Source organism: Chitinophaga oryziterrae (genome assembly GCF_009758125.1).
Lineage (GTDB): Bacteria > Bacteroidota > Bacteroidia > Chitinophagales > Chitinophagaceae > Chitinophaga > Chitinophaga oryziterrae.
On record NZ_WRXO01000008.1, the window covers coordinates 1 to 57,671 of the forward strand.

Below are 57,671 nucleotides of genomic sequence, written 5' to 3' on the forward strand. Positions count from 1 at the left end.
CATTGTAAAGAAGTTTTGATACTGACTTCGTAATTTCTCTCGAAATTAGACGTCATGTTTATCTAATGTTTTCGCTTAACATTACCTGTGTTTTATATGCTGTTGTTTCCAATCTTTCAAAGAACTTACATCAAACCTAATGTCCAATGTTTGCCGATGTTCCGGATCCGATCCGTGTGACTCCTGAAGTCTACATCTTTATTTCTTTTCTCTTTTCCGCTTCGCATCGTTTGCGTTGGGGTTGCAAAGGTGTATCAATTTTTGATTACCACCAAATCTTTTTTAAAGATTTTTATTCTTTCGAATAATTCCCTCAAACTCATTGTCAGTACGCCTTACAGCTTATTGATTATCATCTGAAAAAAGAGAAAAAACGTATACTTGGGAAGAGCTTTTGTCGCCGTGCTTTCTATCAAAGCGGGATGCAAAAGTAGCCGTTTTTTCGTTACTGCCAAATAAATTTTAAAAGAATTTCGTAGATCCCTTCCCATGGCTTTTCTATATCGTCATTTTATCAGATAATAACCCCTCAGGATAAGCTACCTGCATCAAAAATAACCCCTGAGGCGGTACGGCAAAATCTGCATTCACACAATTCCGGCTTTCTATCGCTTCCCTGAACTCCTGCATCGTCATCTTTCCCCGCCCTACTCTCAGCATCGTTCCTACCAATCCCCTCACCATCCCCCTTAAGAAACGGTTCGCTGTAACGTTATAGACTATACGGGTACCATCCACCGTCCAACGCGATTCCTTTATCGCACATATATGTGTCTTCACCTGCGAATTACGCTTGGAAAATGTTGTAAAGTCCTGATACTCTGTCAGAATACCCGCGGCTTCCTGCAATAAATCAACGTCTAAACGATAAGGAAAGAAATAACCCCTGTCCTGCAGAAAAGGATCCTTCTGCATATATATAATGTATTCATAAGACCTGCTCAATGCTGCAAACCTGGAATGCGCGTCATCAGGTACATTATATACATTACGTAAAACAACATCAGGTGGAAGAATAGCATTTACCTTGTAGATAAACTGAGGATGTAAAGGCTTCTCCAGATCAAAATGCAGGAAGTTCTGTAAGGCATGTACCCCCGCATCCGTGCGACTGGAGCCCGTTGTTTCAATCTTTTCCCGCATCAGCGTACTCAATGCATGATCGATCGCGGATTGTACCGTCTCTGCATTCTCCTGTATCTGGAAGCCATTGAACTTTGCTCCCTTATAGGCTACCTCTATAAAATACCTCATAATCCGCGAAGGTAACCCCTAAAAACAAAAAAAGCTCCTCGCGGAGCTTATCTTATTTATGTAACATGGCTTTGAACCGCCCCTTATAGTAATCATCCGTCAACACATTCTCCAGCGACGAATATTGTTCCGAATCCGACACCTTAGGATAGGCCAGGTCCAGTAAGCGGTAACGCGACTCATTCGTTCCCAGTAATTGTACCAATGTCTTTATCTGCGATGTCTCCAGACAATAGCCCTTTGTCTGACGACGAAATGCATCAATCATCCCGTCATCATCCTTACCTGCTACAAACTTGCGCAATACCTTTCTGAAATTAGTTTCATCCAGTACATTCCCGCAATCAGAATTAATCATTTTCACAGACTTCTTCTCTTCTACAGGTTCCGCAACCGGCACCTCTGCGGGTATAACTGCAGGCGCTATCCCTGCTTCTTCTGCCTCTTTCTTCCTGCGCTTCTCTCTCTTACTTTCCTTTGGATGGTCAATAGACAGATCACTTACAGCATAACCCGTAGAATCTGTAACGATGTTATTGGCATTTTCCGGTGTTTCTGTTTTATGTTTCTTCTTTTTAGATGATGCAGGCGTTTCCTCCACAGGAACTGCCACGGGCTCTGTTACTACAGGAGCGGGAGCAGGTATAGTTGCCTGTTTGGTACTATCCTCCGCGAAGTTTATAAACGCAGGATCTTCTGTCGTCTTCACATGCCTCCTGCTTTTCTTTTCCACGGGAGCGATTGTGGAATCAGGGGCCAGCGCATCTGCCGTTGCTGCGGCCAGATGTTCTTCTGCAATTACATCTGCTGCTAACTTTTGCTCTTCAGGTGTTAATACGTCACGGCGCCTTTTCCGGGATTTCTTCGTAGCTACGGGCGCTATATCCGTAGTAACGGCCGCTGAATCAACCACTATGATGTCATCGGCTGGCGGTGGCACTTCCTCTACCCGGTCATCCCCAACTACCTTGTCCAGTGCATTTGAGAACATGTTACCCTGTGGCTTTGCTGCCGGCGGAGTAACAGGAACAGGGGGAGCGATCGTATTTACAGGACGACTACCAGCTCCTACCGTCACGTCTGATGTACTTGTAAATGTAGAATCAAGATCTTTCTTAAGAGACGCCATCATCGTGTCCGCAGCCACCGGTGCAGGTGTAAGGGCTACTGCCACCGCCGTATCTTTTACAACGGCAGGGGCGGTAACAGCTACCGGCTCTTTCGGCACTCCTTTACTTGGCCTGATAGCGGCGAAAGTCTGGAGATTGTACAGTGCATATCCTTCATCCCCGTCTTTCTTAATCAGGTATCCCTGATCATTATTACCAGACACTTTCACCAGGAACTGCTGCTCCGGGCCGCCACCATTCGCAAAACCTATACGCAGTGAAGCAGTACCGGCATGCACCTTTGATATGATCAGGTAACCTTTATCAGAAGAACTAAGTACTTTACCCTCATACCTTACATAAAAAGGCTGAGATCTTTCACTCTGCAGATAAATAAAATACTCAGGGTCCTGCGCTCCAAGGTGTAAAGACACCACCAGAACAGCCAGGATAAATAAAAATCTTTTCAAATATTGCACCATACTCATGTCTTAAACAAAACAAATACTATTCCAATATAACCAACACCTCACCTTTTTCTACGGCTGTCCACTCCGTTACCCTTACGTCCTTCACCACAGCGTCTACCGTTGCCTTGAACACATTTTCCATTTTCATGGCTTCCAGGATCAGTACAGGATCGCCCTTTTTGATGACCTGCCCCGGCGTTACCAGGATTTTCAGGATCAGGCCCGGCATAGGTGCTTTAATATCATTGACCTTACGCTTCATGGCATCTTTGATGCCCATTGCAGCTAACAACTGGTCTATTGGTTCCTCAACAGCAACTTCATATTCCTGCTGATCTATTATGATAGTCACCATTTTCGCCTCCTTATCCACTTTCAGCACCTGGGCCATATAACTACGCCCATCCAGAACAATACTGTAATTACCGGCCGGCAGTTCAATTCCCGACCACTCTACCGGCTCTCCGTTACAGGTTTGCACGCCGGCTTCCGTATTGATAACGAACGGTGTATCACCATTGACAATTGCTTTGATCATTATTACACTTTAACTGAACTGAACAAAAATAGTAATTTTAAGCACTTTAGCGGACGCAGGCATAGCGAACGATCCCTAATTATAGCCAATTATCATGATTTAGCCAATATTAACAGTATGGGGTACTATTATTTGTGATAATTCCTGTTAATTCGTGGCAAAAATTGATCTATAAGATGTCTAAACCTTTTAAGCAAGTGCTGAAAAGCCTGCTGTTGGGAGGTATTACCGGAATGTTCTTTCTTACTCCGGCAGTCGCACAGCAACAGGAAACCCCTCCGCAAAACGATCCCCTGTTAAAAATCTACCGGGGCACTACTACCAGGATAAATGACCTGGTGAACACCAAACTGGATGTACGTTTCGACTATCCTAAAAGATACCTGTACGGGAAAGCCTGGATCACATTAAAGCCTCACTTCTACGCTACCGACTCTCTTTTGCTGGATGCTAAAGGTATGGAAATCAAACAAATAGCAGTAGTAAAAAATGGTAAAAATACACCTTTAAAATACGAGTACGATGGCTCCCAGCTACATATTAAGCTGGATAAATCCTATCAGCGTACCGAATCATATACTATATATGCCGACTATACCGCCCGTCCTGAAGAGATAAAAGCAGAAGGCAGCGCGGCTATTACAGATGCCAAAGGACTTTATTTCATCAACCATGATGGTACCGAACCCAATAAGCCCATACAGATATGGACACAGGGGGAGACGGAATCCAACTCTGTATGGTTCCCTACTATAGACAGGACCGCTCAGAAAATGACGGATGAAATCAGTATGACCGTGGAAAAGAAATATGTGACCCTTTCCAATGGTAAACTGGTAAGCCAGAAAGATAATGCAGATGGTACCCGTACCGATACCTGGAAAATGGACCTTCCCCACTCCCCTTACCTGGTGATGATGGCGGTTGGCGATTTCTCCATCGTAAAAGACCAATGGCGTGGTAAAGAGGTAAACTACTATGTGGAAAAACCTTACGCACCATATGCCAAGGCTATCTTCGGTAATACACCGGAAATGCTCAGCTTCTATTCCGATATCCTGGGTTACGAATATCCATGGGCGAAATACTCCCAGATCGTAGTAAGGGATTATGTTTCAGGCGCTATGGAAAATACCACGGCTACCCTGCATGGCGATTTCCTGCAGAAAACCGACCGGGAACTGCTGGATAACAACCATTATGATGAAGCTGTTATAGCACATGAACTGTTCCACCACTGGTTCGGTGACCTGGCGACTGCTGAATCATGGAGCAATCTTACCCTCAACGAATCTTTTGCGGACTATAGCGAATACCTCTGGCTTTCCCATAAATACGGGAAAGATATGGCGGACGATCATGCCTATAAAGCTGCCAAAAACTATATACAGTTTACAGAATACGCGGGTGACCGTGATCTGGTCCGCTTCCATTATCATGATAAAGAAGATATGTTCGATGCCGTTAGCTACCAGAAAGGTGGCCGTATCCTGAACATGCTGCGTAACGTGGTAGGCGACAGCGCTTTCTTTAAATCATTAAATCTTTACCTGAAAACGAATGCCTTTAAATCTGCAGAAGCACATCAGCTGCGTCTTGCTTTTGAAGAAGTGAGCGGACAGGATTTAAACTGGTTCTTTAACCAGTGGTACTTTGGTCAGGGATACCCTATCCTGGATATCAGTTATAATTATGATGATGCGGGCAAAAAGGCAAGTGTGATCATTCAGCAGAAACAACCCGGCGATAAAGTATTCGAACTGCCAATTGCTATTGATGTATATGCGGGTGGTAAGAAAACACGTCATCTTGTTACCATTAATAATAAATCTGAAACCTTTACTTTCCCTTATACCACCAAACCGGATTTTGTGAATGTGGATGCGGAGAAAGTAATTCTGGATGATAAAGATGATCATCGCGATATTAATACTTACATTTTTGAGTATGCGAATGCCCCTGAATATGGCGATCGCCGTGAGGCTATTGAGGCTTGTCTGAAAGAACAGACTACCAATCCTGCTGCACGTAAGACCGTTATTGCGGCACTGAAAGACAAGTTCTATGGCCTGCGTGCCCTGACAGTAGCAGGTCTTGAGATAGAAGATGAAAGCGTGAAGGCGGCGGCTCTTCCTGTATTACAACAACTGGCCCAGAATGATGAAAATTCTTCCGTAAGGGCTGCTGCACTGAGACAATTAGGTAAACTGAAAGATAAACAACTGGCCCCTTTGTTTGAGAAGGCAACGAAAGACCGTTCCTATGCTGCCGCGGGTGCGGCACTGGCGGGCCTGGCACAGCTGGACCTGGAAAAATCATACGCCCTGGCTAAACAGCTGGAAGCAGAATCCAAAGGTTCACTGAGCAATGCAATCGCTACAGTCTATGCACAGAAAGGGAATGATGCTGATGTAGCATTCTTTGCAAAAGCATTTGACGAAGCAAACGGTCAGGAGAAGTTTGAGGCTGCTATGCAGTACATTGGCATCTTAGCGAATATTGATAATACAGCAACTGTGATCAAGGGACTTGACCAGATCGAAAATATGGCTAAGTTGTTCAACAATAAGATGGTGAACAGCTATCTCATTAAGATGTTGCAACCACTTGCCAAAAAGAAACAGGATAAGGCTTCCCTGGCTACTCCTGAAATAAAAGCGGAGTTGAATAAACAGAGTGATTATATATTGAAGATTGTGAATACACTGAATAAATAGATAAATTCTTCTGCAGAAAGGGGATGTATCATCTGATACATCCCCTTTTTTTATGGATTTACATAAACAGGAATAGAAGAAGCCCTGTAAACACTACAATAAGCTACGTCATACAAAACGCAGAAAGAGCTTAAACGTTCCTGTAAACTCTTCATAAGCCCTCTATAACTGGTATATAAGCCCACTCTAAATAAGGTGGGCTTATATACCAGTTATAGAGGGCTTGTAGTGGGCTTATATAGGGCTTATATCACCATAAGCAATGAATCTCAGCAGGTTATAAGCAGTAATTAATATCTCAATGCTTTTACTACTGATTAACAATACATTAGACTAAAAGGGGATTATTATAACAGGAAGAGGGCACAAAAAAAGGCTCCGTCGGAGCCTTTTTTTTAAAGTTCTACTTCAGAATGTCTTTCAGGGATCTCAATATCCATGAATCCCTTTTTCTTTAACCAATCAGATAGAATAAGCTGCACTTCGTACTCTCCATGCACCAGGAATAACTTCTTCACTTTATGCGCATCCTGGCAGGCCAGCCAATGCCCAAGATCTTCATAATCCCCATGCGCACTCATAGAGCGGACAGATCCTACTTCCGCCTTCACTTCATAATAAGTACCATAAATTGATACTTCCTTCGCGCCTCTCATCAGTCGTCCACCCAGCGATTGAGGTTCACAGTAACCTACCAGCAGGATCGTGTTCTTTGGATCATTGATATTGTTGACGATATGATGTTTTACACGCCCTGCTTCTGCCATGCCCGATGCAGAAATGATTACGCAAGGGTCTTTGCGGAAGTTGAGTTGTTTGGATTCATCTACCGTTTCTATAAAATGCAGGCCCGGGAAATCAAAAGGGTCTTCATCTGTCTTCAGAAACTTTGCCAGTTTTTTATTAAATACTTCAGGATGACTCCTTACTATTTCTGTCGCTTCCATTGACAGCGGACTATCTACGAAGATGTCCACCTTTGGCAGCCTGCCTTCTATCTGGGCACGGTTTAATGTATATAATATTTCCTGGGTACGACCTACGCTAAAAGCAGGGATAATCAGTTTACCCTTTTTCTCTATACAGGTATGCCGGATATGTTGCAGGAGCAAAGGCTCAGCGGGAGCTGCTTCTGCATGCAGGCTACTACCATAGGTAGATTCCATCAGGATATAATCCGATTGAGGAAATACATCCGGAGAACGGAGAATATCATCATTATACCGGCCAATGTCTCCGCTAAAAGTGATTTGAGTAGTCTTCCCATCCTCTTTGATCCGCAGGTGTACCGCGGCACTTCCAATGATATGTCCGGCATCAGTAAATAATACTTCCACATCATCATCTACCGTAAACCAGGTTTTATAATTAACGGGTTTAAAGGCCTTTACACTCTTTTCTGCATCGGAAACGGTATATAGGGGTGATATCGGCGGTTGTCCCTCCCTATGTCTTCTCTTGTTGATATACTTTACATCATCTTCCTGGATCTTTGCAGAATCCAGTAATAAAACTTCTGTAAGGTCCAGTGTCGCGGGAGTACAATAGATCGAGCCTTTAAAACCTCTTTGTATCAACAGAGGGATCAGACCAGTGTGGTCTATATGTGCATGGGACAGGATCATGTGTGTTACCTGTGATGCATCAAACCCAAAGTTTTCATTCAGCTCATCTGTTTCTTTTCCCATTCCCTGGAACATTCCACAATCCAGCAAAATCTTTTTACCATTCTTTAAAGTGATCAGGTGTTTAGAACCGGTGACAGTGCGTGCTGCTCCGTGAAATGCTATCTTCATATTTATTTTTTTGCCTTAAAAGACCAGGTGATCCGGAAGATTGCAATTACTGTACCATCATGGCTTTTACCGGTACTGTCAACTGTGAGCGTTACTCCTTCTCCTGTCTCTATTGTTTTATTTACTGCTGCTGCTATTGTGTTCCCTTCTTCACAGGTGAAATATGTTTTACCCGTGGCCTTTTTCACAAAGGTTGCTTCCATACCGGTTACCAGCATGGATACCTGTTTGGGGGCAACAGCACGGGTATACATTATGGCCAGCATTCCTGTACTCATTTCAGCGGCCATAGCCAGGCAGGCAAAATAGGTAGAACGAAAAGGATTCTGCGATAACCATTTGTATGGCACTACTGTTATACAACTATCTTCTTGTATTTGTTTTACTCTTACACCTGCCAGCCAGGCACTGGGTAGTTTCCATAACAGGTATAATGAGAACTTTAACGGATGCTGTACAAAACGGATGAAGGAAGTGTTGTTCATTAACGCCTTCATATGATTAATGATTTAGAGCTTCTACGTATGCATGTATCGCCATTTGTGCATTTACCGGGGCTTCACCTGGTGCTGGCTTCACGGGAACGTTGTGCATATTGGCATCCAGCATTACAGCGTTGGTATTATCTGCCAGCTGCAAACGGATGATCTCCTTCAGCTGTTCCTGTAACTGTGGCTCATAGATGGGGAAACATACCTCTATACGGCGAAGAAGGTTGCGGTTCATCCAATCGGCAGAACCCATGTACACTTCTTCCTGCCCGTCATTGTGAAATATGAATACCCTGGCATGTTCCAGGTAGCGGTCTACGATACGCCTTACTGTAATGTTACGACTTTCAGGTTGTTCCGGCAAGAGGCAGCAGATACTCCTTACAAGCATCCGTACTTCCACCCCGGCATCGCTGGCAGCGTACAGTTTAGCAATCATGTCTTTCTCCTGTAAGTTGTTGAGCTTAATGGTGATACAGGCAGGTTTGCCGGCTTTCGCATTGGCTATTTCCCGGTCTATCATTTCAGAGAAGCGGTCTACCAGGTTGAATTGAGCCACCAGCAGATGTTTAAAAGGCAGATAGCTATAACGCCCCGGTTGTTCTCTTGTTTGCAGATAGAGGAATAACAGTTCCAGTTCCTGCGTCATGCCACGGTGGGCGGTCAGTAATACGTGATCTGTATAGAAGCGGGCAGTGCTTTCGTTGAAATTACCGGTAGCCATCAGTCCGGCGTAATCCCATACATAACCACGGCGACGTTTTACCAGGGCTATCTTGGCATGGACTTTCAGTCCGGGTATGCTATAAACGATTTTCACGCCGGCAGCTTTCATTTTCTTGGCCCAGCGGATATTATTCGCTTCATCAAAGCGGGCTTTGAGTTCCACGAATACCGTCACCTGCTTACCATTGTGGGCAGCGCTGATCAGTGCGTTGGCGATCTGTGAGCCGGAAGCGATCCGGTACAGGGTGATATAAATTTCCACCACGGCAGGGTCTACGGCCGCTTCATTGAAGAAGCGAAGGATATAGTCGTACCGTTGGTAGGGCGCATGTAAAAGGATATCCCGTTTCAGCACTTCTTCCAGTAAGCGGGGCACATTGTCCAGTGTATGCATCTGTACTGCCGGCTGACGGGGGTAAGAGAATAAGGGGGATTTGACCGGCATGGGCAGGTCCATCAGGTCTTTCAGATTATGATAACGCCCTCCCCTCACCATTTCTTCCGGCAGGATCTTGAAGTATACTGCCAGCAGTTGCCGTAATGCCAAAGGCATGGCAGCATCATACAGGAAGCGGGTAGGAATCCCGAGTTCCCTTTTAGCGATCATTGTTTCTACCTGTTCCAGCACATCATGCGCCAGCTCATTCATATCGGTTTCTGCATCCCGGGTAATCTTGATGCTATAGCAGCCATTGACGGTATAACCGGGGAATATAAAACCAACATTCTCACGGATCACATCATCCAGCATGATGATATAAAACACATCATCTATAGGCGGCAACTCGGTAAAACGGGGTAACTGATTGCTGGGAATATTTACCAGGGCATATTTCAGCATATCCGGTTCTTCCGCTGTTGACAATGATACCACTACATACAGCAGGTTATTTTCCAGGAATACTTCTTCCGGTTTATGCCCCTGCAGCCATAAAGGTTGCAGGAAGGCCAGCACACGGGTTAAAAAATATTCCCTGATATCGGCCTTATGGGTCGTATGTACCGGCTCATTATAGTAAAGATGTATGTGATTGTTATGTAAAGCAGGCAGCAGGTTTTGAGTGAGCGTCTGACCAAACTCACCCAACTGACGACTGATCTCTTCCTGCACGGCAGGCAGCATGCTTTCGGCGGTACCGGCTGCGGCAGGGTCTGTACGGATCAGGTGATCAACTGCCAGCACTGCGGGCATACGTACACGAAAAAACTCATCCAGGTTGGATGAGAAGATAGACAGGAATTTTATACGTTCATATAAAGGCACCGTGCTATCATTAGCCATGCACAATACCCGATAATTAAAAGACAACCAGCTCAGATCGCGGTCGAACAGCGGCAGATTCACAGAGATATTATCCATTGGTTAGTTCTTCACCGGAAAAAAGAGTGCCGCAATCAGGAATGCCAGCACTGATATAATCAAACCGAACATAAAGATGTTATATGCTATCCTCAGTTGTTTGTATTTTTTACCAAGTACAACGCCGAGGTGATAAATATCCTGGATCATACTTGCATATACGTAGTCATTGTCTTTCATCATTTCCGTCATCCCCCAGGTATAATCTTCCAGGGACATCTTATGGAAATTACCGAAGAACAGGAGATTGGTCTTTTTCTTGTCAATGTCATCCCGGGTGAAACGTCCGGCGTTTACATTAGGGCGGGTAGCCAGTACAGAGAAAATGATCGTTACTACTCCTGTAAGTAAGAAGAGAACAGCAGGAATAATCAGGTTGGGATAATCTTCCAGTCTTCTGAACAATACACCCAATATCACTGATACGATAATTGAATTTACCGAGATCATGATATGCGCCTTACTATCTGCCATGGAACTCAAACGGATATGGTTAGTGGAAGTAGTACGGAACATCGTTTCCACCCCACGGCCAGGTTTGGGTTCTTTAAGCTCCTTTTCTTTCTTCTTTTTAGGCTCTTCTTCTGCAAATTTCTCCGCTATTGCAAAAACAGCTTCTTCCCTTGCACCCTTTTTACCGGCAGCAACAACGGCCGCTTCTGCCTCCTGTCTATGTTTCTTCTTTGCTTTATCCAATTGCTTTTCGAGTTTTTCTTTTAACCACTCAATATTTGCTTCTTTCTGCTGTTGCAATAATGCTTTGCAATAAGCAGTATGGTAATGCTGTTCTTCCAGCAGGCGCAGAGAACCTTCTGTCCAAACAGCTCCCGGAATCTCTTTCCCATGTGTCATTTCCATTTCCCGGTGCAGTAACTTGGTACGGGCCCTGAAATCCCTGGTACCCAGGTTGAACAGGTCTGCATCACAAACGATCTGTTCTAACAGGTTATGAGGGTCCTGCGGCATTTTGGTGGCCATAATGCAATTGCTTACCTGCTGTTGTATATCTGGCGGAACCTGTTGTACAATTAAAAAATTCTGTGCCAGCTCTGCTCCCTTCTCTTCATGTGTTTTAGCCTCTCCCAAAAGGTATCCCAGATCATGGAACCAGGCAGCGATATACACTACCAGCAGGTCAGTATCTTCCAACCTGTAATGCGCTGCAATCTGTTCTGCTGCTGCAACCACCTGTCTTGTGTGTTCGAGATTATGATACACCAGTTGGGGATGCGGATGATTTTTATACTGTGCCGTCACATATTGTTGGGCCGCCTCGATGATTAAACCTGTTTGCATATGCATTAGTTAAAAAAGCACTACTAATACAGCAAGTTACTGCATTTTTAAGTTAATTTTATTTCACGAATCGTAAATACAAACAGCTTTCATTAAACATGCACGAAATAGTAGGAAATGTGCAACAACTAATTCCGGATTTATGCGTATATGGCATCTTGCAATACCCCTCATTCTTCTTTCCTGTAACCAGTTTAAAAGCCGGCAGGATAAAAATTTCGGCTCTCCCAAAGGTTATGATCTGAGGGAACCTGTACGTTATTATGTAAGGCAGTCAATGCAGGAAATATCAGGTATTGTTCTGGCTCCAAATGAGCAGCATATACTGGCTATCAATGATGAACAGGGCCGCGTATTCTCTATAGATGTTACGGCCAATAAACCCTACCCTTCCTGGAAATTTGATAAAAGCGGTGACTATGAAGATATTGCTACCGACGGGAAAGATCTCATGGTATTGAAAAGCAACGGGCATCTCTACGAGGTAATCAATCTCTTTACAGATTCTACCGATGCTGTTTCCTACAAGTTTCGCGAAGCGGGTAAAAGGGAATTCGAATCACTCTACTTCGACTCTGCCCGCAACAGTATGATCATGGTCTGCAAAGCCTGCGAAGAAGATAAAGGACAACGCAAAACAACTGCTTACAGCTTCAATATGGCTACAAGGGAGTTTAGTGATACCCCTGCTTACCAGATCAATATAGATGATATTGAAAAAATAACCGGGGATAAGATCGCGCTGTTCAAACCCTCGGCAGCACTGATACATCCTATAGAGAAAAGGTTATATATCATTGCCGCAGTAAACAGGCTATTGGTGATCACAGACCTCAACGGCAAAGTACTGGAAGCATACAACCTCCGGCATACTACATTTAAACAACCAGAAGGGATCGCGTTCGCTCCAAACGGAGATATGTATATATCCAACGAATCAGCAGACGAGGCTCAGGCGAATATTTTAAAATTCAAATATCACCATTGAATTTATAACGATGATGAAAATCAGACACATACTCCCTCTTTTATTCCTTCCTGCACTTGCTCAGGCGCAGACAGACAGTCTTGCCCGCAGGATCATCCTGATAGGCGATGCAGGGGAATTACACCAGGACGGACACAACCCGGTAATAGATGCGGTGAAGAAGCGGTTCGACCTCCAGGATTCCAGAAACACGGTACTGTTCCTGGGAGACAACGTATACCCGCTGGGGATGCCAGACCCCGCATCTTCCCGCTTCCCGCAGGCAAAACAAATACTGGATTACCAGGTAGACCTGGTTCGAAATACAGCGGCACAGGCCATCTTTATTCCGGGTAACCACGACTGGAAAAAGTCTAAACCCGATGGCTGGCAGACCGTTATGAATGAACAGCAGTATATAGACTCACTGCAACTGCCCAACGTTAACTTCCTCCCGAAGGATGGTTGCCCCGGACCAGTGGAAGTGACGCTGGATAACAATGTTACACTGATCATTATGGATACCGAATGGTGGTTGTTCCCTTTTGCCAAACCAGGAGCAGAATCTTCCTGCGACTGTAAAACAAAAGAGGACGTGCTGGCACAGCTGAGCGATATCATTAGCCGCAACCGTAATAAACTGATCATTTTTGCGGCACATCATCCTTTCCGTAGTTATAGTATACATGGTGGCTATTATACCATCAAACAACATATCTTCCCTTTTACTGACCTTAAACCGAATTTATATATTCCGCTACCTGTCATCGGTTCTATCTATCCACTGACCCGCGGGGTATTTGGAACACCCGAAGACATTCCCAATCCAGACTACCAGCAGATGATAAAAGGTGTGGAAGCGGCCATGAAACCACATGGCCCTGCGGTATTCGTTTCTGGTCATGACCACACTTTACAACTGATCAAAGACCAGCAGAATTTTTATGTAGTAAGTGGCAGTGGCGCCAAAGAGAACCGTGTGAAGCAAGGCAGTAAGTCATTATTTGCCAGCAATGAAAACGGTTACACGGCACTGGAGATTTCTACCAGCGGCGCAGTATCAGTAAAATATTATACGGTAGATAAAACAGAAGCCCCTGTTTATGGTGCACAGCTCTTCAGCATACAGGACGTACGTTCACAGGAAATAGCGAATACCAGTCCCCCGGCAAGCGAACTCCCTTCTACCATCAAAATGGCGGCGGATACACAATACATACATAAAAGCAGTTTCCACCGCTGGCTGCTGGGCAACAACTATCGTGAGGTATGGGCTACACCGCTGAATTTTCCGGTACTGGACCTGCACAAAGAAAAAGGCGGCCTGACGATTCTACAGCGTGGTGGAGGTATGCAAACTTTATCATTGCGTTTGAAAGATAGTAATGGTCAGGAGTGGGTATTGCGCTCACTGAAAAAATACCCCGAGAAAGCAATACCCGAACCACTGAAACAAACAGTGGCCAGGGATGTGGTACAGGACCAGATCTCCGCATCCAATCCTTATGGACCTTTAGCTGTGGCCCCGCTTGCAGAAGCGGCAGGCATTCCTCATAATAATCCAACATTTGTATATCTCCCGAAAGATACTTCACTGGGTATCTATATGAATACCTACGGGAATGATGTATATCTGTTTGAAGAACGTGAAGCAGATGTAAAAGGTAAAACACTCAATACACTTAAACTACTGGAGCAGTTACATGGTGATAATGATAATACAGTTAATCAGCCCGCTACCTTAAATGCAAGACTACTGGATATCATGATAGCCGACTGGGACCGTCATGATGATCAGTGGCGCTGGGGAGTAGAAAAGAATAAAAAAGAAAAGACGAAAGTTTTTTATCCTATTCCGCGAGACAGGGACCAGGCATTTTTCTTAAATGAAGGAGCTATACCAAGAGCGGCTACGCGTAAATGGGCCCTTCCAAAATTCCAGGGCTTCCGTAAAACCATTCCTATTGTTGAACGGCTAAATCCAACTGCACAGCCTTTTGACCGCTCTTTCATGAATGAACTGAGTGAGCAGCAATGGAAGGACATAGCGCATGCCTTTGTACTAAAGATGACGGATACCGTACTGGCCGGTGCTGTAAACAGGCTGCCTGATACTATCAGGGCAATGGTAGGCGACCGTACTTACACTACCCTGCAGGCCCGGAGGGATATACTGGAAAATGAATCTCTCAAGCTCTATCGTTTCCTTGCGCACAATGTGAGTATAACAGGTAGTAAGAAACATGAACTGTTCTCGATCGAACGTTTACCGGAAGGTCGTTTGTCCGTTAATGTGAATAAGGTAAGTAAGAAAGGTGAGCTGGAACAAAGCATTTATTCCCGCATTTTTGATCCTAAGGATACCCGTGAGGTGAGATTGTATGGCATGGGTGGTGAAGATAAATTTGAAATTAAGGGAGATAATCATACCCCTATCAAAATACGTATCATTGGTGGTAAAGATGCTGATACTTATGTGGATAGTTCCGGTATGCGTGCCGGCGGACATATTAAGATCTATGATCTATCCAACGGTAAAGATAGTTTCTTACTGAGTGGTCATGAGAGAAAGATCCTATCCTCAGATCCTGAAGTGATCAGCTATCAACGAAGTTTTCCTTATAAGTACGATAACCTGATACCGCTGGTTACAGGCGGGTATAACCCGGATGATGGTATCTCCCTGGGCTTAGGATTTCAGTTTATAGGACAGGGCTTCCGCAAATCCCCTTTTGGCGTAAGACACACCCTTATGGCAGGGCATGCTTTGGCGACAAATGCATGGCAATTCCGTTACCTGGGAGAGTTTACAGATATTATCGGTCACACAGACCTTATGTTATCTGCCTCTGTAAAAGCGCCGGATAATACGATCAACTTCTTCGGATATGGTAATGAAACGGTGTACACAAAGAGCGATACAAGGAAAATCCGTTATTACCGCGCACGGTTCAGCCTCTACGATTTACAGCCATTACTACAAAGCAAATTGTCTACTGCTGTAAAACTGATCTATGGTCCTACATTCAATTTCTACAGGATGGACCAGAATGATAACGTTAACCGTAACATTAACGACTTTGCACATAACGGTCTTGATTCTGCTGATATATACCATGCCAAAACCTATGCAGGTTTAAAACTGGGATTACTGGTAGATACCCGTGATAATAAGATAGCTGCTACCAGGGGAATATTCTGGTCTACTTATTTACATGGCAACCAGGGATTGAACCAGGAACAAAAGCATTATCTGCAGTTGCAAACGGACATGAGTATTTATACCAGCTTTAATGTTCCGGCCAAACTGATACTGGTAACGCGCTTCGGGGCCAATAAGATCTGGGGGGATTACGAGTATTTCCAGGCAGTAACGCTGGGTGGTGCGCAGAATCTGCGTGGTTACCGTAACTATCGTTTTGCAGGAAATGCTGCTGTATACAATAATACAGAGTTGAGACTGAAGCTGTTTGAATTCCAGTCTTACCTTTTCCCTGCCAGTGTGGGACTGATCGCCTTTAATGATGTAGGACGCGTATGGCTGAAGGGTGAAACTTCCAAAGTATGGCATGATGGTTACGGAGGAGGGTTGTACTTCTCTCCTATCAATATGTTTATACTGACGGCAACAGTAGGCAATTCAAAAGAAGGATTGTTACCATATATTTCGTTCGGATTCAAGTTCTGATGAAGGATATAAATAAAAAAGCCCTGTTGCTCTCCGCAACAGGGCTTTTTTATTTATATCTAGCCTGGTTAGTCCACGTTCACCTTTACCCTCACGGCCCTTAACCCACTCACACCCTGTAAATCTTCCAGGTCCAGCATTTCTACTTCAGAAGACAGGACACCTTTGTTTTGCAGGAAGCTGATGTATTTCAGATATTCTTCCACCTCTTTCGCATATGCATATACGATAGCAATAGTACCTGGCTGTGTCAAACGTTCACCGGTCTGACGTACTCTTACTTTATCTATCCGTTTTTTGATGATCTCATAACGGATATTGTAAGCACCTTCCACATCAAAGCGGCGTTCATCCTGACGGAAGCTGATATCGATCGGGTTGCTGTGTGCCAGTATCAGCTGTGTGGTCAATAAAGGCACTTTCAGTTTAGGGACCAGGCTATGCGTAATCTTAGCAATCTCCGCCATGGACGACAACTGCCACAGCCGCAGGTTGCGCAGGTATAGCATGTCGAACTTACGGTTTTGTGCAATAGCCTGACCTATATAGATATTATATTCCAATCCATCGGTACGGTACTTCTCGAAGTAACATGGAAAAGACTGCTGGATTTTATCTTTCTCTACATCCAGGTACTGCCCTATTTCAATGTTGAGTTGTGCGAGGCTGTCTTCATATTCTTCGCGGTGATGCTGAATATGTCCCTCCGTTTTACCTACCAGGGAAAAATAGTTTTCAAGGGCAGGTTGTAAGACCGGATGACTATCATACAAATGGCGGAATAAAGGTTGTATTTCATCATCCAGATAATCGTTCACTTTCAGTTCATCTTCAGACAACATACCACTGGTGATACCGGTGATCAGGTCGTTGTTCTTATATTGCAGCTCTTCCAGGAGAGGCAGATAGATAGCCTCACTGGCGTGCTGCAATGTATCCCTGATCAGTAATAACTGTTCTTTCAGGTCATCGTGAATCGCATTGCTGCGTTCTGTAGAAGAGTTGCGGATATCTACTGCACCATATAAAGGATATACATCTTCAAAAGAGATGTTACCGATGTCTTCTCTTTCTTTTTTAGGAGTATGCAGGTAATGCCACGCAGCATCTATGAATTTCCACTCTACAGCAGGCTGTAAAGCAGTGAACTGTTCTTTTATAACGCCTACGATCTTATTATTCAGGATATCCAGTCCACGGTTAAGTAACATGACTACCAGCGGATAAGCAGGCATTGACTTGCCCATTGTTTCACGACTGATCCTGTTTGGTACAGAAGAGGCCAGCTCTACGATTCCCAGCAACTGATCTTCGTGCCATATAGGGCACATTACAAAACTTTTGATCCCTTTCAGCGGAAGATATTTCAGGAAAGGATAAGTGATCGGTGTTGTTTCGTTAACGTCAGGGATCAATAACGGATCGCGGTGTGCCATTACATACTGTTGCAATTGCTGGAACAGTTGATGCTGTTGCTTTTCGTTCCCCTTCACCCCTAACATCAGACCTGTTTCGCACAGATTACATTCCAGTACGTAACGGCCATTGATCTTAGGAACGGGTATGATATGTACGGTTAAATCCGTTTCCTGCATCAGAGAGCGCACTTCTTCTTCCATGCGGCGGTAGGTTTGCTGTTCGTTACCTTCCGACATGTTCAGGACCAGGTTCCTCATGCTGTTCTGCACTTCTTCTCTGGTCACATCCTGTACGGTCCAGATCACAAATCCTTCCAGGGAAAAGTTTTGCAGTGGTATTAATTCCTGCAATGCTTCCAGTGAAAACTGGCGGATACAGAGGTTATCATAAGCGACCTTTGGCGCATCTCCTTTTACTTTTACATCAACGAAACGGGGATCGATATTTACTTTTATGTATTTCTTCAATCCATTTCCTTCCGGTACTGATATCTGGTGAATGATTTCGTTTTCGTATGTTACCGCGAACCCATATACTTTTTCCAGGATCATTTTATACAGCCATTCCAGTTTATCCCGTTTAATCTTCTCGATCGGCATTCCTTCCGGTACTACCACCAGTCCTTCACCGTTGGCGCCGAATAGTTCTTTGAAGAGATCGGAATAATAGAAAATTGCGAATTTATTAGGGACACCTATACCATAGATATCTCTGTCCATATCAACTGTAACCGGAAATATAGTAGCGATTACCAGGTCAATGTATTCCTGGTAAGCAGACATGTCGTCTGCTCCTGCGATAGGACCCAGCAGAGCCGGATTACCTTCAAAGCGTTTTATGATCTGTTGGTAGTACGCGGCACGTGCGTCTTCTTTGTTTGTTGCCTTTTGTTTCAGAAAATTCACATAAGGCGCGAAAGAGATATGGCTGTCTATCAGCACCTCTTCTTCCTTAAATATTTCCGAATTGGCGGATAATACTTTCATAATTCTAAAGTGTGTAAAAATGACTCATCTTAAATATTGCAGACGATTAAGAGCATAAAATATTGTATCTGTTAACAGCAGCGGCGTCAGTGTGCAGGATTAAGCAACAGGCAGAGATAAGATTTAGCAAAGTTATAACAATTCACCTATATCAGGTGCAAAAAAAATTGCAGATTTGCCTTCGCAAACCTGCAATAATATTTTAACATCTGTAATTGTTATAGTTCTATCTGGTTACGCAACAGGTCTTCAAAAACATCTTTTTTCCTGATAAGATGAGCTTTGCCTTCTTTGATCAAAACTTCAGCCGGTTTAAATCGGGAATTGAAGTTTGATGACATTTCGAAGCCATAGGCCCCTGCATTATAGAATACCAGGTAATCACCCTCTCTTACATCATTCAGCTTACGGTCCCAGCCGAAAGTATCGGTTTCGCAGATATTTCCCACTACGGTATAGATCCGTTCTGTTCCTTTAGGATTGGAGATATTACGGATCAGGTGGAAAGCATCATAGAACATAGGGCGGATCAGGTGGTTAAAGCCTGAATTTACACCTACGAATACGGTAGCGGTGGTTTGCTTGATAACATTTGCCTTTACTACGAAATAACCGCTCTGGCTTACCAGGAACTTACCGGGTTCGAACCATACCTGCAATGGGCGGCTATAAGTTTTATTGAACTTATTGAAGGCCTCAGACAGTTTTCTGCCCAGCAATGCGATATCTGTTTCGGGATCACCCTGTTGGTAAGCTACTTTGAATCCACTACCCAGGTCAATGAATTCCAGGTCGGGGAAATTTACCGCCAGTTCGAACATGATATCTACTCCGCGCAGGAATACGTCCACATCCTTGATTTCTGAGCCAGTGTGCATATGTAAGCCTGTCACTTTCAGTTTGGTGCTCTTCACGATGCGTTCGATATGGCGCAGCTGGTGAATGGAGATACCGAACTTGCTGTCTACGTGACCGGTAGAGATCTTATAGTTCCCACCTGCCATGATATGCGGGTTCAGCCTGATACAGATAGGGTAGCTGTCGCCGAAGCGGTTACCAAACTGTTCCAGGATGGAGATATTATCAATATTGATATTTACACCCAGGTCTTTTGCAGCGATGATCTCATCCAGATCTACGCAATTAGGGGTAAAAATGATGTTTTTAGGCTCAAATCCTGCCTTTAGCCCCAGTTGTACCTCATTGATAGATACTGTATCAAGTCCGCAGCCAAGGGAGTTAATATACTTCAGGATATTGATATTGGTAAGTGCCTTACAGGCATAGAAAAAGCGGGCATCCGTCTTTATGAAAGCATTTTGCAGCTTTTCGTACTGGATTTTTATTTTTTCTGCATGGTATATGTATACCGGTGTTCCAAATTCTTCTGCCACTTTTACCAGGAACTCTGTGGAGAGGACGTCGCTTTGTTTAGACATTTATGCATTCAGATTTACAAATTCATATGCAAGAGCCTTTCGGGCTCTTCCTAAAAGTCTGCGAATTTACTACGCAAATTCCAGAAAAGAGAATATACTATTGGCCGGTAATGTCTCAGTTTGAATATTAAGACAGCGTAGATTGCCAGATGTTGTTGATCATAAATACACTGCATCTGACTGTTTAGTTCTCTGATGTAGCTTTGGAATATGGGTTCAGGAGTTGTTTTTCAATTTAACTTCACCTAATATTCACGTCAGATAAGGTGTATTTATGATCAACAACACCTCCCGCAAAGATTATGTAACCAAACTGAGTCACTACCTATTGGCCGGCTTCCTCTTCGTCCTTATCATCCATAAAGTCGTCAAGGCTCCGTCTTTCCTTTTTGGTAGGGCGACCGATCTTGCTGGGACGTTTACCGGTATCAAAGCTGAAGGCGGTACTCTGCATAGCCAACTTATCTTCTTCAGGAGTGATATCCAGGTAGTGTTTAATGGCTTCTGCGTATTGCACCCTGTTTGGTAACAGGCTGAGGACTTCGATCTTCCATTTACGGGCTTCATTCCTGATGTCGTATTTATCTCCTATCGCTACTGCGCGGGAAGCCTTCACGGATATACCATTCAGCTTTACTTTCCCTGCTTCACAGGCAGCGGATGCCTGGGAACGGGTCTTAAAGATGCGGATAGCCCAGAGATATTTATCCAGCCGGAGTTTTTCTGTGTTCTGCACTATTAAATACTTTTCGCGAAATTAATTAAAAAAACCCGGCTCCTTTTGAGATGCCGGGTTTGTATCTGTCTTATAAAGTCTTATTTACTCAGTTCGGCAAAGTACTTATGAAAATAAGGGATTGTTTCGATACCCTTATAGAAGTTAGCCAAACCGTACTTTTCGTTGGGAGAATGCAGGTTATCACTATCCAGACCAAAGCCCATCAGGATGGTTTTAAGTCCCAGCTCTTTCTCAAACAGTGCTACGATAGGAATACTTCCACCTCCACGCATAGGGATGGGAGATTTACCAAAGGTAGCTTTGATGGCTTCGCTGGCAGCTTTGAACGCTATGTGATCGATAGGGGTAACATAAGGGCTGCCACCGTGATGGGTAGTTACCTTTATTTTTACTGATTTAGGTGCTATCTTCTCAAAATGAGCTTTGAAGAGTTCGGAGATCTCAATCCAGTCCTGATTAGGAACCAGGCGCATAGAGATTTTAGCAGATGCTTTTGAAGGCAATACTGTTTTGGAACCTTCACCGGTATAACCACCCCAGATACCATTTACTTCCAGTGTAGGACGGATACCGGTGCGTTCGATAGGAGTATATCCTTTTTCACCCCAGAGTTCATCCACGCCCAGGTCGGCCTTATATTCCGCTTCGTCGAACGGAGCAGCATTGAGGGCAGCTCTTTCTTCTTTGCTCAGGTCCTGTACTTTATCGTAGAAACCGGGAATGGTTACATGGTTATTTTCATCGTGCATGGAAGCGATCATCTGGCACAGGATAGTAGCAGGGTTTGCTACTGCACCACCGTATACACCACTGTGCAGGTCGCGGTTAGGGCCGGTCACCTCTACTTCCATATATGACAGTCCGCGCAGGCCGGTATCCAGGGAAGGATTTTCCAGGCTTAACATGGACGTGTCGGAGATAAGCACTACATCTGCCTTCAGACGTTCTTTATTTTCTTTGATAAAGATACCGAGGTTGGCAGAGCCTACTTCTTCCTCTCCTTCTATCATAAATTTGATATTGCAGGGGAGAGTATTGGTTTGGGTCATGGTTTCAAATGCCTTTACGTGCATATAAAACTGGCCTTTATCGTCCGCGCTGCCGCGGGCGTAGATCTTATCATCTTTAATAACCGGTTCGAACGGACCGCTATCCCACAGTTCAAGCGGATCGGCGGGTTGTACATCATAGTGGCCATATACCAGAACGGTAGGAAGCGCCTTATCGATGATCTTTTCACCATATACGATCGGGTGTCCGGCGGTAGGACATACTTCTACTTTATCAGCGCCGGCTTCCAGTAACCGCTGCTTTACGGCTTCAGCACAAGCCTTTACATCTTTGCTGTAGCCTGAGTCTGCACTTACAGAAGGGATGCGCAGCAGAGCCAGCAGCTCATCCAGAAAACGATCTTTATTCTTTGCCTGATAATCTTTCCAAACTTGCATGTTTCAGTGTAGTTGACTTTAAGAATGCTGCAATTTAAGGGAAAGTCATAAATTAAAGTGGGGAGTATTTCACTGTTATTTATAATCGTTAACCAGTCATTAACAATTTTGTAGATCTTTTATTCGAACTTGAACGCCTGTTTAAACCTTAAAACCGTACACCATTACAAATACCATTACCGTATGCAAACCAGCGAGGATACCGCTATGTTATCCGCATTAAAGGATAACAACCTTGATGCCTACCAGTACTTTTTTATGAAATACTATAAACCTCTTTGCGTAAAGGCGTGTCAGATGCTGGGGGATATGGAAAAAGCGAAGGAAATGGTGCAGGGACTTTTCATAGAAGTATGGCGAACAGGCGCATATAGGAAGATTGATCATTCCCCCGGAGGATTTTTTTATCAGCTTGTGTGTCAGGAATGCAGTCACCTGCAGGCTTATACAGAACGGCAAAAGGTACAATGTCCCCCCTGTAAGACGGGACCGGCACTTATACCCCAGGCATTGCACCCGCAATTACTTGTGTGAACGAATGACAGATTGAACCTTCAATAACCCTCTATAACCTCTTCTTTGTATGAGATACGACCAAGAGTATATATACACATTACTATTGCGAAAGCAACTTGGCGACTTGAGTGAAGTGGAAAATAAGCTGCTGCAAAAGGTAATGGAAACTGATGAGCAGGTGCGTAACTGCTGGTTTGAGCAGGAAGAAGCCAAGCGTTATACATTTAATGCATTTCTGGACGATTTGCGTGTGGAACATGACTGGTGTAAAGTAAGGGCGGTGTTAACACCGAAGCCATTACATACGCGGATTTACTATTTCCTGAAAAGGTACAGGGCCGTTGCGGCCATATTGCTTGCTGTTATGCTGACGGCGGCTGTATTTATCAGCACCTACCAGCATAAGGCGCCACCGGCGATCGCTCATTTTGCACCACACTATAAGAAAATAACACGTTACCATTCTTTCATGGCGCCGGTAGTTATCTTTCCTGACCAGCCAGCGGAGGAAGCCTCCGCAGTAACAGATACTGTGGTCCCTGTTGTACAGGTAGCTTCCAGGCATATAGAGAACGATACCATTTATCAGAGCAGTACCATAGAATGGAATACGCTCACGGTACCTCCGCAAACAGATTATCATATTGAACTGGCCGATGGGACAGAAGTACACTTAAATGCCAGCTCCACACTGCGCTTTCCCTTCATTTTTCCGGGGAAAACGAGGGAAGTATACCTGGAAGGAGAAGCTTACTTCACAGTAGCGCATAACCCTGCACAGCCATTTATTGTACATACCGGCACGGCATCGGTCATCGCATTGGGCACAGCTTTTAATGTCAACTCCTATGATAGCAAGGTGATGACAACATCGCTGGTACAAGGCTCAGTAATAACAGATGTAGGAGATAGCCTGGATGTAACCCTTAAGCCGGGTTATGAAGCCATTTACAGGCCAGGGGAACCTTTTAAGGTAAAGCGCTTTGATCAAACGGTCACCCTTGGCTGGAGGGACGGCATGTACCGCTTTGTGAATAAACCGCTGGAAGACATTGGCCCGGTAATGATGCGCTGGTTTGGTCTGAAGCTCGATTTTTCAACACCCGCATTATCCCATCGCTTATTCTCTGCCAATCTTGATAAAGACAAACCTCTGACTGCGTTCCTGAATGAAATATGCAGTGAGTCGGACATTGATTATAAAGTGTACGATGAAACAATTCATTTCAGCGTATATAAATCAGGAAATTAACTTCTGACGTAATAAAAACTCCAGTTTTTCATTTACGTCCAGCAGTTTGGCTGTTAACTCCTTGTTTTCTTTACGGAGAGAATATACTTCGTATGCCTTCTCAATATTATGCCTTAACTCTTCTTCGTTCCATGGTTTGGAAAAGTACTTGTACACCTGTCCTTTGTTGATGGCGTCTATTACGGCATTGATATCTGCATAACCGGTCAGTAAAATGCGGATAGGTTCGGGATACTTATCCAGGATAGATTCGAAAAATTCGATGCCCGTCATTTTAGGCATCCGCTGGTCTGAAATGATGATCTGGATTTCTTCTTTTGCCAGCACCTCTTCTGCCTCTTCCGCAGAGGCTGCCGTAAACACGGTGTAAAGTCTACGGAAAGATGCTTTAAAAGCATTTAGATTATGAATCTCATCATCAATATACAGAATATGGATGTGTTGTGCACTCATTGACGCAGACTTAAATTCAATTTAATTAAAAATAAAAAGCGTTACAAACGAATGAAAGACGAGTGGGTATGCGCAGTAAAAGTTTGCTCTGTTAAAACGCCATAACTCCCTTATAGATAAGCTGTTCCATACCTGGTTACCGGGAAATGACTGTAAAATTATAGAGAAAGCCGCATTCGGAGTTTGTTTTTTTCGACAATGACAACAACTTTTCTGTGAAAGTAAAGTAACGACGTTTTATCGTTCTACGAACAGTGGTTCATTAAAAAATGCAGACAGGTTTGTTTTTGCATTTTGCATAATTTCGTGTAGGTTTGATCTACTCAGTACCCTTGGGTACTAAGATGCACATAACCAAAGAAATATACTCGTAGTATTGTTTAATGTGTTTATCAGCATTTAACTCTAAATTAAAACTCAAATGAAAAAAAGTACACTCGTTATCGTGATTATCCTTGCCGTAGTAGTTATTTTCGGCGGCTGTGGCGTTAAGAAATATAATTCTCTGGTACAGCAGGATGAAGTAGTAAAGAGCAAATGGGGCACAGTTCAAAGCCAGTACCAACGCAGGGCAGACCTGATACCGAATCTGGTAAGCACTGTAAAGGGCGCTGCCAACTTTGAGAAAGAAACTTTAACCCAGGTAATAGAAGCCCGCGCCAAGGCTACGCAAATCACGGTGAACGCAGATGATCTTTCCCCTGAGAAAATTCAACAGTACCAGGCAGCACAGGGACAATTAACGGCTGCATTAGGCAAGTTACTGATGGTCTCTGAAGCATATCCTGAATTAAAAGCTAACCAGAACTTCCAGGATTTACAGGCACAACTGGAAGGAACAGAAAACAGGATTGCTGTTGCACGTAATGATTTTAACGATTCAGTAAAAGGATACAACAGTGCGGTACGTACCTTCCCGGGTAATATCGTTGCCAGTTTTGGCGGATTTCATGAAAAAGGATACTTCGAAGCAGATAAAGGATCTGAAAATGCACCTAAAGTGCAATTCTAAAAACCAGTTCTATGGGCATATTTCCTTTCTCAAAGAAAGAGTTGTTAACCGAAGCTGAGAAGCAACGGCTGGTACAGGCCATCCGTGCGGCCGAAAGGCTTACAAGCGGAGAGATACGGCTATACGTAGAAAGTCATTGCAAATTTGTAAATCCTATAGACAGGGCAGAAATAATATTCCTGCAACTGGGGATGGATAAAACAAAACGCAACAATGGCGTGCTACTTTATATTGCGCTTAAAGACCGCCAATACGCTATCGTAGGTGATAAAGGCATCCATGAAAAAGTAGGGGACGAATTCTGGCAACAGCAATCAAAGTTGTTACTCTCCCATTTTTCCGGTCAGAGGGTGATAGATGGCATCGAAGCCTGTATCAAAGAAATAGGAAAATCATTATGCCAGCACTTCCCTTTTGAAGCCGGCGACGAGAATGAATTACGGGATGATATCGTTATCGGGAAATAAATAAATTATTAAACCATGAGGAAATTTGGCTGGTTATGGATGCTAGCGCTATTGGTTACCACCGTTACAGGATGGGCACAGGAGATCCCTCCCCGCCCCAATCCTCCGCGACTGGTCAATGACCTTGCCGGCATCCTGCTGAGCAATGAGGCAGATGCGCTGGAAAGCAAACTAATAGCCTATAACGACAGTACCTCTACCCAGATAGCCGTTGTTACTATAAAAACTACCGGCGTTTACGACATCAGCGAAGTAGCCTTAAAAATACTGCGGGGCTGGGGTGTAGGGACTAAAGAAAAGAATAACGGGATCGTTTTACTGATTGCAGTAGACGATCATAAAATAAGAATTGAAACAGGTTCCGGTATGGAAGGCGTACTGCCTGATGCTATCGCGAACAGGATCATAGACCAGATCATTTCGCCTAATTTCCGTGAAGGACATTACTACCAGGGGATAGATGAGGGCGTTGATAAGATCATACAGGCAGCTGCGGGTGAGTACAAAGGTATTCCCTCCGGCGGCAAAGGCAGTGGTGGCGGTGTCGCCATACTGGTGGGTATTATCATTCTGGTGATTATCATCTCCTTTTTTAATAACCGTCGTGGCGGCGGTGGTGGCACTACCATCAGCAGACGCGGATGGGGAGGCTGGATAGGCCCTATGTTAATAGGTAATGCGCTTGGAGGAGGATTCGGCGGTGGCAGTCGTGGTGGTGGTGGAAGCGGCGGTTTCGGTGGCTTCGGAGGAGGCTCCGGGGGCGGCGGTGGCGCCAGTGGAAGCTGGTAAAAATTTATGAAGGCTGTCCTTAGGGGCAGCCTTTTTTATGCCTCTCCTAATGGGAACCATACATTTATCCTGGTTCCGCAAGCCTGTCCGTCCTCATCAAACAGGTCTTCAATATCAAACGTAGCATCCAGATTAAAACGCTTGTTGTAGAGGGCCAGCCTGTCGCGCGTGATTTGTAAGCCTTTTGAATTATGTCCGGATTGTTGTCTCAGCGCTGCTGCCCCAATCCTTCCGATCCCATCATCTTTAATGATACATACTACCCGGTCCTTTACCTTATGGAACGCAATGCTCACATTTCCTTTTTCCTTTTTATGCAGTAAACCATGCCATATTGCATTCTCTACAAAGGGTTGCAGTACCATTGTAGGGATATCTGTATAGTCAGCATCCAGCTCATCATCAATTGTGATCTCATAACTGAACTGATCAGCAAAACGTAATTTCTCCAGCTCCAGGTAGTTCTCCAGCATCTTTATTTCCTTGGAAACAGGGATAATGTTCAACTGAGAAGTATCCAGTACATTCCTTATCAGCCTTGCAAAACGGCCCAGGTAAGAGAGGGCCTGTTCTGTCTCATTCTTCATCATGAACGTCTGGATTGAGTTCAATGCATTAAAGATAAAATGAGGGTTCATCTGTGCGCGCAGCGCTTTCATTTCAAGCTGGGCCATCTGCTGCTGGATGACTGTTCTGCGCCTGGCGGCCCGTTTAATGTAAAAGATGCGCATCCTGAAGTAGAGATAGATCAGGGACATGATCAACAACAGCCCCAACATCCTGAACCACGCAGTTTGCCAGAAGGCGGGCAGAATATGAATCTTTAATTCCGTAATCCCTTCGGAAAAAGTACCGGCTGTATTTACGCTCCTTACCCTGAAAGTATAGTTACCCGGGGGCAGGCTGGTATATCTTGCTACCAGTATATTCTCTGCCTTCAGCCATTCTTCATCCACACCTTCCAGCTGATACAGGTAGCGGATAACCTCATGATGATATTGCAGGCTTTTAAATTCAATACTGATAAAGTTCTGACGGTAACTCAATGTAACCGGCATCCCTGTTGCCATATGCACGGTACTGTCCATCGTACGGAAGCTGAGGATGGTTACATCCGGCGGCGGTGGCGCTATATTTAACTTAGCCGGATCAAATATTACAAAGTGATCAGAAGCCCCCACCATTAATCGCCCGTCTTTTAGCCGGGCAATACAGCGTCTTACTTTACGGTTATTATCAATGATATCTCCGGACTGTACAAATGTGCTGACGGTAAAAGTTTTTGCATCGAAGCGATAGAAGCCGTATTGCGTAGTGAACCACAGTCCGTATTCGCCATCCTTTTGCATGCTTAATACCCATTCATCAAACAGGGCGCCGTCGATCTTTAAGGGTTTTAAACTACCATTGCGGGTATCGTAGAGCCATAGTCCGTGGTCTGTACCTGCGACTAAAGTGGTATCGTTCAGCAAGTCCAGGCAAGTGATATTACTGACAGACAGTTTATCAATATGAAGAACTGTTGCACTGCTCACGTTTTGGGTAAACCGGTTGAAACGGATCAGTCCTGCGTCGCTGGTAGCCAGCCATAGCAGGGAATCGTGCTGCAGGGCGATATCCATCACGGTGATAGGCCGCTTTAAGTAAGTTGTCAGCGCAGGATAATGATAGAACTGATCATGTTTGGGGTCCCAGCGGGCCAGGCCCTTTTTGTATAGTCCTATCCATACAGCCGTGTCGCTTTCCACCTGCATGTTCATGGATGTCTGATCTCCCAACAAAGGGGATTTGTGATGTGCCGTGAATGCGCCTTTATCCGGATCAAACACGGATATCCACCCGTTTTCCTGTCCTATAAGGACCTTCCCATCCGGCATTTCTGCAAAGCTCCATACCAGGCTGCGTTCTTCAGGTAGTTTTTCTTTGTGGGTGAATTGTTTTTTGAGTACCATGGATGGCGTCATCCAACTGAAACCTTTCCCCCAGTAACCGGCATAGATATAGCCTTTGCTGTCCTGGAACAGACCCGTTACTTCCGCTTTGGGTAATCCGGCAGCGTTATCATCCATGATATGGAAAGATTTATCGGGCAGGCTCAGAATATTTACGCCCTCATCTGTACCTATCCACAGGTAACCGTCACGATCGTTGAGGAAACAGTTCACTTCATATGCGTAGTGTAATCCGTCCTCATCTTTATTATTAGCAACGATATGTGTGGCGAATGTCTTAGAGCTGTCATCAAACCTGTAAATACCATTTAGTTCCGAAGAAATCCATACACGATGATCTTTATCGGAAGTAATATCCGTGATCATATTGTCCTTGATATAACAGGTCAGTTGTCCCTTATCATAACAATAAAGGGTATGACCAATGCGGACAGAGGCCCATAAGCGGTGTTGGTCATCTATATAAAACTTTCTTACACTACCGACGACTGAGAGCAAAGGGTTTTTATCCGGATTATTGGTAGCGCTGTACAGTTTTGTTCTCCCGGCATCCAGCATATAGATACTGTTCCTGCCGCTGATCCAGAGGTTACCATCATCATCTTCTATGATGGCGCTGTACATTTCCCTTCTTAATTCTTCCGGGATGCCCGGTGGTTTTATGAATGTTTCCCTTCGTTCATCGTATTGCAGCAGTCCTTCCTGGGTGGTGATCCAGATGACGCCTTTACGGTCCTGTACTATCTGACTGCAGTTAAGGTTGCCTTGTACGGCGGGGAAAATATCTGTTTTAAGTATTTTTAGTTTAGCTGTATTGGGGTCGTAAAAGCGGATATTATCCGGGGCGCCCATCCATATTCTTCCCTGCCGGTCTTCGCACAGGCAGATATCATCATAATAAATAGATCCGGGAACTTTATCGAAACTGGCGACGGTGACCAGGTTATGGCCGTCATAGCGCTGCAGGGCCGTGCTGGCTATCCATATAAATCCTTTTCTATCCTGCATAATAGCGGAGACGTGGTTGCTGGCCAATCCGCTTTTTATGTCCAGGTGCATAAAAGAGTAAGAGATGCCTGGGTCCTGAGCCTGGGCAGGAAATGTTATCAGCCATAAAAACGCAAGCATCCATCTCATACAGTGGCCTCTAAATTAAGTATTCTGCATCTCCTTAAGGTACATTTCTTCATCAAAAGCATTTTCACTTTTAGCGATTACTATTGTTGCTACCCCATTGCCTATCAGGTTGGTAATCGCTCTGGCCTCCGACATGAAACGGTCTACCCCTATCAGTATTGCCAATCCTTCTACAGGAATTACTTTGATAACAGACAGTGTAGATGCCAGCACAATGAATCCGCTGCCAGTGATCCCTGCAGCCCCTTTCGAAGTGATCATCAGGATACCGAGCACCGTTAATTCCTGCCAGATGGTTAAAGGTACGTTGAATACCTGCGCCAGGAATATAACTGCCATGGATAAGTAAATGCTGGTACCATCGAGGTTAAAGGAGTATCCGGCAGGGACAACCAGTCCAACTACTTCTCTATGGCAGCCTAATCTTTCCAGGCGTTCCATTAGTCCGGGTAAAGCAGATTCCGAGGAGGAAGTTCCGAGAACCAGCAGTATTTCGTTCTTTATGAATTTGAGATAGCGCCAGAGGCTGAAGCGATAGTATTTAGCGATAATGTTCAGGACTATGAAGATGAAGAGGAACATGGTGAGATAAACACATCCCATCAGTTTAACCATGGGCTTCAGGGATTCCACGCCGAAACTACCGATGGTGTATACCATACCGCCGAAGGCGCCTAAGGGAGCCAGCTTCATAATGAATTTGAGAATATTGAAGAATACTTCAGAGAGTCTTTCAAAGGTGGCCAGTAATGATGCCCCGCCGTTTTTCATTCTGGTGATACCATAGCCGAATAAGATAGCGAATACAAGCACCTGTAGGATATCGCCTTTGGCAAAGGCTTCTACAGCGTTGGAAGGAACGATATGCATGAGGAATTCAGTCCAGCTGAAACCGGCGGCATCTTTTTCTATTTTGGCAAGGGCGGTAACATTTGTATTGGAGAAAACAACGCCTTGTCCGGGTTTGAGCACATTAGCCAGGATGATACCGATGGTGATGGCCATGGTAGTCACTATTTCAAAGTAGAGTAAGGCTTTGCCTCCTACCCTGCCCACTTTCTTCATATCTCCCATGCGGGCAATTCCGAGGACGATGGTGAGGAAGATGATGGGAGCGATAAGCATCTTGATCAGGTTGATAAAGACGTCGCTGATTATTTTGCCTGTACCGGCCATGCCGGGGAAGCATGCCCCTACGAGAATACCGAGGATGATAGCGATGATTACCTGGAAGTATAGGTGCCGGATAAGTTTGCTCATCCATCAATATACTAAAAAAAATAAACGCCTGGCACTGTAAGCGTGTCAGGCGTTATAAATGATTATCCTTTAATAGCTGCGATACCTGGTAATACCTTGCCTTCAAAGTATTCCAGCATAGCGCCACCACCGGTAGAAACGTAACTAACTTTGTCTGCCAGGCCAAACTGGTTTACAGCAGCAACGGAGTCACCACCACCTACCAGGGAGAAAGCTCCCTGTGCAGTAGCCTGAACGATTGCATTAGCAATTGCTTTGGTACCGTGCTGGAAGGCAGCCATTTCAAATACCCCCATAGGGCCGTTCCACAGGATGGTTTTTGATTGCAGGATCGTTTCGCTGAAGATAGCGACAGACTTCTCTCCTATATCCAGGCCCATCCAGCCGGCAGGGATGTTATCATTGCTTACCAGCTGTGTGTTAGCATCCGCAGCGAATTTATCTGCAGCGATAGAATCAACGGGCAGGATCAGTGCAACACCTTTCGCTTTGGCTTTAGCGAGGAGTTCCAGTGCCAGGTCGAGTTTTTCGGTTTCACAGAGTGAGTTACCGATTTCTTTACCCTGTGCTTTGAGGAAGGTATATGCCATACCACCACCGATGATGATGTTATTAGCTTTTTCCATCAGGTTTTCTATGATGAGGATTTTGTCGCTCACCTTAGCACCACCGAGGATGGCCGTGAATGGTTTTTCTGATTTGTGCAGTACTTTTTCTGCGTTACCCACTTCAGCTTCCATTAACAGACCGAACATACGTTTGTCTGCAGGATAGTACTGGGCGATAACAGCAGTAGAAGCGTGAGCACGGTGAGCGGTACCGAAGGCATCGTTCACGTATACATCTCCTAATTTAGAGAGTTTTTCTGCGAAGGCAGCGTCGCCTTTTTCTTCTTCTTTATAGAAGCGCAGGTTTTCCAGCAGCAGGACTTCTCCGGCCTGGAGGTTTTTAGAAGCTTCTTCAGCAACGGAGCCGATGCAGTCAGATGCAAACTTTACGGTTACGCCACCGAGGAGTTTTATCAGGTGGTTTACCAGGTGTTTGAGAGAGTATTTATCGGTAGGACCGTCTTTTGGGCGACCTAAGTGCGACATTAATATAACGCTACCGCCATCTTTCAGGATTTTCTGAATGGTAGGAACGGCGGCAGTCATGCGATTATCGTCAGTAATTTCAAATTTATCATTCAGGGGTACGTTAAAGTCAACACGTACGAGGGCTTTATGACCGCTGAAGTTGAAATCGGAGAATTTGCTCATTGGTGAACTATTTATTTATGGTAAAATGGTGAACAGTGAATGGTGATCAACACCATTTACTATTCACCATTTACATAGTTATATGATAACTTATTTGCTGATCAGACCTGCGAAGTACTTAACGGTACGTACCAGCTGGGATACATAACTCATTTCGTTGTCGTACCAGGAAACGGTTTTAACCAGTTGTTTGTCACCTACGGTGATTACTTTGGTTTGTGTAGCATCGTACAGGGAACCGAAGTGGATACCGATGATGTCGCTGCTAACGATTTCGTCTTCGGTATAACCGAAAGATTCGTTGGAAGCAGCCTTCATAGCGGCGTTGATTTCTTCTGCAGTAACTTTTTTGTTCAGGATGGTAGTCAGTTCGGTTAAAGAACCGGTGATAACCGGTACGCGTTGAGCGTTACCATCCAGTTTGCCTTTCAGTTTAGGCAGTACCAGACCGATTGCTTTAGCAGCGCCGGTGCTGTTAGGTACGATGTTAGCTGCAGCAGCGCGTGCACGGCGCAGGTCACCTTTTGGATGAGGAGCATCCAGGGTGTTCTGGTCGTTGGTGTAAGCGTGGATGGTGGTCATGAAGCCAAGTTCAATACCGTATTTGTCATCCAGCACTTTAGCCATTGGAGCCAGGCAGTTCGTTGTACATGAAGCGCAGGAGATAACTGTTTCGCTACCATCGAGGATATCGTGGTTAACGTTGAATACAACAGTTTTCAGGTCGCCGGTAGCAGGAGCGGAGATAACTACTCTTTTAGCGCCAGCAGTAATGTGAGCAGCAGCTTTGTCTCTGTCTGCGAAGAAACCAGTAGATTCTATTACTACGTCAATACCATGCTGTCCCCAAGGAATCTGAGAAGGATCTCTCTGTGCGTATATCTTAATTTCTGCACCGTCTACAGAAATTGAATTTTCAGAATGCTTAACGTCTGCCTCAAAGCGACCCTGAGCAGAGTCATACTTCAGCAAATGAGCTAAAACAGCGGGACTTGTAAGGTCATTAATAGCTACCACGTCTATGCCGGGCATTTTAGAGATCTGACGGTAAACTAAACGGCCAATACGACCGAAACCATTAATACCGATTTTAAGAGTAGTTCCCATTTTACACTGAGTTTGTTGAGATTGAAAAAAATTGAGTAGCGAATTTACAAGCAATACAGGGATTAAGCAATATAAATTTAAGTTAAGCAACTTTTTTTTGAAAATATCAAAATACGGGCTACCTTTGCAGTCCTAAATTAGACGCCGCGTTGGTAAATCGGTTAATACACCTCCCTTTCACGGAGGAATGACGGGTTCGACTCCCGTACGCGGTACAAAATAAGAAGGTTGCTCAAATTTGAGCAACCTTCTTATTTTATAGAACAGATAATTCCTGGTTGCAGTATATCTTTATATTCCTCTGTTAATATTACTCCTCTAAAATCGCGGGCTTCATAAAATTGAAACATGCCTTTTCCTATATATCCAGGAATAATTTGTCCATATTAAAATAGGCAAATTAATTCCAGGGAGTATAACTGGCAGATTTTGCTATCGTCTGAATACTTTTTTATGCTGATGCAACTTTAGATTGGGCAAATCCTAAATTATTTAGCAACGCTCCTGCTGTTGCTAAATAATAACGATAAGAATTATTGGAAGAAGTCCTGAAGTTGCTTCAGACCTTCTCGCTCCTGGAAAAATCATTTCTATAAACAATGTCTTTTTTAGAAGATACAGACAGGGATATGATTAACAACATGATAAAGGGTAAAACATTCATTTTCATAAAAACGGGAAGAAGAATGCTGAAGTTACACAGATATGTTGTTAAATCTTTGCCCAAGGGTTCAATATCTGTCCAGTAATAAATTCAGGCGACATGAAAATACTTAACAAAACAATAAACTACATAAACAATATTTCCCGGAAAGTATCTCATTTTTCGAAAAACAATGTGAATTATCAATAGCGATATTATCAATGAATTAAGCCAATATTAATGATTGAATTATAACACGAACATGTAATAAGGCTCCTCATTTATTCATGATACTTTTGGTCCGTATTTGTTTAGGCTATCATTGTTACTTACCCAAGTATTGTAATTACAACAAATGCATAGTTAGCCATTAACACATTGTTCAACTATTTTTCTGTACTCTGAATGAAACGTTTCCTCTACTTAGGAATGCTTTGCATATTGTTTGGCAGTTCCCATCATTTGTTTGCGCAGGTAGACCTCCCTACCGGAAGTGCGCAGGTCAATTTTCCTTTGTATAATTATAGTAATGGCGGCAAACTGGGGCTAAATGTTAGCCTGAATTATACCGGCGGGAATGGCATTAAAGTCACGGAGATCGCCTCCAACACAGGTCTCGGCTGGGCCATACAGGCAGGTGGTATGATTAGCCGCTCCACCCGAGGTGAACCAGACGATCAGGTGGGCGGCACTCTCGACGGAGACAATATCCCTACAGGCCGCCTGTACAGCAGCTATGCCAATACCGCCATGCCGGTAAAAGCAGGATGGATACCACTACAGGATTATTCCATTCCTTATTATCGCGGCGATGCCATGGTGATCGACGACAGAGAAGCAGACATACTTACTTACTCATTCAATGGCCGTCAGGGTAATTTTATGGTCGCGTACAATGGAGCTGTTATGGTGCTGGACAATTCAAAACTAAAAATTGAAGTAGTAAACGAAGACCTTAGCGCCAGCAACATACTGACCCGCTGGAGCAAATTCATCGTCACTGATGAAAGTGGCATCCGATACACCTTCAGTGAAAAAAATCTGGATCGTATCATCCTTTACGAAACCTCCGGACAAAAGAGATTTTACCTCAACCCTCCTCCTGCAAACCTACAGACTTACGTCTGTAAACAGGTTTACAAAACAACCAATTATTCTGCCGTCAATAACTGGTATCTGAGTGAAATTTTCGATCCCCTCACCAACAAAAAAATCACCTTTACCTATGAAAATTATAATCTTGACTACATTACCGGCATTCAGGGCAGCTACAGCATTAATCCTATTGATGACCAGCAGGAAATAGTGGCACAACGTATAGAGCCACACTATACCGGCATCGTGAAGCGGCTTACTACCATTGACCTGCCTGATAATAACCAGTTGACGTTCTCCTATTTTCCCAATGAAAGAGCTGATCTACCTGGAGATAAAGCCTTGTTCAACATCACCGTCAAAAAAGCAGGTTCCATCCAATATGGCTACATTTTCAATTATCAGTACTTTTCTCAGACCAACATCAGAGATTTTTACTACGGATTTACGCCCTCCGAAGCAGTCAACTCGAGGTTATGCCTGCTGTCATTCAATAAATTTGGCGTAGGTAATTACCCGGATCAACAATACACGTTTACCTATAACACGGGTTCACTTGGCGTACCTGGTAGAAATACCCCTGCCTACGACCATTATGGGTATTATAACGGCAATACTACCTATGACTGGGGTACAGATGTTGGTATATATAAGAATGTACAAAACCTTTGCCTCTCCAACAACAGAGTGGTGATCGGCACTGTAAACATTATGGGCGCAGGTATACTGAAAAGTATAAAATATCCGACCGGTGGTACCATCAGCTATGAATATGAGGTGAATGACGCAAGTGACGGTACCTCCAACGTAAAAACAGGCGGCCTGCGTGTAAAGAAAGTCACCACCAACGATGGCGTAGGTGCAAATCAGGACATCGTCAGAGAATATAAATATGTGCAGGAAGATGGCACCAGCTCCTCCGGCTGGGGTTATGAAGCACCAAGATATCTGGATACATCCAGAACTGTACTGGTCATTCCTACAAAAGGAAACTATGCTGCCGCCAATATGGCATATTCCATAGCAATACCCGCTGCTCAGACGCTTTCTAAAATTTGTGTTTTGAAATCAAATATGGTCAAAACAGTGGAATTCCCCAAAGGGAAAATAGATGCGGGTTTAGCCACTTCCCAGATCAACAGCCTTACCACATCGCTTATTACCTCTCTTGTCTTTATAGCGGCCAGCTATCTCGTAAGAGATGTGTTTAGCTCCGATCCCAGAACCACGATCCTGGACAACCAGGTTTACTATAGCGCACACCCTGCCAATCAGAATCCGCTGCCTATGCTTTACAACAGAGTGGAAGTGTTTGAAGGTACCAGCACTGACAATCTTGGAAAAACAGTGTATGAATTCACGTCAGACAAAGACTTTGCCATCAACTATCCTGTTCGTAACACCGTTTATGCATCCAGACAACGCTATATACCATCGTTGTATGGTTTATTGAAACGCCAGCTGGTGCTAAATAAGAATGGAGAACTGGTGGAAGACAAGTACAATAAATTCACTGCAGATATTAAAGAAGAAGGAGCTGGCAGTATTTTCGCTTCCACCGCCTATAGGGCAAACCAGATGTTGGTGACCAACGCCGCAGGCTATAATCTGAATTATGACCGTATCAGTTTTGCTTCGGAAAAATATAGTCCCATTTCAGCAAACGTGATGCTGGCCTATACCATCGATAAAAAATATACCGGCAACAATTATCAGCTGAAAAGAACGGATTATGAATATGATCCCACCTATTATAATCTGAAAAAGGTCACAGTCCTCAATAGCTTCAATGAAAAAGAAGAAAAACGCTTTTATTATCCAACCGATTATACAGCTACCGGTATTTTTAAGATAATGATAGATAATCATATCTACAACCTGCCTGTCGCCTCTGAAACCTGGATATACAAAGCCGGCACGGAAGAACAACTGGCAGGTGCTGAAATCAAAGACTATCAGCTACTCAGCTCCGGGCATATAAAGCCAGCAAAAGTATACCTGCTTTCTACCAATGCCCCTGTTCCTAAAAGTACCATTGGTGTCTTTAGCCCATCCACCCTTGTCAGGAACAGTACTTATTTCAAAGAAGCGGTGAACTATAGCTATAATACAGCCGGCTATCTGGCTACCACTTCTTCGCTGAACAGCCTTACATCCTATATCTATAATGATGACAATGAAGTGATCATTGCACAGGTAACCAATGCAGGTATAACAGATATTGGCTACAGCAGTTTTGAAGCGGGTGCAAAAGGGACATGGACCGTCAACGCATCAGGAACAGCAGCTACCAGCGTAATCAATGCTACCTCCCCTTCAGGTCAGTATTGTCTGAGCATGCCTACAGTAACATCTGTGACCAAAACCGGGTTGGATGCCTCTAAAAAGTATCGCCTTACTTATTGGCAGAAAGATGGCACCATCAACGTTTCCGGGGGGACGAAAACTGATGAAAAGACACTGCTGACCAGAAATGGCTGGACTTTGATGGCTATGACCATTACACAGGCTACAGGTATCACCATTACAGGTACAGGTCTCATGGATGAGTTAAGGCTTTATCCTTACCAATGTCAACTGGTATCATCCAGTTATGATTCACACTTCAATGTGATCACTACCACCGCTCCGGATAATACCGCTATTTACTTTGAATACGATTTGTTAGGCAGGTTGAAGAATACCTATGACGCCGATCGCAATCTCGTAAAGTCAACAGATTACAAATACGTACAACAGTAAACCACTACCATGAAATCATTTTATAAATATACAGGGTACCTGTTGCTGCTGCTACTTCTTTTCCCCAGCATAAAGACTCATGCTCAATGTGTGACCGACTTCCCCGTTACTGTTGGTACAGTAAGCAGCTATGAATTTAATGGCTCCTCTATTGCCACGAATATAACGTGGTCTGTATCAGGCATAGGCTCCATCATCGGTGACAAAAACAAAAGTGATTGTGATGTCCAATGGAACCAGATTGGAACAGGTACCATATCTGTTCAATGGTATGAAAGCGGACAACAGATGAACCAATGCTGGACCAGGTCCGTAGTTGCTGAAATGCTGGGCGGTACCATCACTTCATCAGTTACATCGTTCCCCCTCAATCAAGTTTTTTCCTATACAGTACTCACAAGTACAGCAGGAGCATCCGGTGGTATAGGACAAGACTATAGAGTTCCTTATACCTATCAGTGGTGGGAATCAACGGATGGTAACAACTGGACAAAGGTAATTGGAGCTGTAGGAATAAACTGTTCCGGCAGCATGTTGTTCGACAAGACAATGTACTTCAGAAGGAACGTATTCGATGGATATAATTTTGCTTTCTCGAATGTAATAACCATTACCCTGGCTAATGATCTGAAAGGTGGCATCATCTCCGCTGCACAAAAGATTCTCCCGGGTGCTACTCCAGCAAAACTCGTTAACACTACTTCACCGGCAGGTGGCAATGGCGCCTTTGCTTATCAGTGGGAATCTACCACAGATGAGGATACATGGACAGCCATCAGTGGAGCTACAGCAGCAGATTATCAATCAGCAGGGTTGTCAAAAACCACATGGTTCAGAAGAAAAGTTACTTCCTCTGGACAAACGGTAAATACCAACACCGTCCAGATTCTTGTGAAGTCCGCCATTACAACTAATATCCCGGACGGTTCCCTACCTCAGTCTACACAAACCAAAGTAAGCCCTCCAAACTATTCAACGCTAAATACCAGTCTGCTGAACACCATCACCTCTTATAATATTCTTAAACCTGGTGTCACGGCCGCATCTCAGATCACGTCCCTGACCAGTCAGAGGGATATTAGAACCACCACAGAATACATTGATGGCTTAAGAAGAGTATTGGAAACCGTACAACAGAATACCGGCGCAACCTCTCAGGATGCCGTTGCCATTAGTCAGTTTGACCAATATGGCAGACAAACCATTCAGCACCTTCCCTACTTGGCCACTACCAATACCACCAATAAAGGGACATTCAGAACTGATATCAACACGGCACAACCTGCCTTTTTCAATACGATCACTCAGAATAAAGAAGACTTCTTCTATCAGCAAATGTTGCCAGAAGCTGCTCCCATAGCACGTTCTTCAAGAAGCATGGAGGCCGGCAAAAGCTATGGAGGCAATAATGTAGGCGACAGACAATCTGAGCGTACCAATACTGCCGCAGATCATGTGCGCTTATGGAGAATTGGCAATGCCATCACAGATTACCCTGTCAGCAATGTAGAATACGATGCCAATACTTTAACCGTTACTGTCACTACTGACAGTGATGGATTTAATACGTATCAGTACCTTGACAATGACGGGAAAGTAGTAATGACTGCCCGTCAGGGGCCCACTCCCCTTTATACAGACGAGCTCAGGACTTACTTTGTATATGATGATTTTGGGAATATCCGCTACGTCATTCCTCCACTCGCAACTAAAGACTGGTGGTCTAAAACGGTATGGGACTTTGGCAGCACCGATGTAACGAAAGCGGCCTTAAAAGCACTGGCCTTTAAATATTACTATGATGCCAAAGGCCGTATCATCAATATGGAAAAAGCAGGTATAGACAATACCTATTCTTTTGTCTACGACAACCGTAACCGCCTCGTACTGGTACAGGATGCCACATTGAAAGGCCGTAACAAAGGCGAATGGTACCTGTATCTCTATGATAACATGGACCGCCAGACCATGACGGCCCTTTATACGAATACTACTGCTACCAGAGAATCGCTGCAAACCTCCATGGACCAGGCGCCTGCCACAGGTATCGTGTCTGTCTCCACTCCCCTTACTGCTGATCTTTTGGTTTATAACAACGAACATACACCAACGTATGTAGCCGGTAATTCGATTACTCTTATGCCCGGATTTGATACAGATGCGGGTGAGGAAACTACCTTATCGATTAATACAACCAACAACATCGTTACAGAAAACTTAACGGTCAGTAACCCTTTGCCGGGACTGACCGGATATACGCCACTGGTGCTCTATTACTATGATGATTATACATGGGATGGAGCGCAGAGCTTTGACAAAAACTATACACTTAATGCAGGAAGTAATCCTTACGCACAAACGGTAAGCACCCCCTCGCAAAACATCTATGGCAAACTGACCGGTTACAAAAAGATCATCTCCGGTACTAACAATTGGATCAAGGGTACCCTTTACTATGATGAAAAAGGTCGTACCGTACAGCAGTTGGAAACTAACCTCAAAGGAGGCACAGACGCTACTACTAACCAGTACGACTTTCAGGGCAATCTGCTCTCCACCTTCAGCAGGATCACCAACCCTCAGAGCACCACTGATCCGGTTATCTATGTGCAGGAACGAATGGAATACGATGGCAATGGCAATATGCTGCAACAATATCATTCTATCAGCACCAGTCTTACACCCACATCAAAGCTCATTCATGAAATGACTTATGATGACCTGAACCGGGTTAAGACTATGAAAATAGGCCCCTCACTGGAAACTCTCACCTTCGACTATGACCTGTACGACCGCGTCACCGGTGTCAATACAGCCTATGCCAATGACAAGTCTGCCGGCAATTACTTCGGCATGCAGCTCTTCTACAATAGTGGCTTCTCCGGCAAAAAGCTGGATGGTAACCTGTCCGGTACTATCTGGCGCCGTAAAGGAAATGCAGATGTAGCACACGCTTATGGGTATACGTATGACGCTCATAACAGACTGGTAAAAGCCGATTATTCACAAAAAGCCAGCAACTGGACCAATAGTGACGAAGACTACACTGTGGCCGTATCTCAATACGATGAGAATGGTAACCTGGTGAAAATGAAACAGGAGGGTATGCTGGCAGGTAAAGCAAAAGCTACAATCGATGATCTCACTTATGAATACCTGGCCAGCAGCAACAGATTAAATGGTGTCACTGATCCACAGGGTGATAAGCAGGTAGGTGACTTTAAGAACTATAGTGGCAGGGCAGCAGGCAGTATAGACTACACCTATGATACAGAAGGTAACATCACCGGCGATAAAAACCGTGGTATTACATTCACCTATGATTATCTGCTGGGCAAGCCACAGAAAATCACATTCAACGCTAATGCCAATAAGTACATCACCTATACCAACGATATCACCGGCAATCTGCTGGAAAGAACGGTAAAGAATGAAAGTACTACCAATACATATACCTATATCAATGGCGCCATGTACAAGGACAATGTGCTGCAATATGTATTGTTCGATGATGGCCGTGTACGAAAAACGGCCAACAATACCTTTGTATATGATTACTTCCTGACAGATCAACTGGATAATACCCGCACCGTTATCACAGAAGAAACAAATATATACGGGTATAAGGCTACACATGAAGATAACCCTAACCCTGTCCCACCCGTGCCGGAACGCCAGCTGTTCAGCTTCCCAACACAGGTTGATGATATTCCTGCTGGCAATAAGTTTTATGACTATAATAGTACAACGAATCGGAAGTTTATAAAGCTGAATTATAATGATCCCAATCGCAGAGTGGGTACAGGCAAGGTATTAAAGGTGATGGCCGGAGATCATGTGGACATGGGTGTACTTTCTTATTATGCAGCTAATTCCGATGCTAATAATACAGTTAACCAACCTGTGACAGACATCCTGAACCAGCTAGTAAATCTATTATTAGGTCCAGCCAGTGTTGTGGGCAACGGCAAAGGGAATCTGCTGCAAGGTGCTAATGGTGCTATTCTGAACCAGCAGGACTTCAATACCTTCATTCAACAAAACCAAAATAATAACCCACCTTCCACCACCCCGAAAGCTTATCTCAACTATGCCTTATTTGATGATAACTTCATGATGGTGACTGGTGGTACGCTCAGGGTTAATACACCAGGAGATGTAGTGCCACTGGTTACCCAGCTGGATATCAGCAAAAACGGGTTCCTCTATGTGTATGTAAGCAACGAAAGTAACAGCGATGTATATTTTGATGATCTGACTATCAAGCATACGACAGGACACCTCTTACAGGAAGACAGCTATTATCCGTTCGGACTGGAAATACAAGCCCTGAGCAGTGCTGCCTTGAACCGCCCGCAGCATAATTATCTGTTCAATGGTATGGAGAAAATCAATGATCTGGACCTGCAGCTGTATCAGGCCTTTTATCGCACCTTTGACCCACAAACGGGCAGATGGGTGCAGATAGACCCTAAATCAGAACAATTCAACTCGATCTCTGGATATGCCAATAATTTCAATAATCCGGTTAACTTTACTGACCCATATGGAGATGCACCTTTAGGTACGGACCCTCCATGGTGGATGCAGTTCTTTCAGGGATTTGGTACTAATGGGAATTCACCCATTATGCTGAGTACGTTCAATGTAGTGGCTACTAATGCAGTTAGGGCCAGCGCTGCCGATCAGGTCATGACATTCGTGACAAATGACTACTACGACATCGAACGGAAAAAACAGTTATATGCACAAATGTACTGGAAGAAGAGAATGGAAGCGTATGCTGCGGCCAAACAGGCGCAGCAGCGGAAGTTCTTTGCAGTGGTACAACAGATCAATAAGATAAATAACATACAGCCTCCTACAAATGTTAATATCGGCACCATCAGTGAGTATGTACCTGACTGGAAAGACAAATGGTCTGAAAGTGATAACTTCTTTGCAGAAGCCACCTATGAGCCTGTGGATAATGGATGGGTACTCAGTCAGAGCCTGCTACCCTTCCTGAGCATGAATGGCGTGACCCACATCAATGGGGAGATTGCCAACAACAATGATAAGGTCGGAAGCTTAGTGGGCACGACCACTACAGTGCTGAGTGATCATGTGGGAGGTTTGGTTTTTAAGGGCTTGGCCGTACCATTAATAGGAAGGTTGGGGGCTGCTGCAGAGAGAAGAGGATTGTGGAAACTGACGGAAGAAGGGGCTATAGCAGTCAAGACGCATGGCCGTTTTGGAAAATTTTATAAGAGTGCTTCGGATGGATTGTGGTGGTCAGTGGACAACGCAGAACACGGAGGCAGTAAATTTAAAGTTTTCAAAGAAACTGCTAAAGGTTTGGAATGGATCGCAGATGCAGATGAATATGGCGACTTCATTATTGGCAAACACAAAGGTGAAACCGGGAAATTAATAGAATGGAGCAAATTGCGTTAATATGGTGATTATTCAGTTATTATCTCAAATAGATTTCCCCTTGTCATGGGCAAATCTGGAACGTTATTCGGATAGCAAAGCCTTCCGGAAAGAAATTTATACACACGCTGAAGGCAAAGAACTGGAAGAACTGGCGATGCTGTTCCATCACCTCTTTGCCCCGTTGAAAGACAGGATCAATATTTATGATTCCTCATGGTGGGACCTCTGTCTGGGTACATGGGATATGGAAAAGGACTATTATGATTATTCTCCGGAAGGCAAATCTCCTGAAACAGCTGCTTATCTGACAATGCTGACAGATGCAGCCATTCCACCGGAGTATTCCGGTTGTGTACAATGCCTGCATTGGGATGAATTTTTAACCATCATCCTCCGCTGTATTGTCAGCCATGCAGCACCTTACAGTCCTATCTTTTATAGTGAAGCCGATCAGCTATTCTTCTATTTTCATCATACGGGTAGCATTGGCTTGTATTATGAAAAGGAGTCAGAGGTGGTGAAAGGGATTTTGGATAGAGCAGCAGAGCAATACGAAATAGTATCACGCTAATATTAAAATAGAAATTCCCCCAACATACTGTCAGGGGAATTTCTATTTTAATCCAGTATTTCCATCAGTTTATTTTCCAATGCCTCCCCTTGGGTATTTTGCTATCATTCTACCCTAAGGCGTCTCCTTATTCCCATTCACATCCGTCTGGGTAAAATCCACCTTGCCTATCTTTTATTTAGCATTGGCCACGCTTGTGTAAAACCATTTATTCCCCCCGATATATCCTTTCAAAATCTTTCTCCCAAAAGTTCGACAGTTGTCCGGTCCGCGGTACGAGAATTATAAAGCCTTGTAAATGAAAATTTACGAGGCTTTTTGTTTTAATCTCCAAATAGATAAATCGAACCTAGGGTTTTTACAATATCCAATTTTTAGGACGCTTGCATACCCCTCCTTATTTTTGAAATAAAAAATATCCTACAAAACTGATAAGCTGCAACACTTAAACACCTTGTATCAATAAAATGTCCATTATCATATACTTGAACTGAGAAGATTAAAGAACGAAATTTTCCATTTGCTGAATAAGAAAGGAACAGATATATGAGCAACAATCCATAGTAACTGTCAGAAAACTATTTCACAAAATATTTTCGTCTTACAACTGGTCGTAATAGTATAACCAAAGCTATTAAATAAAATAAACTCGGAAACATTTGTAATAACCTGGCAAGCCAATGGATGGATTTTGTGAACTCAGATAATGATTCTGTAAATTGCATTGGTGTAATAGAGGCGCTGAAGCTACCCCAATAAAATACATCTAGAATACCATAAATTATAATAGCAATGGCCATAACCCAAGTAAACCAATGTCTGTAAAGTATAACAATTACAAAGTAAAGTGGAACTGAAGCAGATATTAAATCAGACCTGTTCCAATATTCATTTTTAATAATAAACCAAAATTGGAATACAGCAATAAAGCTCAGGAAAACAATTAATAGGTATTTGAGAATCTTCAGTATTTTGTTCATACTTATTATTATTAGGTATAATAGCCTTTGTCATTCGTCCCTCGACTCGCTTACTTATAGTCTTTGAGGTAGTATAAATGAAGAAAAATATAACCCATCCTTTGTAAAAACAAATACTCGTCCGTCCTCGAATTTCCCCCATTACCAAAGTACTTTTCAACAATTTATCCTTGCAAATCGAATATTTAATATTATAATTGCAAGGATGATTACTCGAAAAGCTAAATCTGAAATTATCCAATTATTGGAAGAATTCTCTGCTGTAGGGGTTTTAGGCCCAAGGCAGGTAGGAAAAACTACTTTGGCAGAGGAAATAGCGGCTTCATTTACACCTGAACCAATTTACCTTGACCTGGAGAGTCCTACTGACAAAGCTAAACTTAACGAGTCAGAAGCATATTTTGAATTGCACAAAGGCAGACTAATCATTCTTGATGAAATCCAGCGTGTGCCGGAATTATTCCAAATATTACGTGGTGTCATTGACAAACAACGTAGACAAGGGCATAAAACCGGTCAATTTCTGATTCTGGGATCTGCCTCTCTCGATCTATTAAAACAGTCGTCAGAATCATTAGCAGGACGTATTGCTTATAAGGAACTTTCCGGCTTAACGGTATCTGAGGTCAATCAAGCTGATCAGGATCAATTATGGTTGCGGGGAGGTTTCCCCGATAGTTTCCTAGCCAGAAATGATCAGGCTAGTTTACGATGGCGAATGAATTTTATAGGCACCTATCTGGAACGAGACGTTCCTCAATTTGGACCCAGAATACCATCTACAAGTCTACGCTTACTCTGGACAATGCTCGCGCATAGTCAGGGAGGACAAGTTAATATAGCACAAATTGGTGCAAATCTTGGTGTAACCGCTCCAACGGCCAAACGTTATATTGAACTATTAGAAGACCTCCTATTGATCCGCACATTAAGACCATGGGCTGGAAATCTGGGAAAGCGGCTTGTTAAATCGCCCAAGATTTATATCCGTGATAGTGGGCTCACACACGCCTTATTAAATCTCGCGACACTGGATGATATTTTAGGACATCCTGTTGTCGGCGCCAGTTGGGAAAGCTTTGTTATTGAGAATCTCCTATCATGTTTACCTATAGGTGCCACTCCCTGGTTTTATCGTACATCCGCAGGAGCAGAAATAGATTTAGTTATTGAACAAAGTTCCGGCAAAAGATGGGCTATAGAAATTAAGAGATCGCTTGCCCCTACTCTATCAAAAGGTTTTCATTTTGGATGTGAGGATATTCAAGCCACTAAAAGCTTTATAGTTTACCCGGGTAAGGATCGTTTCCCTGCCGCTAATAATGTAACGGTGTTGCCTATAATCGATATGATGAATGAACTGATAAATATGTAGTATTCCCGTTTACATTACTTAGATATTTCAAGCCCAAAGTAAAGGCAAATGAAGCTCAAATAAGTCGTTTTTTGACCTACAATCCTGCATCTTTTGAGCTACATTCCCGAAGAGACGAATCATCCACCACCGACGATATCACATACATATTAGCCTTATATATCATTCTAAAATCATTCATCCAGTTCGACATCTGTCCGGCCCGCTGTACAAAAATTATAACGCCTTGTAAATGAAAATTTACGAGGCTTTTTTGTTTTAATCCCCTGATGGATAAATCGAACCTGGATCTTTTACAATATTAATTGCTATTCCTTAGCAGCATATAAATAGTAATTAGTATCAGCAGATAAGTTGATCCTTTCATATTATCATATCAGTGTGCTATGCGATTTTGTTAATTAAACGTTTGCCGGAACTCTAAAGGCGATATACTGGTTTTTCTTTTAAACAGCTTATTAAAAGATTGCGGATACTCAAAGCCTAAATGATAGGCGATTTCGGCAACTGACAGACTGGTTACCGATAAATATTCCTTCGCTTTTTCGATTAATCTTTCCTGAATATGTTGCTGCGCGCTTTGGCCGGTAAGTGAACGCAAAAGATCGCTTAGATAATGTGGTGAAAGATTCAACTGATTTCCTAAGAACTCAACCGTAGGAAGTCCGGACTTTTGGGTTTGGTCCCCATCAAGGTACTCGGTTAACAGCTGGTCCATCCTGGACAATATATCGTGATTAACAGCCTTCCTGGTGATAAATTGTCTTTCATAAAAACGATTACTATAATTCAATAACAAATCGATCTGGGAAAGAATGATATTCTGTGTATGCTTGTCTATATGCTGATACTCCTGATCAATCTTCAGAAAAATATCTTCAATATCTTTTTCCTCCTTTTCTGAAAGATGCAGTGCTTCATTAATGGCGTAGGAAAAGAACCCGTAATTTTTGATAGTAGCCGCAAGCGGATGTTTGTAAAGAAAATCAGGGTGGATCAGCAACGCATACCCTGATGCGGAGCTAAAGATATCAGTTTGTGAAGGATCAAGTGACATGATTTGCCTGGGAGCAATGAAAGTCATTACACCTTTATCGTAGTCGTAATATTTCTGGCCGTATTTCGTTTTTCCGCCAATATTCTTTTTCAGTGATATGCAGTAAAAATTCACTGAAAAGTTTTGCCATACAGCAGGATCAGTAAAACGCATATCCGAAATGCGGATGACGCTTACCAACGGGTGCAACGGCTCCGGCAAAGATACCAGGCGATGCTTTTCTGATATGGAATTGATAACCTTCATTTTGCTTATTTTACAAATTTACAACCGGCAACCGGCTTTTCGGCGAGTTGCCGGTGTTTTAAATCAATAACCTAAGAACTGCTTTCTGATCTCTTTTCTGAATTCTTCACTTCCAAGCTCTAAACGGCGTGCGTACATCGCTTTTGAATCTTCGCCTGTAACATATCGAATCTGGTCCTTACCATCTGTAGCAGCTTCATAAACGATCTCAGCAATTTGTTCGGGAGATGCCGCCGCATGCATCATCGAATCGGTCATGGCGAATAACTTATCCTCTAAACTTTTATAGGCCGGGTGTAAGTTCCTGTCAAGGGACCTGTTTAAAAAATCAGTTGCGATACCACCCGGAGCGACTGTTTTGATGCCAATATTATGCAAACCCAGTTCAAACGACATGCTTTCAGACCAGCCTTCAATTCCAAACTTGGTAGCATGGTAAATGGAATGTAAAGGAAATCCCAAAAATCCGCCCATGGAGGTTGTGCTGATAAATAATCCGCTTTTCCTTTCCCTTAAATGCGGGATGAAAGCATGTGTTACCCGTATCACACCCAACAAGTTAGTGTTGATTTGCCTTAAAATCTGTTCATCGCTAAATGCTTCCATTGCGCCCATTAAACCGTAACCCGCGTTATTAAACACTACATCAATCGCATATAACGAAATGGCTTTTGCAACGGTGTTGTTGATTTGCTCAAGGTTAGTCACGTCCAGCGGTAAAAGTGTTATATTTTCAAATTGATTAAGCTCAGTTTCCTTTTCGGGATTTCGCATAGTTGCGATAACATTCCAACCTCTTGATTGAAATAGTTTAGCTGTAGCTTTACCCAAACCTGCTGAAGCGCCTGTTATAAATATGGTTTTGTTCATTTTCATAGTTTATAATTTACATTGCAAAAATCCGGTAATTATCATCGGAGTGTGTTTCCAAACCGGGCATAGTTGTATCCAAATTGCAGGTTGTTATTTATATTTGCTGGAAGAATTCTCTGCTATAGGGGAATGAACTGCTGTCTTTTAGCAAAGGAATATACATGCCTGTCATACCATTGCCTGCCTGTTTGGGCTGGATTATTTTTACAATGATATTATTGATGGCATCGTATCTGTAATAGTTTTTATCGACTGATATCAGCGGGTAAGGTTAAAGCAATCCTTCCTATCCGGAATACTTTTTCACGATTCTCCAGCTTACAATACGTAAGCAGGAGCAGAAGTAATAAAACGATTGAGTAACGCATGATTTTTTATTATCGGATCACTTAATATTAGTATCAATAAGCCATTCCCCAAGTATTGATCTGTTATCTCCCGGAACACCTGGCAAATTTTTATATCCCCCTGTATTATATCCTTTTATAAAACCTCATATTCATTTCTTTTGTGCTGGAGTAAGATTTACAGATCGGTTATTAGGGTTAAATTGAAGTCTAAAAGATCCGTTTGGGGGTGAGGAGATTCCTCTTAAGAGTTAATTTCAAGCTTATATCCTTTGCCGCGAATAACAACAATTTTGATATTCGGATCACATTCCAATTTTTTCCTAAGTTTTGATATGAACATATCCAGACTGCGCCCCACAATAACTCCTTCATCTTCCCATATCTCTTTTTGCAGCCGGCTTCGCTCTATGATCTCATTGGGAGAAAGCGCGAAAATGAGGAGTACACGGGTTTCCGTTCCGGTCAGGTCTATTGTTTTTTCATTTATTATCAGCTTTCGATTCTTCGCATCGAACAACACCGAGCCCAAAGTGAACATATTAGCATACTGACTGTCAGGTAAAGCTCTTCGCGGCTTAACAGATCTCAAAAAAATAAAACCAACAAATGCTAAAAATGACAGGCTACCCAGAAGATATCTATTCTTTGCTGTATTTATTCCTGTCGGTTTGAATTTAATGTTGATCATGTAACATCCTCTGGGTTGCTCTCTTCCTATACATGCTACAATATCATCTTTTTTATTTTTGGATATAGCGTATCCATAGGCTACACTGGAGTTGCCGCAGTTCAGAACGTTGACAACATAATCACGTGCGAGCGGGTCTTTGGCCAACAAACGCCGGGTAGTATTCACCAGGGAGCCCGGTTGAAAAGTAAGATCATTCTCAAACCTGATCTGGTATTCATTTTCTGCGATCTTTTTTACCGGAAGTACCCGTGATGTACTGTCTCCCGACTGTAGGAGTATTTCATGTCCGATCCTGCGGAGTAAAACTTCCCTTCTGGAGATATCAAAATCGTCACTATCCCCCATACTGAAAGCCACACAGATTACAGAGATAAACAAGAGTAGTATCAATGCGAACAGGTATTTGCGTTTTCCGGAGAGGATATTTCGACTAAGATGCATAGCGTTAAGCTTTTATTTACAAAGTTCACATTTTTATTTACAATCCAAATTCCCCGCGCTGAAAGATATCAAAGTAATTTCGCTCAATCAAATTGATAGGATATGAAAAATAAAAGAAAGGTTTTGTCCGGTCTGATTATCATGCCAGTTTTTATTAAGAAATGAACAAGGAAAGCTGCATTGACCGGTATTGGAACCGTGCAGCTGTCGCCAATATAAATACGTTATCGAAACAAATTGAAATAATGATGAGTAAATCCAACAGAACAATTATTCAGACTGTTTTCCTTGGAGTCTTTATCATCTGAACTCTCTTTATCCAAAGTAGCGTTGTAAGAAAAGTTCATCAGTTATGGCCATAATGAAATGCATAATGACCAGCGCAGGCGTCCTGTTTTTATTGCTGCTGACGGGATTAATGTCAGGTCATGTACAAATAAAACCATTAAATGGAAAGGTCATTGATACTATGAGTTTTAAGTCGCGTTGTTGCGCAGCAGCATTAAAGACCGTTAATTACTAATGAGTGCCTTTCTCAATTCAATAACCTTTCCACTAAGCAATGTATGAATCTCAGGAAGAGGACCGTTTACATGCCTCAAAAATGGTATAGAAACACCACATCACCCGTGTAAGCCGGTTTTGTCTTACCCTTAATACTGAGCGTGGCGCCAATTATCACTTTCGTGACACCTCTTAAATCGACTATAGATCTGAGTTTCGCTTTCAATTGAACTTCATCGTTCACAAGTACCGCCTGGCCGAACTTAAACTGCTCTATACCATAGTTTATTTCCATTTTAACATTGCGGATCTCTGCAATTTGCTTCCATAGATAGGGGATTAACGACAACGTCAAATAACCATGAGCAATAGTGCTTTTGAAAGGCCCTTCATTTTTTGCTCTTTCCTCATCGCAATGGATCCACTGATGATCAAGCGTTGCATCCGCAAATTTATTGATCTGTTCCTGATCTATTTTATGCCATTGAGAACTGCCTATTTCTTTACCCTCGTATGCTTGATATTCTGCGAAACTATTGACGATTACCATAATTTTCCGTTTATTAATTAAAGTTACAAGAAAATTGCAGCAGTTTCCAAAAGGCTATGATTATAAAACCAGGTATGATCTGCTGTTATATAAAGTGCGGAGGAAGGTAAGCCGATATCAAATTTCAGGTGTTGCAATAGTAATAAGGTGGTCTTTCCCGCGCCTCGCGGCCATTTTATGCCTCCCATCCGTTGCTTCCAGATAATATCACGCCTGAAAATATTGGTCGTAATACGCTATCCTCAAATTCAAATAAAATATGTATAAAATATCGTTGGGAAAGGCATTTTATTTATTAAGGCATTCATTAGATTTAAAATATTTGCTTTTTTATTCCCTATTCTATAATTTTACATAACTGGTTATGAAATCAATTATGTTTATGAAACTATTTGAAAAAACAGGTAAGATGGCTTTGGGGAGCAGGCTACGTCTGATGACCGCAAGGATAACAGATGATGCTGCTATGATTTACGGGTTATATGGCGTGGAATTTTCCCCTAAATGGTTCCCGGTGTTTTTTGTTCTCTCGGAAGACGGAGAAAATACGATTACCGAAATCGCTAATGAAATTGGCCATTCACAGCCTTCCGTCAGCAAGATAATTCAGGAAATGACGGCGGCCGGACTGGTCCAGGAAAACCGGGAATCTCCGGATAAACGGCGGAATGTTGTAGCATTAACAAAAAAGGGAAAGAAGGTTTCAGAGCGGATCAAGGTACAATGCGCCGATGTGGATGCTGCCATTGAAAGCATTATTTCCGAAGCCAGGCACAACCTTTGGGAAGCGATCGAAGAATGGGAGTTTTTGCTGGAACAAAAGTCGTTGTTGAGAAGAGTGCAGGAGCAAAAGAAACTGCGCGAAAGTAAAGATGTGCAGATCGTGAATTATGAAGACCAATATCAGGCGGCCTTTAAGTCGCTCAACGAGGAATGGATCTCCACATATTTCCAAATGGAAGAAGCGGATTACAAGGCTTTGGACAATCCCAAAGGATATATTCTGGACAAAGGCGGAAAGATATTTGTAGCGCTGTACAACAATGAACCTGTCGGTGTTTGTGCACTGATCAAAATGAACGACCCTGATTACGACTTTGAGCTGGCAAAAATGGCCGTCTCCCCCAAAATTCAGGGTAAAAGTGTTGGCTGGTTGCTTGGCCAGGCAGTTGTAAATGCAGCAAAAGAGCTGGGGGCATCCAGGATTTACCTGGAAAGTAATACAGCTTTGAAACCCGCCATCAACCTGTATCAGAAGTTAGGGTTCAAGAAAGTGGTTGGCAGGTCCACACCCTATGAACGCTGCAATATTCAGATGGAATTACAATTGATGTAATCTTAATCGGTCAACATGGAAGCGAAAGAAATATTAAAGGAACATATCGCTAAAACCGCTTCATTAACGGATGAACAGTTCGATTATTTCTATTCTCATTTTAAATTGCTTACCTATAAGAAAGGACAAACCCTGGTTACAGAAGGGGATAAAGTTGATTGTGAATATTTTGTGCTCTCCGGCTGTTTAAAGGCATTTTTTATCAATGATGATATCAAAATGTACATCTTACAGTTTGCCATGCCCACCTGGTGGACATCAGACTATAATGCACTTTACAGTAACGCCAGAGCAACTATCAATATAGACTGCATCACAGATGTGGAAGTGCTTTGCCTTTCAAGTGCTGACAGGGAAAAACTCTGTGATGAAATACACCAGGTAGAACATTTCTTCCGATGGAGGACAAACAGAGGGTATGTCGCCTCTCAAAAAAGACTGTTGTCATTTATGAACAACGATGCGAAGAAACGATATGAAGAACTCCTGGCATTATATCCTCAATTATATAACCTGGTCCCAAAACACCTGATCGCTGCTTACCTGGGTATCAGCAGGGAAACATTAAGCAGACTTTACAGCGCTCACTAAAATGTGATGTACATCACGTAACTACTGTCCAATTCCTTACGTCCTTTGTGTGGTAATAAAAACACAAACAAAATGGGAATACAGAAATTTGCTATACTTAGCACACAAAGCAACATCGAATGGACCGGCAGAAAAATAACTGGTTCTCACAATGGGACTATCGCTATTAAAGAAGGTTTCATTAACCTGAGTAATGGTAAGCTCAATAGTGGTAAATTCATTATTGATACTACTTCCATTAAAATACTGGATGTAACCGATCCTGCTACTAATGCACAGTTTGCCGGCCATCTGGCATCTGACGACTTCTTCTCTATTGAAAAATTTCCGGAAGCTGTTCTGGACATTACGCATGTTATTGATGAACACATTGAAGGGAATCTGGTTATTAAAGGTATTAGTCAGCCTATAGGTTTTGATGCTGCCATCAATACCAATGGCGATACTTTAACCGCATCAGGTAAACTGGTGATCGATCGTACCAAATATGATATGAAGTTCCGCTCCGGTAATTTCTTCAAAGACCTGGGTGACACCCTTATCTATAACGACTTTCATCTGAATGTAAACATCACCGCAAAAGCTGTCTGACAAGACGGCTTTTGCCCAAAAACTTAGTTATGCCATACGTAAAAATCGAGGTTACACGCGAAGGTGTTACCCGCGAACAAAAACAACAACTCATTAAAGGGGTGACAGATCTTATTGTGGATGTATTAAACAAAGATCCTCACCTGACACATGTAGTTATTCAGGAAATAGAACTGGACGATTGGGGATATGCCGGAGACCAGGTATCTGTTTTAAGAGAAAAAGGGATCACTGCTAATAAGAAATAAAATGAAAACTTTATTACTAACTGCTTTGCTGACCTGCAATCTGCTGGTCTTAAAGGCACAAAAAAACACAACAATGGAAACTGATTCATTGGCGATTTCGCAAGCGCTTGAGAATTATTATTTCAAAGGAATTTATGCAGGAGATCTTGCACTCTTACATCATATCTATTATCCGGGCACCTTACTTTTCGGAGATGTCAAAGGCCAGCCTTATGCCAAGACACTTGATCAATATCTTGATGGTGTAGCACATCGTCAAAGTCCGAAAGACTCAGGAAAACCGTTTAAAGGAGAGATCTTATCCATTCGTGGGGTTAACTCCATTGCAGTAGCAGAAGTAAAAGTGAAAATGTACGAGTTTCTCTATCATGAGTTCTTATCTTTTCATAAAATCGATGGTATTTGGTTGATTGTAAATAAGATGATCTCTGACGTTAATCAATAACTCATGTGGTACAATACCAAAGCACAGGAAATACTGGGAATTGACTATCCCATCTTACAAGGCCCTTTTGGTGGTAACCTTTCCTCAGTAGAGCTGGTAACTACGGTATCCAATGCCGGAGGACTGGGTGGCTACGGGGCCTACACCTTGAGTCCGCAGGAGATCATCGATGTAGACAAGCAGATAAAAGCAGCTACAAATAAGCCTTACAATATTAATCTCTGGGTGTCAGATAATGATGGTAACACGATCACTGATGAGCAATATAACCAGGCCATACAGCTGTTCCAGCCTTACTTTGATGAAGCGGGGATTCCTTTGCCGGACAAGCCTGCTCCATTTAGTTCCCGGTTTGAAAACCAGCTGGAAGTGATCCTGGATATTCGTCCTAAGGTGTTCAGTTTTATGTTTGGAGTGCTTTCTGCTGATATCCTGGAGCAATGCCGCAGACTGGGTATCATCACTGTCGGTGCCGCCACTACATTAGATGAAGCGCTTGTATTGGAAGGGGCCGGTGTTGATATGATCATTGCTTCTGGTTTCGAAGCGGGCGGGCATCGTCCTTCGTTCTTAGCCTCTGCGGAGGCTTCTACTACGGGGACATTTGTACTGCTGCAACTGATCAGGGAGAAGGTTAAAACGCCTGTTATAGCAGCAGGAGGCATTGCCAACGGCAGAGGAGTTGCTGCTGCGCTGACACTGGGAGCAAGTGCGGCGCAGATCGGAACGGCCTTTCTGGCTTGTGATGAATCGAATACGTTGCCTATACACAGGCAAATGCTATTCTCTGAGGCGGCTAAATACACTACACTCTCCCGGGCCTTTACCGGCAGACTTGGCAGGGGCCTCACCAGCAGGATCGCAAAAGACCTGTCGGGCAAAGAATTTCTGCCGTTCCCTTTGCAAACCACCTTCATGTCTCCTCTGAGAAAAGCAGCCCTCGATCAGCAAAAATGGGATATGATATTGTTCTGGGGCGGACAGATTGCCCCTATATTAAAACACACCAAAGCGAAAGATCTGATGCAATCTTTAATTGAAGAAACAACTGATTATTTCAACGATTTAAAATGATAATTTCCTTCTTATTGGGCATTAAAGACAAACGGGAGTCCGGGGATTTGCTTTTATATTATTAAGCAAATTCTTAAATCCCTGCTCAATATTTCTTTCGGGAACATCCCCGTTTACGATTGTTTCATAAATATAATTACCGCAAGGCTTTTTATTATTTCCTTTAAAGATCCTCAGAATTAATTTCACTCTATTATCCTCTTCTGAAAGATCTCCAGTAACAAATGTGCCTGCAGAAGAATCTCCTACAACTGCATTAAACTTCCTTTCTTTGTAAAGATCGGCCAGCGCAGCTGAGTATTCCTCATTCTTTTCATTATTTACTTTAACGACTACACTGATATCCGGTGTCACGACATTCCCGGACACTTTTTTTGTTCCCTTTTTATCTGATGACGTACAGCCAAATAATAAAATACAGGTTGCTATTAACAGACTATTTCTCCTATGATTCCACATAACAATAAAGTTAACTATTAAATTCTTAAGAGAAGAGAGGTAACAATTGTTTGTATCGGTTGATATAATAAAAACAACCCCTCATATTATGAAAACGTCATTCTTACTAATAGCTTTTGTCCTGATTATACAATCCTGCACGCCTACTCCCCCTCCGGCACCAGCAGCGACGACTTACCATCCCATGGACCTGTCTATCCCCAATTTCACGAATGCGAATGGTTACCAGCAACAGAAGACGATGGACCTGAAAACACATGCATACAGCTTTACTGCCAGTCAGGCCGCAACAATTACCAAGCTGGGATATCAGCCATGGGTGGCGGGGATAACTTATAAACTTGCCTTGTGGCAGGTAGGGAATATTACCCCATTGGCGACTATTACTGTAACGCCTTCAACTATAGGCGTGATGCAGTTCTTTCCGTTATCGGCGCCTGTTGCGATTACTACCGGTAATACATATATCGTGAGCCGGATGTATCTCTCCGGTGGGCCAACCGGTTATACCAGTGATTTCGTTGGCAATGTGGCGAATATGAACGGGAACTCAGTTTATCCGTATACACAACAGGCTATTACGTTTACTGACGGATACTTTACTGATAATTTTGATCCTTTGCTGACCGGAAGTAATGTTGTTAATGCACCGAATAATACCCTGCTGCCTTTTCTGGACGTAGAGTATCAATAAAATATGGATATGGAGATGGCTTAGGGGCAGGGAGGGATCTTTGCCCCTTTCCTATTTGTAGGTTTTCAATAACCGGTCCCAGATACTGGTATAAAAACCGAAATTATATTCAACATCCTGGTGATGGTTGTGATGGAATGTAGAAGTGCCGAGGTATTTTATTACGGGTAAACTGCGAATTTTCCCTGGTAAGGGTTCTATTCCCAAATGCCCTATCATACCGAAAATGACGTTTATTACCAGGTAGATGATCATTGCATAAATGTTAAAAGGATATAGCGTTAATAGTATCAGCCATAAACCTCCGAATGCTATTGTTTCTATCGGGTGTAAGACGAATAAATCAATGGGAGATGGATCTACAGATTGATGGTGTAACTGATGCACCATTTTGAACAGAAATGTTTTGTGGATGATATAGTGAAAGATAAACATGAATAAATCCATGGCTAAAAACAGGATCAGGAAATCTGTGATGATCATCCATGAAATATTTGCAGCGATGTGAATGATGTTGTTCTTCCACATCCAGAAACCGGCATAGGTTACTATCGTATTCAGTATGTTGGTAAGCATGCAGATCCCCCACTCTCTTGCGGGATAAGAATAAGGAGCCTGATGTAACAACCGGCCAGAGAGTAATACCATCGCAGTAATCATTACATTTTCAAAGAAGAAAATGAGCCATAGTGACAGTACCGGCAGATGTAATAAATAGTTGAGCGCAGATGGCATATCCTATAAAATTAAACAATTTAGACTATCCGGGGGCCGCGCGACATATCTTTGAAACAGATGGGGTTTTATAGGGTTTATTGAGTATTAATAGTTTAGGTGACCTATTCTTCCTGATAACAGGTTTAGCCTTAATAACAGGTGCCGGTGCCGGCAGGTATTCCATTGTTAACCGGGCCATGATAACATCTTCTTTTTCTCCTGCTTTCAATAATAGTATAGCTTTACCGGTAATCTCCCGGTATATTGTATGTTTCTTTACAGGCAACTGCTGGTAGATTATAGACCCGATACGCGAAGCTGCGCTTAGCCTTA

At 43.3% G+C, this 57,671-nt stretch carries 42 protein-coding genes and 1 tRNA gene (1 of these 43 running past the window's edge); 20 read left to right on the forward strand and 23 right to left on the reverse strand.

The window, feature by feature from the left end:
• Window positions 1-498 precede the first annotated feature (498 nt).
• From truA to GO495_RS23000, 3 genes are read right to left on the reverse strand one after another with little or no spacing between them, the layout of a single operon-like run.
• Window positions 499-1,254 (reverse strand): tRNA pseudouridine(38-40) synthase TruA, encoded by a 756-nt coding sequence (gene truA, locus GO495_RS22990; RefSeq protein WP_157302173.1) that lies wholly within the window; start codon window positions 1,252-1,254, stop codon window positions 499-501.
• 52 nt (window positions 1,255-1,306) lie between these two features.
• Entirely contained in the window at window positions 1,307-2,833 is a 1,527-nt protein-coding gene (locus GO495_RS22995) for a proline and serine-rich protein 1 family protein (protein WP_157302175.1), read from the reverse strand.
• Window positions 2,834-2,870: 37 nt separating this feature from the next.
• Window positions 2,871-3,371 (reverse strand): biotin/lipoyl-containing protein, encoded by a 501-nt coding sequence (locus GO495_RS23000; protein WP_157302177.1) that lies wholly within the window; start codon window positions 3,369-3,371, stop codon window positions 2,871-2,873.
• A gap of 176 nt (window positions 3,372-3,547) precedes the next feature.
• Between GO495_RS23000 and GO495_RS23005 the strand changes: the two genes are divergently transcribed.
• The gene (locus tag GO495_RS23005; RefSeq protein WP_157302179.1) at window positions 3,548-6,088 is read left to right on the forward strand and encodes a M1 family metallopeptidase; all 2,541 of its coding nucleotides are present in this window, start codon (window positions 3,548-3,550) and stop codon (window positions 6,086-6,088) included.
• Window positions 6,089-6,483: 395 nt separating this feature from the next.
• Here GO495_RS23005 and GO495_RS23010 read toward each other — a convergent pair whose 3' ends face one another.
• Genes GO495_RS23010 through GO495_RS23025 form a run of 4 tightly spaced genes read right to left on the reverse strand, consistent with a single transcriptional unit; the run spans window position 6,484 to window position 11,757 of the window.
• The gene (locus GO495_RS23010) at window positions 6,484-7,884 is read right to left on the reverse strand and encodes an MBL fold metallo-hydrolase (RefSeq protein ID WP_157302181.1); all 1,401 of its coding nucleotides are present in this window, start codon (window positions 7,882-7,884) and stop codon (window positions 6,484-6,486) included.
• A gap of 2 nt (window positions 7,885-7,886) precedes the next feature.
• Complete coding sequence (locus tag GO495_RS23015; protein WP_240915306.1) at window positions 7,887-8,381, reverse strand: DUF4442 domain-containing protein; 495 nt, start codon at window positions 8,379-8,381, stop codon at window positions 7,887-7,889.
• Window positions 8,382-8,385: 4 nt separating this feature from the next.
• A complete protein-coding gene (ppk1, locus tag GO495_RS23020; protein ID WP_157302183.1) occupies window positions 8,386-10,461 on the reverse strand; it encodes a polyphosphate kinase 1 in 2,076 nt (691 codons plus the stop codon).
• 3 nt (window positions 10,462-10,464) lie between these two features.
• Window positions 10,465-11,757 carry a Pycsar system effector family protein gene (locus tag GO495_RS23025; RefSeq protein ID WP_157302185.1) on the reverse strand — a complete coding sequence of 431 codons (1,293 nt, stop codon included), beginning with the start codon at window positions 11,755-11,757 and terminating at the stop codon, window positions 10,465-10,467.
• A gap of 142 nt (window positions 11,758-11,899) precedes the next feature.
• Here GO495_RS23025 and GO495_RS23030 point away from each other — a divergent pair, with 142 nt between their 5' ends.
• The gene (locus GO495_RS23030) at window positions 11,900-12,745 is read left to right on the forward strand and encodes an SdiA-regulated domain-containing protein (protein ID WP_157302187.1); all 846 of its coding nucleotides are present in this window, start codon (window positions 11,900-11,902) and stop codon (window positions 12,743-12,745) included.
• A gap of 10 nt (window positions 12,746-12,755) precedes the next feature.
• Window positions 12,756-16,412 (forward strand): BamA/TamA family outer membrane protein, encoded by a 3,657-nt coding sequence (locus tag GO495_RS23035; protein WP_157302189.1) that lies wholly within the window; start codon window positions 12,756-12,758, stop codon window positions 16,410-16,412.
• A gap of 68 nt (window positions 16,413-16,480) precedes the next feature.
• On the opposite strand, the gene GO495_RS23040 is transcribed toward GO495_RS23035, so the two are convergent.
• The 4 genes from GO495_RS23040 to GO495_RS23055 all read right to left on the reverse strand — a co-directional run bounded on the left by GO495_RS23040 (window position 16,481) and on the right by GO495_RS23055 (window position 22,443).
• Entirely contained in the window at window positions 16,481-18,817 is a 2,337-nt protein-coding gene (locus GO495_RS23040; protein WP_157302191.1) for a hypothetical protein, read from the reverse strand.
• 218 nt (window positions 18,818-19,035) lie between these two features.
• Window positions 19,036-20,256 (reverse strand): diaminopimelate decarboxylase, encoded by a 1,221-nt coding sequence (gene lysA, locus GO495_RS23045; protein WP_157302193.1) that lies wholly within the window; start codon window positions 20,254-20,256, stop codon window positions 19,036-19,038.
• Window positions 20,257-20,581: 325 nt separating this feature from the next.
• Complete coding sequence (locus GO495_RS23050) at window positions 20,582-20,992, reverse strand: RNA-binding S4 domain-containing protein (RefSeq protein WP_338075455.1); 411 nt, start codon at window positions 20,990-20,992, stop codon at window positions 20,582-20,584.
• 80 nt (window positions 20,993-21,072) lie between these two features.
• Window positions 21,073-22,443 (reverse strand): dipeptidase, encoded by a 1,371-nt coding sequence (locus GO495_RS23055; protein WP_157302195.1) that lies wholly within the window; start codon window positions 22,441-22,443, stop codon window positions 21,073-21,075.
• Window positions 22,444-22,626: 183 nt separating this feature from the next.
• Between GO495_RS23055 and GO495_RS23060 the strand changes: the two genes are divergently transcribed.
• Together GO495_RS23060 and GO495_RS23065 are read left to right on the forward strand one after the other, a co-directional pair.
• Window positions 22,627-22,977 carry an RNA polymerase sigma factor gene (locus GO495_RS23060; protein ID WP_157302196.1) on the forward strand — a complete coding sequence of 117 codons (351 nt, stop codon included), beginning with the start codon at window positions 22,627-22,629 and terminating at the stop codon, window positions 22,975-22,977.
• Window positions 22,978-23,026: 49 nt separating this feature from the next.
• A complete protein-coding gene (locus tag GO495_RS23065) occupies window positions 23,027-24,211 on the forward strand; it encodes a FecR family protein (protein ID WP_157302198.1) in 1,185 nt (394 codons plus the stop codon).
• On the opposite strand, the gene GO495_RS23070 is transcribed toward GO495_RS23065, so the two are convergent.
• Complete coding sequence (locus tag GO495_RS23070; RefSeq protein WP_157302200.1) at window positions 24,200-24,664, reverse strand: response regulator; 465 nt, start codon at window positions 24,662-24,664, stop codon at window positions 24,200-24,202. The two genes, GO495_RS23065 and GO495_RS23070, sit on opposite strands and share 12 nt — an antisense overlap.
• A gap of 421 nt (window positions 24,665-25,085) precedes the next feature.
• Between GO495_RS23070 and GO495_RS23075 the strand changes: the two genes are divergently transcribed.
• From GO495_RS23075 to GO495_RS32460, 3 genes are read left to right on the forward strand one after another with little or no spacing between them, the layout of a single operon-like run.
• Window positions 25,086-25,676 carry a LemA family protein gene (locus GO495_RS23075; protein WP_157302201.1) on the forward strand — a complete coding sequence of 197 codons (591 nt, stop codon included), beginning with the start codon at window positions 25,086-25,088 and terminating at the stop codon, window positions 25,674-25,676.
• An 11-nt stretch (window positions 25,677-25,687) separates the two neighbouring features.
• Window positions 25,688-26,143: a TPM domain-containing protein gene (locus GO495_RS23080; protein WP_157302203.1), complete on the forward strand. Its 456-nt coding sequence runs from the start codon at window positions 25,688-25,690 to the stop codon at window positions 26,141-26,143.
• 15 nt (window positions 26,144-26,158) lie between these two features.
• Entirely contained in the window at window positions 26,159-26,932 is a 774-nt protein-coding gene (locus tag GO495_RS32460) for a TPM domain-containing protein (RefSeq protein ID WP_157302205.1), read from the forward strand.
• A gap of 35 nt (window positions 26,933-26,967) precedes the next feature.
• Here the strand turns inward: GO495_RS32460 and GO495_RS23090 are convergent, their stop codons facing one another.
• The 4 genes from GO495_RS23090 to gap all read right to left on the reverse strand — a co-directional run bounded on the left by GO495_RS23090 (window position 26,968) and on the right by gap (window position 33,647).
• Window positions 26,968-30,021: a ligand-binding sensor domain-containing protein gene (locus tag GO495_RS23090; RefSeq protein ID WP_157302207.1), complete on the reverse strand. Its 3,054-nt coding sequence runs from the start codon at window positions 30,019-30,021 to the stop codon at window positions 26,968-26,970.
• A 15-nt stretch (window positions 30,022-30,036) separates the two neighbouring features.
• Entirely contained in the window at window positions 30,037-31,281 is a 1,245-nt protein-coding gene (gene dctA / locus GO495_RS23095; RefSeq protein ID WP_157302208.1) for a C4-dicarboxylate transporter DctA, read from the reverse strand.
• Window positions 31,282-31,343: 62 nt separating this feature from the next.
• Window positions 31,344-32,540, reverse strand: a complete 1,197-nt coding sequence (locus GO495_RS23100; RefSeq protein WP_157302210.1) for a phosphoglycerate kinase — start codon at window positions 32,538-32,540, stop codon at window positions 31,344-31,346.
• Between the two features lie 90 nt (window positions 32,541-32,630).
• Window positions 32,631-33,647 carry a type I glyceraldehyde-3-phosphate dehydrogenase gene (gene gap, locus GO495_RS23105; protein ID WP_157302212.1) on the reverse strand — a complete coding sequence of 339 codons (1,017 nt, stop codon included), beginning with the start codon at window positions 33,645-33,647 and terminating at the stop codon, window positions 32,631-32,633.
• A gap of 143 nt (window positions 33,648-33,790) precedes the next feature.
• On the opposite strand from gap, the gene GO495_RS23110 reads away from it, so the two are divergent.
• From GO495_RS23110 to GO495_RS23130, 5 genes are all read left to right on the forward strand, one after another.
• Window positions 33,791-33,862, forward strand: a tRNA-Glu gene (locus GO495_RS23110).
• A gap of 833 nt (window positions 33,863-34,695) precedes the next feature.
• Window positions 34,696-38,127 carry an RHS repeat domain-containing protein gene (locus GO495_RS23115; RefSeq protein ID WP_157302214.1) on the forward strand — a complete coding sequence of 1,144 codons (3,432 nt, stop codon included), beginning with the start codon at window positions 34,696-34,698 and terminating at the stop codon, window positions 38,125-38,127.
• 9 nt (window positions 38,128-38,136) lie between these two features.
• The gene (locus GO495_RS23120; RefSeq protein ID WP_157302216.1) at window positions 38,137-43,563 is read left to right on the forward strand and encodes a DUF6443 domain-containing protein; all 5,427 of its coding nucleotides are present in this window, start codon (window positions 38,137-38,139) and stop codon (window positions 43,561-43,563) included.
• A gap of 1 nt (window position 43,564) precedes the next feature.
• On the forward strand, window positions 43,565-44,116 hold the full coding sequence (locus GO495_RS23125; RefSeq protein ID WP_157302218.1) for a hypothetical protein: 552 nt from the start codon (window positions 43,565-43,567) through the stop codon (window positions 44,114-44,116).
• Between the two features lie 1,185 nt (window positions 44,117-45,301).
• On the forward strand, window positions 45,302-46,471 hold the full coding sequence (locus GO495_RS23130) for an ATP-binding protein (RefSeq protein WP_157302220.1): 1,170 nt from the start codon (window positions 45,302-45,304) through the stop codon (window positions 46,469-46,471).
• A gap of 397 nt (window positions 46,472-46,868) precedes the next feature.
• Here GO495_RS23130 and GO495_RS23135 read toward each other — a convergent pair whose 3' ends face one another.
• From GO495_RS23135 to GO495_RS23150, 4 genes are all read right to left on the reverse strand, one after another.
• Window positions 46,869-47,774, reverse strand: coding sequence for a helix-turn-helix domain-containing protein (locus GO495_RS23135; protein WP_157302222.1), 906 nt, complete (start codon window positions 47,772-47,774; stop codon window positions 46,869-46,871).
• Between the two features lie 63 nt (window positions 47,775-47,837).
• Window positions 47,838-48,650, reverse strand: a complete 813-nt coding sequence (locus GO495_RS23140) for an SDR family oxidoreductase (RefSeq protein WP_338075456.1) — start codon at window positions 48,648-48,650, stop codon at window positions 47,838-47,840.
• 588 nt (window positions 48,651-49,238) lie between these two features.
• Window positions 49,239-50,129 (reverse strand): winged helix-turn-helix domain-containing protein, encoded by an 891-nt coding sequence (locus GO495_RS23145; protein WP_157302224.1) that lies wholly within the window; start codon window positions 50,127-50,129, stop codon window positions 49,239-49,241.
• A gap of 598 nt (window positions 50,130-50,727) precedes the next feature.
• The gene (locus GO495_RS23150; protein ID WP_157302226.1) at window positions 50,728-51,183 is read right to left on the reverse strand and encodes a MaoC family dehydratase; all 456 of its coding nucleotides are present in this window, start codon (window positions 51,181-51,183) and stop codon (window positions 50,728-50,730) included.
• A 382-nt stretch (window positions 51,184-51,565) separates the two neighbouring features.
• On the opposite strand from GO495_RS23150, the gene GO495_RS23155 reads away from it, so the two are divergent.
• The 6 genes from GO495_RS23155 to GO495_RS23180 all read left to right on the forward strand — a co-directional run bounded on the left by GO495_RS23155 (window position 51,566) and on the right by GO495_RS23180 (window position 55,468).
• A complete protein-coding gene (locus GO495_RS23155; RefSeq protein WP_157302228.1) occupies window positions 51,566-52,519 on the forward strand; it encodes a helix-turn-helix domain-containing GNAT family N-acetyltransferase in 954 nt (317 codons plus the stop codon).
• A 15-nt stretch (window positions 52,520-52,534) separates the two neighbouring features.
• Complete coding sequence (locus GO495_RS23160) at window positions 52,535-53,110, forward strand: Crp/Fnr family transcriptional regulator (RefSeq protein WP_157302230.1); 576 nt, start codon at window positions 52,535-52,537, stop codon at window positions 53,108-53,110.
• A 72-nt stretch (window positions 53,111-53,182) separates the two neighbouring features.
• A complete protein-coding gene (locus GO495_RS23165; RefSeq protein WP_157302232.1) occupies window positions 53,183-53,701 on the forward strand; it encodes a YceI family protein in 519 nt (172 codons plus the stop codon).
• Window positions 53,702-53,730: 29 nt separating this feature from the next.
• Window positions 53,731-53,949 carry a tautomerase family protein gene (locus GO495_RS23170; RefSeq protein WP_089782282.1) on the forward strand — a complete coding sequence of 73 codons (219 nt, stop codon included), beginning with the start codon at window positions 53,731-53,733 and terminating at the stop codon, window positions 53,947-53,949.
• A 1-nt stretch (window position 53,950) separates the two neighbouring features.
• Window positions 53,951-54,394: a nuclear transport factor 2 family protein gene (locus GO495_RS23175; RefSeq protein ID WP_157302234.1), complete on the forward strand. Its 444-nt coding sequence runs from the start codon at window positions 53,951-53,953 to the stop codon at window positions 54,392-54,394.
• A 3-nt stretch (window positions 54,395-54,397) separates the two neighbouring features.
• The gene (locus GO495_RS23180) at window positions 54,398-55,468 is read left to right on the forward strand and encodes an NAD(P)H-dependent flavin oxidoreductase (protein WP_157302236.1); all 1,071 of its coding nucleotides are present in this window, start codon (window positions 54,398-54,400) and stop codon (window positions 55,466-55,468) included.
• A gap of 21 nt (window positions 55,469-55,489) precedes the next feature.
• Here the strand turns inward: GO495_RS23180 and GO495_RS23185 are convergent, their stop codons facing one another.
• Complete coding sequence (locus GO495_RS23185; RefSeq protein WP_170302714.1) at window positions 55,490-55,927, reverse strand: hypothetical protein; 438 nt, start codon at window positions 55,925-55,927, stop codon at window positions 55,490-55,492.
• 88 nt (window positions 55,928-56,015) lie between these two features.
• Here GO495_RS23185 and GO495_RS23190 point away from each other — a divergent pair, with 88 nt between their 5' ends.
• Window positions 56,016-56,621 carry a DUF4082 domain-containing protein gene (locus GO495_RS23190; RefSeq protein ID WP_157302239.1) on the forward strand — a complete coding sequence of 202 codons (606 nt, stop codon included), beginning with the start codon at window positions 56,016-56,018 and terminating at the stop codon, window positions 56,619-56,621.
• A 51-nt stretch (window positions 56,622-56,672) separates the two neighbouring features.
• On the opposite strand, the gene GO495_RS23195 is transcribed toward GO495_RS23190, so the two are convergent.
• A complete protein-coding gene (locus GO495_RS23195) occupies window positions 56,673-57,356 on the reverse strand; it encodes a sterol desaturase family protein (RefSeq protein WP_157302241.1) in 684 nt (227 codons plus the stop codon).
• Between the two features lie 25 nt (window positions 57,357-57,381).
• Window positions 57,382-57,671, reverse strand: the 3' portion of a protein-coding gene (locus GO495_RS23200; RefSeq protein WP_157302243.1) for a hypothetical protein. It continues 166 nt past the right edge of the window; the window shows 290 of its 456 coding nt (coding positions 167-456); the start codon falls outside the window, past its right edge; the stop codon is at window positions 57,382-57,384.

What these genes read in the sequence shown, in the direction of transcription:
- truA (WP_157302173.1), bottom strand. Translation starts at nt 1,254, where the DNA reads ATGAGGTATTTTATAGAGGTAGCCTATAAGGGAGCAAAGTTCAATGGC.
- GO495_RS23000 (WP_157302177.1), bottom strand. Translation starts at nt 3,371, where the DNA reads ATGATCAAAGCAATTGTCAATGGTGATACACCGTTCGTTATCAATACG.
- GO495_RS23005 (WP_157302179.1), top strand. Translation starts at nt 3,548, where the DNA reads ATGTCTAAACCTTTTAAGCAAGTGCTGAAAAGCCTGCTGTTGGGAGGT.
- GO495_RS23010 (WP_157302181.1), bottom strand. Translation starts at nt 7,884, where the DNA reads ATGAAGATAGCATTTCACGGAGCAGCACGCACTGTCACCGGTTCTAAA.
- GO495_RS23015 (WP_240915306.1), bottom strand. Translation starts at nt 8,381, where the DNA reads ATGAAGGCGTTAATGAACAACACTTCCTTCATCCGTTTTGTACAGCAT.
- ppk1 (WP_157302183.1), bottom strand. Translation starts at nt 10,461, where the DNA reads ATGGATAATATCTCTGTGAATCTGCCGCTGTTCGACCGCGATCTGAGC.
- GO495_RS23025 (WP_157302185.1), bottom strand. Translation starts at nt 11,757, where the DNA reads ATGCAAACAGGTTTAATCATCGAGGCGGCCCAACAATATGTGACGGCA.
- GO495_RS23030 (WP_157302187.1), top strand. Translation starts at nt 11,900, where the DNA reads ATGCGTATATGGCATCTTGCAATACCCCTCATTCTTCTTTCCTGTAAC.
- GO495_RS23035 (WP_157302189.1), top strand. Translation starts at nt 12,756, where the DNA reads ATGATGAAAATCAGACACATACTCCCTCTTTTATTCCTTCCTGCACTT.
- GO495_RS23040 (WP_157302191.1), bottom strand. Translation starts at nt 18,817, where the DNA reads ATGAAAGTATTATCCGCCAATTCGGAAATATTTAAGGAAGAAGAGGTG.
- lysA (WP_157302193.1), bottom strand. Translation starts at nt 20,256, where the DNA reads ATGTCTAAACAAAGCGACGTCCTCTCCACAGAGTTCCTGGTAAAAGTG.
- GO495_RS23055 (WP_157302195.1), bottom strand. Translation starts at nt 22,443, where the DNA reads ATGCAAGTTTGGAAAGATTATCAGGCAAAGAATAAAGATCGTTTTCTG.
- GO495_RS23060 (WP_157302196.1), top strand. Translation starts at nt 22,627, where the DNA reads ATGCAAACCAGCGAGGATACCGCTATGTTATCCGCATTAAAGGATAAC.
- GO495_RS23065 (WP_157302198.1), top strand. Translation starts at nt 23,027, where the DNA reads ATGAGATACGACCAAGAGTATATATACACATTACTATTGCGAAAGCAA.
- GO495_RS23070 (WP_157302200.1), bottom strand. Translation starts at nt 24,664, where the DNA reads ATGAGTGCACAACACATCCATATTCTGTATATTGATGATGAGATTCAT.
- GO495_RS23075 (WP_157302201.1), top strand. Translation starts at nt 25,086, where the DNA reads ATGAAAAAAAGTACACTCGTTATCGTGATTATCCTTGCCGTAGTAGTT.
- GO495_RS23080 (WP_157302203.1), top strand. Translation starts at nt 25,688, where the DNA reads ATGGGCATATTTCCTTTCTCAAAGAAAGAGTTGTTAACCGAAGCTGAG.
- GO495_RS32460 (WP_157302205.1), top strand. Translation starts at nt 26,159, where the DNA reads ATGAGGAAATTTGGCTGGTTATGGATGCTAGCGCTATTGGTTACCACC.
- GO495_RS23090 (WP_157302207.1), bottom strand. Translation starts at nt 30,021, where the DNA reads ATGAGATGGATGCTTGCGTTTTTATGGCTGATAACATTTCCTGCCCAG.
- dctA (WP_157302208.1), bottom strand. Translation starts at nt 31,281, where the DNA reads ATGAGCAAACTTATCCGGCACCTATACTTCCAGGTAATCATCGCTATC.
- GO495_RS23100 (WP_157302210.1), bottom strand. Translation starts at nt 32,540, where the DNA reads ATGAGCAAATTCTCCGATTTCAACTTCAGCGGTCATAAAGCCCTCGTA.
- gap (WP_157302212.1), bottom strand. Translation starts at nt 33,647, where the DNA reads ATGGGAACTACTCTTAAAATCGGTATTAATGGTTTCGGTCGTATTGGC.
- GO495_RS23115 (WP_157302214.1), top strand. Translation starts at nt 34,696, where the DNA reads ATGAAACGTTTCCTCTACTTAGGAATGCTTTGCATATTGTTTGGCAGT.
- GO495_RS23120 (WP_157302216.1), top strand. Translation starts at nt 38,137, where the DNA reads ATGAAATCATTTTATAAATATACAGGGTACCTGTTGCTGCTGCTACTT.
- GO495_RS23125 (WP_157302218.1), top strand. Translation starts at nt 43,565, where the DNA reads ATGGTGATTATTCAGTTATTATCTCAAATAGATTTCCCCTTGTCATGG.
- GO495_RS23130 (WP_157302220.1), top strand. Translation starts at nt 45,302, where the DNA reads ATGATTACTCGAAAAGCTAAATCTGAAATTATCCAATTATTGGAAGAA.
- GO495_RS23135 (WP_157302222.1), bottom strand. Translation starts at nt 47,774, where the DNA reads ATGAAGGTTATCAATTCCATATCAGAAAAGCATCGCCTGGTATCTTTG.
- GO495_RS23140 (WP_338075456.1), bottom strand. Translation starts at nt 48,650, where the DNA reads ATGAAAATGAACAAAACCATATTTATAACAGGCGCTTCAGCAGGTTTG.
- GO495_RS23145 (WP_157302224.1), bottom strand. Translation starts at nt 50,129, where the DNA reads ATGCATCTTAGTCGAAATATCCTCTCCGGAAAACGCAAATACCTGTTC.
- GO495_RS23150 (WP_157302226.1), bottom strand. Translation starts at nt 51,183, where the DNA reads ATGGTAATCGTCAATAGTTTCGCAGAATATCAAGCATACGAGGGTAAA.
- GO495_RS23155 (WP_157302228.1), top strand. Translation starts at nt 51,566, where the DNA reads ATGAAACTATTTGAAAAAACAGGTAAGATGGCTTTGGGGAGCAGGCTA.
- GO495_RS23160 (WP_157302230.1), top strand. Translation starts at nt 52,535, where the DNA reads ATGGAAGCGAAAGAAATATTAAAGGAACATATCGCTAAAACCGCTTCA.
- GO495_RS23165 (WP_157302232.1), top strand. Translation starts at nt 53,183, where the DNA reads ATGGGAATACAGAAATTTGCTATACTTAGCACACAAAGCAACATCGAA.
- GO495_RS23170 (WP_089782282.1), top strand. Translation starts at nt 53,731, where the DNA reads ATGCCATACGTAAAAATCGAGGTTACACGCGAAGGTGTTACCCGCGAA.
- GO495_RS23175 (WP_157302234.1), top strand. Translation starts at nt 53,951, where the DNA reads ATGAAAACTTTATTACTAACTGCTTTGCTGACCTGCAATCTGCTGGTC.
- GO495_RS23180 (WP_157302236.1), top strand. Translation starts at nt 54,398, where the DNA reads ATGTGGTACAATACCAAAGCACAGGAAATACTGGGAATTGACTATCCC.
- GO495_RS23185 (WP_170302714.1), bottom strand. Translation starts at nt 55,927, where the DNA reads ATGTGGAATCATAGGAGAAATAGTCTGTTAATAGCAACCTGTATTTTA.
- GO495_RS23190 (WP_157302239.1), top strand. Translation starts at nt 56,016, where the DNA reads ATGAAAACGTCATTCTTACTAATAGCTTTTGTCCTGATTATACAATCC.
- GO495_RS23195 (WP_157302241.1), bottom strand. Translation starts at nt 57,356, where the DNA reads ATGCCATCTGCGCTCAACTATTTATTACATCTGCCGGTACTGTCACTA.